We start from the raw sequence: 57,671 nt of genomic DNA, 5'->3' as shown, positions 1-57,671 counted from the left end.
TGATATTTTGGCATTAGGGAATTTAAGGCTTGAAAATTATCCGCTTTTATGAGCTCACCATTAAGGATAGATTCTAAATCTTCAAAGGCATTTAGAATCTTATATTTTGTCTCACATTCAAAATGCTTTGTATCAATGGGTAAATAGCTATATTTGTTGTTTTTAGATTCTTTAGTTGTAATTTGTGTTTCTTCAATATGACAAGAGTAGCAAAAATCTATAAAGTCTTCTTTGTTAAAGCTTTCATTAATGAGATTGAGTTCTTGCCATTCTTTGATTTGAGATTCAAAGCCTTTATCATTAAGGATAGAATCTATAAGGGAATTTTGAGATTTTGCATTCTTGATAATATCAATACTAAAAACATACTCTACTTTCTTTGCAAATTTAGGCTTTAGCCACACAGCCTTTAGCTCATCTTCAAAATCCCCAATGAGTTTAATAACCTCTAGGGCTATATTGCGTATTTTTGATAAATGAGCGATGATGTCTCTATTCCATTCTTGAATCTCACTATCTTTAAAAAGATAATGATATGCCCACAAATCAAACTGCTCTTGTAAAAACGCCCTTGCATTTTTATGGATAAAAAAATCTACTTCATTTTGCTTTTTATAACTTGCAAAAAGCTTTTTTATGTGTGCTTCATCTAGGGGAAATTTATGTGCTTTCAGGGATTTTATAAAATCTTCGCTCAACTCGTTGCTATTTTCTTTAAACACGGCATTAAGTTCTGGGAATAAATCCTTTTGACTTAAAACCTTGATATAAATGGTGGGTATAGAATCTTGTGTATCTGTGCTTGTTTGCTCGATTTTATCAAGTTTGAAAATAAGCTTTCGCTTGGTATTATCAGCATTTTGCCTATATTCACTTGTATCAAAGTGGATTTGGGCTAGCTCGTTTTCATCGCTTAAGGTAAGGCTAGTATAAAGCGTATCACTTTTGACATAGTATAAGTCTTTTGTTTTATAAAAAAGGCTTGTATCTTTAGAATTGGTATAGACTTTCGCATAAATGTTTTTATACAGCGGCGTATCGTGGAAAAATGGCGTGCCGCTTTCATTGAGATAGCTTTCAAAGAAAGTGTAAAGCTTGTTGTAAAGATCGTGTGAGTTAAAACCATCATTTGAGATGGCAGAATCTAGATAGGCTTTTATGTGGGAAAAATACTGCTCTTTTATGCTTAAAAGATTGCTAAAACCGCTTTGTGTGTTGCCTGTATTGCTTTGTGTATTTTGTGCCGTATGAGCCTTTTCATAGGCTTTTATCTTTGCACCAAGATAACACTCCTCTAATTTGCTATAAAATGCTTTTTTGTAGTCCATTGTTTGCCTTTTTTGTATTCTTTTCCAAAGGTAATTTTAGCATATAGTTTTTAAGTGTGTTGTATCATTGAAGTTACTTTGCTTATGGAGCCACATTAATTTGATTCTGATTAAAAGTGTTGCTTGTCTAAGAGTATAATAAAAAAAGCGAATACCTTGAAACATGAATGCTTGTATAGAGACTATAATCTCTATACAAAGAATCTTATTTACATTCTTGCATAGCAATCGCTGTATTTTAGGGCAAAGCGAACTTTATAATCCCATAGATTCTAACAAGCCACTTTGCTATCAAGGCAAGTTATAAAGAAATATGAGATTAAACTTTATCTAACCTATCGTTTTAAGCCATTTACCGTTTGTAGCATGGAATCTGCTGTTTGAATGCTTTTTGAGTTTGCTTCATACGCTCTTTGCCCTGTGATTAGATCAGTCATTTCAGATACTAAACGCACATTGCTTAACTCTAAAAATCCCGCACGAATCTGTCCCAAGCCATCTTGTCCAGCTATGCCCTCTATTGGCTCACCGCTTGCGTTTGTATTCATATAGAGATTATCGCCTAAGCCATGCAAACCGGCTGGATTCACAAAATTCACAAGCTGAATCTGCCCTAAAACCTCCGCCTGTCCGTTGTTACCAAGTGTAACACTCACAGTGCCATCTGCACCGATATTTATGCTTTGTGCTTCTGGTGGCACGGTGATTTGTGGCTGGACTAGATAGCCCTCTGAAGTAACGATATTACCCTGATCATCAAGCTTAAAATTCCCACTTCTTGTATAAGCGATATTGCCATCTGGAAGCTGTATGGGGAAAAATCCTTTACCCATAATCGCTACATCAAGCGGATTTTCTGTCTCTTTTGGACTGCCTTGAGAATAGATTCTATTAATCGCTCCCGTTCTCACACCCACACCCACTTCAATACCTGTTGGCGTGAGTGTCGTCTCGCTTGTCTGTGTGCCTGCAAACTGCAATGTTTGATAAAATAGGTCATTAAACTCTGCTCTTTGTCGCTTAAAGCCCACTGTATTCACATTCGCAATGTTGTTTGAAGTCGTGTCGATTTGTAACTGCTGCCCTAACATTCCTGTTGTCGCAGTATAGAGTGATCTCATCATGCTAACTATCCTTAGTTTAAATTTGAGATAGTAAAAGCAAAAGGTATGCCAACTTTAGAATCTACGCACAATTTACTTCACAAACTCACATATATTGATTCTTAAACTCCACATAGCGAATGGCTGAATTTGCTATTTCTTCTATCTCTTCTTCGCTAAGTTCTCGCACAAATTTCGCTGGATTCCCAAGAATGAGTGATTTTGGCGGAAACTTTTTACCTTTTGTAACGACCGCTCCCGCCCCAACGATAGAATCTCTACCAATCCTAGCACCATCCATCACAATGCTACCCATGCCAATAAGGCAATTATCCTCAATATGACACGCATGGATAACGCAGCTGTGTCCTATGGTAACATTATCGCCAATAATCGCGGGATAACCGCTTTCAGCCTCGCCCTTTTCTCTATGCCATACATGTATCATGGTTAAATCTTGTATGTTTGTATTTTTACCAATTTTAATGTAATTTACATCGCCACGCAACACACAATTATACCAAATTGACGCATTATCGCCAATGCTTACCTCGCCAATAACCTTTGCCCCCTCACATATCAACACATCTTTACCAACACTAGGCGTAATGCCATTAAATTTTATCAACATGCTTTATCCTTTCCTTGCGTTTTTTATAGATTATAGCATTATTTTAGAGTAATGTTATTTTTATGGAATCTTAATAGATAGATTGGGGTGTGGATAATAAAAGATTCTAAAATTTAGCAATGTCATGCTGAAAATATTTATCTAACTGCAAATATTTGTCATGTTTAAATCTTTGAGTGAAGTATCTAAAAATATAAAATATAAACTCATCAAAGCTTAAATTCTAAAATACAGAATCTGGGCTAGGTTTTTTGAAAGTTTGTGCGAGAGAAGCTATTGATTATACTTGCAAAAATGATAGGAATTTTAGAATCTAGCGTATTTGTTATCTCTTGCTTTTTATTTTCTGCTTCTTGTATGAAATTTTGCGTATGGGTTTCTAGTTCGGCTTTTTTCTCATCGCCTTTTGCTGTGATAGATTCTAAGCTTTTTTCGCTTAAATCTGTGATTGCTTGCAGGTATAACTCTTTTTTTGTATTACATTCAGTGGCTAACTCATTTGCCTTTGTCTCTAACTCTAAAAGCCCCTCTGTTTTCTTTGTATCTAGGGCTTGTAAAGATTCATCACGCAAGGCTGTAAGTCTCGCATTTACTTCAGTATCAAGGGCTTTTACTTCTTGGAGTCTATTGTTTGCAACAGAATTTATCTCATTTATTGTGTCTGTTTTTATTTGATTTGATTCTACTATGAAATCTTGGGCTTGTGTTTGGAGTTGAGCTAAAAGCTTATTAAAGGCTTCTTGCAAACCTGTGTAATTATCTTGCAAATCTCTTTCATACTCTTCTTTTTTTAGCATTAAAGCTGCAATGGCGTTATTTAACTCTGTATTTAAGAAATCTCGCATATCATTTAAAAGGCTTTCATTATTCTCTGTAAGCCTTTTAAACTCTTCTATGGCTTGTTCTAAATTCCCTATGTTATGTTCTATAAGCTGTAATTTCTCATAGGTTTCTTTTACCTTTTGCATGGTGTTTTTTGTATCGGCTAAATCTAGCTGACAAGCATCATGCAGGGCTTCTATCTCATTACGCAGGGCTAGTGATGTAGCGTTTGCGTTATCCATTTCTTTTAAGGCTTGCATGATGTAGCTGTTTGCAAGTCTCACCATTTCGCTAAATCTCTTATTCATCGCTTCAATGTCAATGACTGCTACCTCAATGCTGTTTTTATTGTCTTTAAGCAATTCTACATGATAGAGATAAAAATCATTTAAAATACGCATAATAGCAATGAGTTCAGTAATGCCCCTTAAACTCAAATCTGTTTTAATAATAAAGTTTGCATTCTGTGTGAGTGCGTTTTGCATATCTGTATAAACTTTTTCTAGCCTGTCTTTATCAGCTTGGGTTATGCTTTGTGGGGGATTTATTGGGCTTGTTAAGTCTGCTTTTTTATCTTTTACTTCTTGGGCTATTTGTTTATCCACTTCTTGCATGGCGTTATGTAATTGCTCTGTAATGCTTTCTCTTTGTGTGGTTTGTGTAGCTTCTGTTGGTGTGGAATCTGCTTTAGATTCTGTATTTTCTTGTGGTGTGGAATCTGCTTTAGATTCTGTATTTTCTTGTGGTGTGGAATCTGTGGGCGTGTTTTCTTGTGTAACTTCTGCTATTGTTGTTCTTTGAAATTCTTGTGTGTCATTCATGTTTAATCCTTTTTTAATTTTAAAAGCTTTCATCTTGTGGTAACAATACCCCTTTTGTCATGTTGAGACGAAGGCGAAACATCTCTAGCTTTGCAAATAAAAAGATGTTTGGGCTTTGCCTTAATATGACAAAGAGGCAAAGAAAGACAAAAACCTACTTAAACAATTTTTCCCATACACTCTTACTTGCTTCATACTGCAGGGCGTGTATTTGCTTATCATGCAGGGCTTGAAGTTGTTTTACTTTTTCAATCTCTAGCCTTAAATCTGCCAACATTTGCCCGTGTAATAAAAAGTCTGTTTGCAATTCAGTTATACAATTAGCATTTACTTCTTGACTCTCTTTTAACTCTTGGGGGTTAAAATCCTTAACTTCTTGCAAACTTGTTTCTAGCTTTTGGATTCTAAATGCAACTTTAGATAAAGGGTCTGCAATATCAATAATAGGCTTTGCCCTATCAAGTAAATCACTATGTAAACCCTCTTTTATCTTTAGGTTATAAATATCACCTGCATTTTTATCTGCTAAATTTTGGGTTTTATTAATCTTAGAGAGTAGATACTGACTATTTTCTGCATGTTCTTTTAAGGTTTTCTGCAACGAAATTGTAAAATCTTGTAATCCCTTAATCTCTCCTATAAGAGTATTAACCACTTCGCCTAAATTGCCCTCGCTTTTTTGTTGCTCTTTTAGCTCTTGTATTTCTTTTGTGAGATTTGTTACAATTTCTTGTAATTCTTTTATTTGTTCTTGCTGAATCTCTTTATTTTGGGCTTGTGTTTTACGCCTTAGTGCCATTTGTTATCCTTTTTTAATTTTTTAAAGCTTTCATCTTGTCATGTTGAGGCTTTGAGCTGGAAATCTTTTTTATTTTCAAAGTAGAGATACTTCACGCTAAAGCGTTAAGACATGACAAATCTGCCTGTTTGCTTTAACTGCAAACTAGAGACTTTAAAGCGTGAAGTATTTTTGATGAATTTTTGCGGTTTTCGAGTGAAAGGCGAAGGGAGTGTATATTAAATACATGACCGAGCCTTGAGCGAAGAATCCGCAAAAAGTCGCAAAAAGACAAACGCTAACTAAATTTTATTCTTTAGAATAAAACAACCCAATTGTCGCAAAATCCTGCCCACTATATTTAAGCAACCCATTATCATCTTCACCGAATCTAGCCTTAGCAATTGCCATAACTCTATCCATACCCACAGCGATTTTTCTTCCTGCATCTTTTTGTTCTACATACATTCTAGGGCTTAGATTCCCTGCGATTAACAATGCACTTGCACCAATTAAAAAGCCAATTGATACCGGCTGTGCATCTGCATAATCACTAGGCTTTACAATCTTATTATGTGTGTTATCTTTATTTAAAAAGCGTAAAAAGTCTTTATCTTTGACTTCACTATTACATAATCCCGCTGCTGCTTCACTCCATACGCCAAAGTCTAATACTGGACAGCCATCAATCATACCTACTAATCCCATAAAAAGATTATTGCTAGCTCCTCTCTCCCCTGCGTATTTTTGCATATCTCGCCATTCTTCATCATTCTTTAATTGCTGGATTCCATAGCTATCAAGCATGATAATATAAGAATAGTGCATTGTGCTTATACCGCCATTACTCATGCTTTGTGCGCGTATTGGTTTAAGTGGGAAAATCTCTCTATTTTTATAATCAATGCCAGTCCTTGCTAGAAAAATCGCCCTGCGGATTGCTTTAACACTGATTGTATCGCCCTTTTGTATCTTTTTACTTGCATTTTTGACACTTGTTTCGGCTGTGGTGTCTTTGTAGCCATTTGTTTGGTCTGCTACTACGCAGTTTGTTAAATCATTTGTTAAAGCGGCGATAAATTGCTTATCTCTTGTATCCATCATCCATGTAGCAAGGCTATCTTTTGCTTCTTTTTCAAAGTCTATAAACTGCATTTCACTATAATGAAATACTGGGCTTAATAAACCATTACCGCTAATTTTTGGGTAAATGGTTTGGTTTAGGATTTCCATTTCATCGTAATTTGTTTGAAATTCCTCATTATCTTGGACTCCTGTGCCGGTCAATCTTGCTTTAAGTCGTGGGCGGAATGGCTGTTTATTTGCGATTTGATAGCTTCTTATGCCTCTGTCGCTTCCTTGCCCTACAAGTGGTTCAAAAGGGCTTTTAATCCAACTCATAGACTCTATTTCTTTTCCAATCTCAATGCCTATGTTAGGGTTATTTATAATATCTGTTAGAGTGTAACTCATTTTTTAGCTCCTGTGTTGTGAGTATTTGTTTTGTATATTAGTTTGTTTTTTTATTTATTTAAAGGGGGGGGATATTTTATTTTTTATTTTTTATTTTTTCTTAGCTTTCATTTTGTGGTAACATTTCAATGATTTTAATACTTTTATAGTAGTCATTATCGCTTAGATAACTCCTACTATAAAAGTATTAAAAAACATTAAAAGCCCACCATCAATCTTGGAAAGCTTTGTTTGTCTTTTGCATGGTTTTACGGCTTTGTTTGCTTTGCTTTGTGGTGTTATTTTATGTTGTGTAAAAACATGTTAAAAACAAAGCCTCCTTTCTGTTACTCTCTAGCATTGTAACAAATTGTAATGTTTTTACAAGTTTTGTTAATACGGCTTCTCTAACAAAAAGAATAAATAGCAATAAAGCTATTATAATAACTTTGCATTTAAGCATGTATCCTCCTTTCTGGCTCTTGCTAGAAAAGAGAAAATTGCCGCTTAAGTTCGTAGCTTAAGCGGCAGTAAAATTATACTTCAAATCTACAAATAAAAGATTCTTTAGCAAAACAGAGGCTAACAAAACTTAAAGCATTCCATTTTGTATTAAATTATCTAAATTCTTATCTGTTGTATTTTGTGGTAAGCCATGATTCTTCCCATCGATTGCAAGTTGTGTAACAAGTTTGCCTATTTCTTTTTGTAAGAAAGATTTATCGACTTTGCGTTTTAGCGTAACCCTGTGTGTGATAAGGAAGCGATAATATGTTACTATTGTGCTTTCACTATTTTCGCCTAAACCTCTTTCTTCCACTGCATATGCTTGAAAATTAAACTCCCCTGTTGCAATGCTATCTACATAAAAATATTCTGTTTCTTGTGTATGTCGAAACCCCTCGTTATCATAACTTGCTCTAAATACTTTATGATTACTATCTGTAAATACATAACTTACTGCTTGAAACTCGGCTTTTTCTAGGAGTAAATCTGTCCTACTTAAATCAACCTGTCTTAAATAAAATCTTTTGTTTGCATTCTCTTCTTTACTCTCAAATTCCTTTTGTTTTATCTCTCTTTGTTTTGTGTAGTTTTCTATAATCTTTTTTGCTACTTCTTCACTTGGAGGGTTTCTTTTGCCCTGTGTTTTTTCTTTGCAAATATGTGGGGAATAAAACCATGCCTCTTTACTTTCTGTTAATTCTACAAAACCAAACTTTAACTTACTCTCTTCACTTAATTGGCTGTATAGATTCATATAATCCCTATAATATCTATCTATGCTTTCATCGATTAAATCAAGCTTTAAATAATGCGTGATTTTTGGCTGATAGCCCTCTTTGTATCTGTTTTGTGAATCTTTTAGCTGTTTGTGTGCGATTTGATTATTAAAGCGTTTTATGCTTGGGTTTATTTCTTGTTCTTGCATATCTGTTGGGATATGTGATTTTACTTCGCAAATATCGTTATATTCTGGCAAAGCCTTATATCTTTTGCAATAATGCAAACTGCATAATGCCAAAACGCCGCCTTTTACCACTTGTGTAACTGCTGCCTGATGTGCTAAATCTTTTGTAATATCAATTTCTTGTGCTTTTTCTAGCTTTAGATCAAAGCCTCTTTTACTGAACTCATAGTCATAATGATTACTTCCTGCTTTTTCTTTACTCTGTCTGTTTCGCATAGTATCTAGAGTCTAGATATTTTATTGAATGATACACTACTTTATTCCCCTATACTTTTTTGTTTAACACAAGATTTTATTCTTTTAGATATTTTCAATAGAATAATATTTTTTAACCTTGCATTACAAACCAAGATTCTAAAGTTTTAAGATAGCAAATTACTTTATTAGACACAATCTCAATATTTTTATCTCATACAATTCCTATCTATCTAAAATATAGTTACGAAAAGTAACATATTTTACTTAAAATATTTAATATTCAATTATGCAAGTAATTATTATAAATAATATTTTATATAATTATAATATTAATTCTTATTTTATATTAGGAATATTTCAATGTGTAATATACCAACACAAAAAAGTTCAAAACTCATTCTATCTGCTGCATTACTAAGCATATCTTTAAGTCAAAGTTTATGTGCGAATGAAATAGCGACAGATGATAAACTAGCTGCCCTGCTAGATTCTAAAAAAAGTGATACAGATACGCAGACAAAACGACTAAATGCTGTGGTAACCTCTAGCACAGGCTTTGACTTACCACTCAAAGATGAGGCAAAAAATATTGTATTGATAGACAAAGAAGAGTTGCAAAACAAGGGCTTTTTAAATCTCAATCAAGCTTTGCAATACAGCCCTATTATCACTTTTAATAGCAATGGATTTGGCAATAATATAGACCTAAGGGGTCAAGGACTAGATTCCAATCGTGCGGTGAAAATCCTAGTCAACCGTGTGCCTATATCCCTGCTAGATACCTCTCATGGCGTTTCGCCCTACAATAATATAGATATTGAGAATATAGAAAGGATAGAGATAATACCCGGCGGTGGGGCTGTGGTGTATGGTAATGGCACAAGGGGTGGGGTTATAAATATTGTTACAAAAATGCCAAGCAAGGATTTTAACTGCGTAGTATTAAAAGCGATAAGTGGGGAGAGTGTGGGGCTTCAAGGTGGGAGTTTAAGCATTGCTAGTGGTAAAAAATTGAGTGAGAATCTATTCATAAAAGGCGATGTGAGTGCGGGATATACGCCCGGGGCGCGTAATGCTGCGGGTGTGGCTACTGATAAAAGTGAGATTAAAGCCTTTAGCAATGATAATGAGACAAATCTCTACACCGCCTTTCAAGCCCTATATAATCCCACTAAGAATCAAAAGTTTGACTTTAATATAAGCTACTCACACTCATGGCAAAATATCCCTCTAAGCTATCTCTCATATACTTCTACTATTAGAAATAGTGGTATCAATTCAACAACAATCACAAAAGATGAAAGCACCATAAAAAAAGAGCGAAACAATCCAGATGAATACACCATAAAAACGCAAAATGACTCCCTGCAAACTTCACTTAACTACACGACAAAATGGAGTGAGAATCTAGACTTTGATGCGTTAGCCTTTTATCAATTCTCACTTACAAGATATATGGAGTATGAATACTGCATTAGCACAAAGGTAACGGCAGCAATGTGTCCAGCGGGTATCATGGATATGGGAAAGCCTAGCGGATTCCAAAATCATGCCGCAGGACTGAATCTAAAGGCAAAATACACAACGACAAATAATACACTTATACTAGGACTTGATAATATCCTAGAATCTTCAAAGCGTATAAATCATATCGATCACTTTTTTCCTATGTATGCAAGAGGGACAACCATATCTTTTAGGGCTGCTTCACAACAAGCTGCACAACAACAAATGATCCACTATATAACAAACATCACAAATACCGCCATAAAGCTATCAAATAGTCTCTATGTATTTGATAGCTTTAGCTTGACAGATTCGCTAAAGCTTAGTGGTGGTGTGCGTCTAGAGTATTCTAACTATTGGATGCAAAATATCCAAGACTATTGGCAAAAAACAAAAAACACTGGCGGTAGCAACACAACAGAATCTAGCGAATATCTTAACTTCAAAGACCACGCACAAAACCTAAGCTATGCCGCAGAAATCACACCAAGCTATCAATACAGCGATGCAGGCAGCACTTATGCAAAGCTAGAGTTAGGCTTTATAAGCCCTAGTGCTTTTCAAATGATTAATGCCGATCCAAAGTCAAGCACGAATGGTAGCAATGGCATGTTAAACAAAAATGAAGCAAACGGCATTAAACCAGAGCAATATATCACCGCTGAAATAGGCATGAAAGATGAGCTTCACTTTAGCTATATCTCTGCGACACTTTTTTATACGCATACATTTAATGAGATTTTTGTAAATAATATCACGCATGGCACAGCCTATACATACAGCAATCTAGGGCAGACACAAAGAGTAGGTGCAGAACTTAACGCACAACAAAGCTTTTTTGATACTTCATGGCTAAGACTAAGTGAAAGTATAGGCATGCTTTATACAAATATATTGCAAACAAATGTAGCAAACGCCCATTTGCAAGGCAACATGGTGCCTTATGTCCCATGGCTTAAAGCAACTCTCAATATAGAATCTGATATTTTACGCACAGAGACATTAAGCCTTACACTCTTTTTCAATAATACCTACATTTCACAATCACTTGATTCTACAAGTGGCACAAGTAGCACAGCGGGAAAAAGTCATATTATGAATAAGGGTGGCTATGTGCTGAGTGATTTAGGTGCTATGTTTAGTATTAAAGATTTAAAAATTAATGTCGGCGTGCGAAATCTTTTTAACTCTTGGTATGCTACCTATCAAAAATACCCACTCTATGCCCCAGCCCTTGGTAGAAACTATTATGCGGAATTGAGATATAATTTTTAGTGCAATTTCTAAGAATTTAGAAGCTTGAAGAGTTGTGGTATCTGTGGAGATAGTTTTATAATTGCATCTGCATCAAAACAACATATAAGACATTGCAGTAAATCTTTAGCTTTATTTGCAATTTAAGAAAATAAAACTTATTTACAATTTACAATGATGAATTGCCACAATGCCACATGTTTAGCATGGAATATATTAAACACTTCATAGCTACTTTAAACTACTCTGCATTTTTTGCAATTTGTGCTATCTTTTCTACGATTTGTGGGTCTTCTAATGTGCTTACATCTTGTGTAACTGCCTCATTTCTAGCGATTGCTTTTAAGATTCTACGCATAATCTTACCGCTTCTAGTTTTTGGTAAGCCCGGCACAAATAGGGCTGCCCCAAGCTTTGCGATATTGCCTATCTCTTTACTTAAAATGCGATTAATCTCTTTTATAATCTCAAGCTCTTCAGCGGTATTATCCACCACACCTTCATGCAACACAATATAGGCAAACAAACTCTCACCTGTTATAGAATCTAATCTACTCACACATGCACTTTCTGCGACACTTGGGTGCTTTGCAATGGCAGACTCAATCTCTGCAGTGCCGATTCTGTGTCCGCTAACATTCACAACATCATCAGTTCTACCTGTGATAGTGATATAGCCTTTTTCATCAATGATCGCCCCATCGCCTGAGAAATATACTGGTTTGCCATCTTTTTTCACTTGTTTAAAGTAGCTATCCACATATCTGTCTGGATCGCCCCAAATGCCTCTAATCATTGAGGGCCATGGCTTTGTGATACAAAGTAGCCCTTGCTCTCCGGGGGCTGCTTTTGTCCCATCTTCATGCAAGACTTCTGCGATGATTCCGGGTAATGGCAAAGTAGCACAACCGGGGCGAATAGGTGTAGCACCGGGTAGTGGGGTAATCATATTGCCACCTGTTTCTGTTTGCCACCATGTATCAACGATAGGGCATTTACTACCACCGATCTCTTCATAAAACCATTTCCATGCAGTAGGGTTAATAGGCTCACCCACTGTGCCTAAAACTTTTAAAGAGCTTAAGTCATAATTCTTTGGTTCATTCTCAGCATGTGAATGCAACATGCGAATGGCAGTCGGTGAAGTATAGAATTTATCTACCATATATTCTTCTATCATCTGCCACCATCTGCCATAGTTTGGATATGCAAGTGTGCCCTCATAAATAATAGTCGTAGCCCCACACGCTAAAGGACCATAAATCAAATAAGTATGCCCCGTAATCCACCCAACATCAGCGGTGCACCAAAAATTATCAGAATCTTTAATATCAAAAACCCATTCCATAGTCATCTGTGCATACAAAATATAGCCCGCACTGCTATGCTGCACACCTTTTGGCTTACCCGTGCTACCGCTTGTATAAAGCAAGAATAGTGGATCTTCTGAATCCATAGGCTCTGGCTCAAATGTGCTTTTTTCATGGGCTACCATCTCATTATATGAGTAGTCTCTCCCTCTCACATAGTTTATATCACAATCATTACGCGTTACTACAAGCACCTTTTTCACACTAGGACATGCATTATCTTCCAACGCCTTATCTACTGCTGGTTTTAGCATATAGGGCTTTCCTTTCCTAAACGCACCATCAGCAGTAACCACTAGCTTTGCCTCTGCATCTTGGATTCTATCCCTTAATGCTTCTGGGCTAAATCCACCAAATACAACGCTATGAATAGCCCCAATTCTAGCACATGCAAGCATAACAATAGCTACCTCTGGAATCATAGGCATATACAGCACAACCCTATCGCCTTTTTTAATGTCAAAGTGATTTTTCAATAAATTTGCAGTTTTATTGACCTCTGTATAAAGTTTGCGATAGGTAATGACTTTATAATCGCCCATCTCGCCCTCAAAAATGATAGCAACTTTATTTTTCTTAGTCTTTAAATGTCTATCAATACACTGATAAGAAACATTTAGCTTACCACCCTCAAACCACTTGTAAAAGGGGGCATTATCATCATTTAAAACACGATTAAAATCCTTAAACCAGTGAATCTTCTCTCTAGCTTGTTTCGCCCAAAAGCCCTCATAATCAGTATCTGCCTCATAGCACAAGTCCTCATATTCACACATATTTTTAATCCGTGCTTGTTTGGCAAACTCTCTGTTTGGTTTAAATATCTGCTTTGCAAACGCCTTGTCTTCATCAATATTTTGCATTATGTTCTCCTTATCTGTGCTTTTTTATTAACACTTGATTAATTTAATATAATCTCAAATTCAAAAAAATGCAACTTAATTAACAATGAAAAAAACTAAAAGTAAGATATTGTTACTTTTATACCCATGAAATTTATAATGAAAAGCACAAAAATGTATCAAATATTCCAAAATTACTCATGCTTGAGATCTAAAATGTGTTAAAGTCCTGTTTGGTGCGTCAGCATGATTGTTCATTTGCAACATAATGTATAAAATATTAAAGTGTCATAAATTACAGCATAAACAAAATGCATGGTGTTTAGGCGCAACACTAAAGAGTATATGCACCTATATGTATTTTGTTTATTTTTGTTTCTTACATTCAAATTTTTCAACAACTTCTTATAATTTTTGAAATATCATCAGTGCTGTTGCAGAATCTTGATTGCATAAAAAATGAAGATTGGAATCATCAGTAATAGTCTTACCATCTTTCTGATATATGCAGGGGTAAGTATCTAAATCATGCCCTTTAAGGAAATGCAACTCGTTGAGAGACATTTCTTTAAGCGTATCGCAAATTGTATTTAGTCTAAAGATTCTACCTGCATTAAAACGCAATTTGTCTTGTTTGCCAATCTGTGCAGCTAGATAAAATCTACCACCATTCTTTAGCACTCTTTGAACTGATAATAATGCAAGTCGCCACGCATCTGGATTAATAGGTTCTCCATAAATCCCAAGCCCAAAGCCATCAAGTGCACCCATGATTGAAAAAGATTCAATGCTATTATCTTCTATGCCATGCAGTGTTGTTATGTCGGATTGAAGGCAACTTACCCCCCCCCCCCATATATCTTTAAATAGCGAAGTATTGAATCTATCTGTTAAATCTCGAATATCAATAAGCACAATATTTATTCCCATAGGTATAAGCAGTGTAGTGAAACCACAAAAACTTGACCCACAATCATAATGGCTTGAAGGCTTATGTTTATACACTTGCTTTGCTCCCCACAAATCCCTCACATAAGTTGGAATATAGCTGATCCCATGTTCTGTATTAATGTATTTAAGATCGCGAACAATATATTCATTTTTAGAATCCATGACGAATCTTCCATCAGTATTTAACGCATTGTAACGCTCCCTATCTTGTTGTATATCTTTCTTGCTTGCCCAAGGCACTCGCCAATCATAAAAATCATAAGGCGATACTGCCCCAACTTTTCGCGCTATCTTTCTCACTGCTCTTCGTATTTGTTTTACCAACCACCATGGCATAATAATCCTTTGTTTTTTAATAAATAAAAATGCTAATTGTAGCACAAAAATGATTTTGTAACTAGTCTTGCTCTCAACTTATAAATACATAATTTCACGCAAAAGAAACCTAATAAAGCAATACATTATATCCACCACGCCCTGAATCATTATTTCTATCAGCAACAAAAACAAATTTAGATCACAACAATATATTCCATGCAAAAAGATAGAATCAAATAAATATCACCTAAAATGCAAGAAACACAAATCGGTAAAACACAGATTACAAAATGAGATTCTATACTTTACTTAGAATCTAAGCCTTTACTTTTGCGGGGACATAGGCTTTTTGTGTGTCTTTTACCTTGTCTTGTAAATCTACAATGCTATACGCATGGGCTGCGCTTAAAAGCTTTTTTGTTAAAAAGTGATTGAGCTTATGGCTACCTGCAAAAGAGATATATCCACCAATGACTGGCATACCAAGCAGGGACATATCACCGATTGCATCAAGAATCTTATGCCTTACAAACTCATCTTTATATCGCAGTCCTTCAGCATTCATAATGCCTTTTTCATCAAGCACAATGCAATTATCAAAGCTACCGCCAAGCCCTAAGCCCATGGCTCTAAGCTGATTGACTTCCTGTAAAAATCCAAAAGTCCTAGCCCTTGCTATCTCTTCTTTATATTTTTGTGTGCTAAACTCAAACTTATAGCTTTGCTCCCTTATAGCTTGATGTGGGAATTTAATCGTAAAATCAAAGGTTATAGAATCACTTGGCATAAGTCGCACAAATTTACCGCCCTCTTCTACCTCAACAACTTCTTTAATCTCAATAGCCTTTTTTGGTTTATCTAGCTCTTGTATCCCAGCCTCTTCTAATAGCATACAGAATCCTATGCTTGATCCGTCCATAATAGGCACTTCCTCATTATCAAGGATAATGCGTATATTATCGATACCATAGGCATGTATGCTAGAGAGTAAATGCTCGATTGTAGAGACTTTTGCCCCATTTCTACCAATCACAGTTGCCATAGTCGTATCAATCACATTTTCTATCTTAAGTGGTATGCTAACCCCCATATCACTACGATAAAAGACAATGCCACTATCACTTGGCAATGGCTCTAATATCATTTTCACTGGCACACCTTTATGTAGTCCAATGCCTACAAGCTCCACTTTTTTTGCTATCGTTCTTTGTTTCATATTTATCCTTTTATAGAAGCTCACATAGAGAGATTTCGCCATTTTCTATGGTAAGCATTTTTAGCTTTTTGCTACTTTTTAGCCGCTCAAGCATTTTCCCTTCCACAATGACATTTTGCAAAGAGATTCTACCCATATCAAACTCTCCAATGATAATATAATCGCCAAAACACTCTAATATTCCATGACATTTACCATAAATATGTAAATTTCCACTGCTTTTTATCAAAGCACCCTCATGTATATCTTTAATAAAAGCAGCATGAGATTCTAAAATAATCTCTTCGCCACTGCGGATAGTGCGTTTAAAGGTTACCATAGGCATGGATTCTATATCACTTATCAAGCCATTTCGTGCTTGTTTTATAGAATCTTTTATAGGTGTAGAATCTAGTTTAGAATCTTTAGAATCGCTATCTTTCAAAGTGTTACCAATAGAAACAGATTCTATACTTTTTTGATTAAGATTCTCATCATTACTATCCATAACAACTCTTGCTAAGTCATTAGAATCTAGAGTGATTTTAATCTTTTTTACCGCAGTATTTTGCTTGTCATCATGTGAAGTAGTGCTTTGGTCTTGTATAGGGGCTTCTGTGATAAGCTGTTTTACTTTGCCTGATTGCAGTATCTTTTTATTCTCAACCTTAAAGGGCATAGCCCCTAAATCACATAGAAATTCGCGTATTTCTGGCGTAATATCATCATGAAATGCAAGTAATCTATCTCGCATAAAATCCGCATTATACTGAATATAGGCAAGAATCTCATCAAATGAGCCTTTCTCAAACTCAAACACACAAAGATGTCTCTGTCGCATTTTTACCATTATAATGACCCAAGCCCTTGTATTGACTGCACTGAGTTTATGCTTATTGTGGGTATATCGCTGATTTTATTATTTAATCCCGCTAATACGCTTCCATTGCCAAACTCTATAAATTTTGTTATTCCAAGCTCTTTTGCCTTGCTTACACATTGATGATATAGCACAGGTTTTATAAGCTGCTGTGTGAGATTTTGCAAGGCTTCTTCTTTTGTTTTGTATAAAGAGAGATTTGCATTTGAGATAATCTCTATATTGCTATCATTAATGCTTGTTTCTAAAAGTTCTTTGAAAGGTGGTATAGAATCTTGTAATAAAGGACAATGACTTGCTACACTCATTTTTAATAATAATGTGCGTTTTGCCCCTGCCTCTTTCAAAGTGTCGCTTACAGATTCTAAGTCCTCTTTAATCCCTGCTAATACGACTTGCCCCTCCATATTGTAGTTTGCTGCCCAGACTTGTTTGCCTTCTTTTTGTGCTTTTATACAAATTTCTTCTAATACATTTGTAGCAAGTCCCAAGCAGACCATCATACCCACATTCTTATTTTTACAGGCTTCTGCCATAAACTGCCCTCTTTTATGTGTCAAATATATAGAATCTCCAAAATTTGCCCCACCATTGAGACAATACGCACTTACTTCGCCTAATGAATGCCCAAAAGCAATCTCTGCCTTTATGCCATACTCTTTTTCTACAATTTTATGAGCCATAGCACTGACTAGAAAGATGGCTGGTTGTGTGTATTGTGTCTCATTTAGCTTTTCTTCATCGTCATAAAGTATCTTTGCCATGTCTTGCTTTAAACTATCACTTGCCTCTTCTAAAAGCATCTTTGCAATAGAAAAATTTTCAACAAAGTCTCTACCCATGCCCTTAGTTTGTGAGCCTTGCCCGGGATAAATAAAGGCGTATTTCATTCTCTTTCCTTTCATTATTTAACTTAAAATCTACATGTTTAATAGCGAAAAATCCAAAACATTAAGTATAACATTATTTTGCAAAGTTACATAATAAAGCTATGTTTTATTATCTCTATGACAACCCTTATTTCATATCTATTTAACTTTTATATGTGCTAACTCTATTTTTATAGATATTGCATAATATCGCCCTGCCCTACCCTATTTCTACTAGATTCTATAATGTGAGCAAAAATGCTTCTAGCTTTTCTTTATTTTGGTCTTTTGATAAAGTTTTACTTTGCAAAATGGAATCTAAATCTTTATTTTGCAAATTTAAGCCTAATAAATCCAATAAGATTCTTTTAAACTCATCGTTAGATTCTATCTTTAAAACTTCATATTGTTTTTATGTCTCTTTAAAGGCAAGTATAAATAGTGGACAATACTCTCTTAATCTAGCAATAGAATCTTGTATGGTATTAAGCTCATGTGCTATTTCAATAGGATTTGTAAGCAGCATATATTGTTGTTTTTTTTTTTTGTTAAAATACCACTTTTACAAGAATCTAATGAGATTCTTAGTCTTATAAGAATTTTTACAAAAGGGACATTATGTTTGACTTCACGCTAGACTATAAAGAACAGCAATTTTTTGGATTCCAGCGATTTTGCTTATTTGTAGGCATTGGGTTTATTATACTTTTTTCTTTATTTTGGAGAGCCTATAATATCCCAAATATCCCTACTTGGCTTGCACCCATTGGAATTGCAGCAGGAGTTATGCTTCTTTCACAAAAAGGGCGATTTGCTAAAGCCGGTATGCTTATGGGCTATGCGTGGCTTATGGCGTGTTTTATCTACTCTTTACTCTTTTTTAGCTCACTTATTGAAGTAAAAGACATAGAGCTTACATCTTTCCTTGCAGAAACAGAAACTTTTCTCTATACGCAAGGCTTCATCACGCTAGAAGATATGAATGAGGTAGGGCTTACTTCGCTTCAGCCTTACATACGCGATGTCTTTTTATCTGCTCATATCGGTGGGCTAATCTACTCTGCCCTTGGACTTATGCTTACACTTTTACGCTTTACACAAAAGATTTTACCCCTGCTTTTTGTGTGTTTTAGTTTAAGCTTACCGCTTGTGTGCTATATAGCCACCTTTTTTGCGTGGATATAGAATCTAGCTTGTATGCGTTGTAGCAAGGAGTGATTTTGCAAAGTTACATAATAAAGCTATGTTTTACTCTCTCTATGACAACCCCTATTTCATATCTATTTAACTTCTATTTATACTAACTCTATTTTTATAGATATTGCATAATATCGCCCTGCCCTGCCCTATTTCTACTAGATTCTATAATGTGAGTAAAAATGCTTCTAGGGCTTCTAGCTCTTCTTTATTAAGATTTAATGGTTGTATAAGCTTTGAAGTCTTTGGGGTTAATATAGCATGTTGTGTTTTTGTATGTGTGGGGAATCCGGCGTTATACATATTGATGACACCTTTTAATGTAGGAAATATGCCATTGTGCATATAGGGCGCACTTTTTGATACTGCTATGAGTGAGGGCGTTTTAAACGCACCTAAATCTTTTTCATCTTTAGTTATCTCATATCGTCCTAAATCCTCTAGCTTTCTACCATAAAAGCTTAAGCCAATATTATGAAACTCCCCATCGCTTAATGCCACTCCATAATGGCAATTCATACACCGCCCTTTTGTGCGAAAAATATGTAGTCCATAAATCTCTTTATCACTCAAGGCTTTATAATCGCCATTTAAAAAGCGATTAAAACGCGTATTTTTAGGCACAAGACTTCTTTCATAAGTCGCAATGGCTTTTGCTATATTCTCTTTTGTGATAAGTTTTTTGGCTAATGTGATTTGCTCTTTTGGTAGAGTTTTGCTTTGAAGAAGAGAATCTAAATCTTTATTTTGTAAATCTAGGCTTAATAAATCTAATAAGACTTTTTTAAACTCTTCTTTAGATTCTATCCCTAAAACCTCATATTGTTTTTGTGTCTCTCCAAATGCAAGGATAAATAAGGGGTAATACTCTCTTAATCTAGCAATAGAATCTTGCATAGCATTAATCTCATGTGCCATTTCAATAGGATTTGTAATCGGCATAAGGGCTTGAGATTCTAAACCCTTAGCCCTTCCGTCCCAAAATAACTCATCAAAAAAGCCACTCATCATAATATTTGGTGCATTGCGTTTTCCCCTTTGTCTATCATGTCCAAAGCTAGTTTTTATAGAATCTCCAAAGGCTAACTCTGGATTATGGCAACTCGCACAAGCTATCTGTCCTGATTTTGAGAGTTTTGGCTCAAAAAAGAGTTTTTTACCAAGTAGCATTTTTGCTTCTGTGTAGGGATTTTCTTTTGTATCTTTTGCTATTTTTGGCAGGGCTTGCATTTCTTTATAAGAGATTCCATCATCAATATGTGGTTTTTCCCATTCACTTACCGGTTTGCTATATTTTGCCCTATATTCATTATATTGATCGCCCTCTTTTGTATGTGCATATACAACGCCCTGTAATGAAGTAATGCTAACGAGCATATACGCACACAAAAAGCCTGTAATAATATATGTAACTTTTTTCAATTTTCATTCCTTTTAGATTATTTAGTCTGCCATGCGGCTATAAGATTCTTTGCATTAGCAGTTATGTAGTTATAATCGCTATCTTTTAGATCTTCTGTCTTAAATGGTGCAAGATTTTTAGAATCTTGGTTTTTAACCGCTTGGGTGGGTGCAGGGTTTAGGGGTGCATTTTGACTAGAATCTTGATTCTCTAAATTTGCGCCCTTGTCTATACAATTTGAACGATTAAGCGAATTGTGATGGATAGTCATATCGCTTAAATAACTCATATCTTCTAATTCACTTAAAGCCCCTAAAGTCATATGGCAACTGCTAGAATTTGTGGTTTTGTTTGCGTGGTTTGTTGTTATAGATTCCAGAATCTTGTCATGTTGAGCCTTTGAAAAAGGTGAAATATCTTTATGTGAAGTCGTTATAGAATCTAGAATTTGTTTGTCATTTTGAGTCATAGGCGAAAAATCTTTTTTAGATTCCATGCTAGATACTTCGCCTAAAGGCTCAGTATGACAAGTGGTTATTTTAGTATCTAGTTTATCCGCCAAATTTGGGTAGGCTGCGGGGTTTGGGGCGTAATTTTTAGAATCTATATTCCACAAACTAGAAATCACAGCAATCATATCACATTCTTTTAGTAAAGATACATTATCTACACAAATGCCACCTATGCCACATATTGGAATCTTTAGTTTATGTTTAGCTTCTACTATAACGCTTAAAGGACAAGGCTTAGCGTCCCTTTTTGTAGGTGAGGGAAAGAGAGACCCAAAAGCTACATAATCGACTTTAGCACTCTCATAGCGTTGTGCTAACTCTATGCTATCATAGCAACTCACCCCTATAATACCCTTAAAAGATTCTCTAATATCCAAAAGCTGTGATACTTCATCTTTGCCTAAATGCAGCCCACTTACCCCAAGCTTTATAGCAAGCTCATATCTATCATTTAACACAAAAAGCACATTATTTTCATTACATAAGGCTTGTAATTCCCCCACAAGTCCTATAATCTCACTATCTTTAGAATCTTTATCTCTATATTGAAATATCTTTAAACCACCTTGTATTGCTTTTTGCAATTGTGCTATTAAAGTCTTTGTAGGCGTTAGCTTTGTATCACTGATACCATAAAGCCCTTTTAATCTCGTATTTTTCATATTTCACTCTCTTTGGATTCTAAACTTAGAATCTAATCTCTAGTAGGTTGTATCAAAATATCATAAAGGGCTTTCATTTTATTACATGTTTCAATATATTCATTTGTAGGGATAGAATCCATGACAATGCCTGCTCCAGCTTGTAAATAATAGATCCCATCTTGCAATACCGCAGAACGCAAAGTAATCGCAGAATCCAAATCACCATTTCTAGTAAAATACAAAATCGCACCAGAATAAATAGATCGTTTATGCGTCTCATATTGTGCGAGTTTTGTGATCGCTTCAATCTTTGGTGCTCCACTCACCGTTCCCGCAGGGAAACATGCCTTAAAACAATTATTATTATCCCGCCCTTCCATAATCTCACCACATATCTCTGATACAATATGCATAACGCTTGAGTATCGCTCAATAACTCTAAACGCATTAATCTTTACACTTCCTATCCTAGCATTTCGCCCAATATCATTTCGCCCTAAATCAACAAGCATTAAATGTTCTGCATTCTCTTTCTCATCTTCTAGCAATTCTTGCTCTAAGATTCTATCCTCTTGTGCGTTTGCCCCCCTTTTTCTAGTCCCAGCGATAGGTCGCAAAGTCTGTATATTATCCTTGCATTGCAGCATGACTTCAGGACTAGCCCCAATAACGCTAAATGTCCCAAAATCTAAATAATACATATATGGGCTTGGATTATTATGTCTTAATGTCTCATAGAAATACAGCGGATTCATATTGCTTTTAATAGCGATAGCTCGACTAAGCACGCATTGTAAAAATGTGCCCTTATAAATCTCATCTTTAATCCTTGCTACATTCGCTTCATACCATTCTTTAGAATCTTCATACACAATGCTAGATTCTAAAACCTTATGCCCGTTTAAAAGCTCATTTGTCTGTGTATTTTGTAGTGATAGAATCTCTTGCTGCAATACTTCTAGCTTTGCCTTAGCCCCATTATCTAGTGAATTTATCACAATATACATAGAATCATAAAAATGATCAAATACAACGCATTCTTGCGGGAATACAAGCAGGGCTTCAGGTGCATCATATAGGCTTTCTTGCTGAAATACCACATTTTCACATTCACTAAAAAATTCATAGCCAACATAGCCTAGCCCACCAAGTGGCAAAGGGAGAGATTCTAAAATCTTTGGGATTTTAGGCAAAGCATTTCTAAAAATTTTTGCTAGTTCTAAAAAATCAAAACTCGGCTTATCTTTTATGCGGTTATTTTGTATAGAAAGAATAGAATCTTTTAGCTGCATTAAAAAAGGGGGCAACTCTTTATATTCTGTAAGATTTGATAAAGAAAAGCTATTTGCCCCATTTTTTGGAGAATCTTTTATATAGGTTTCAAATGTATAGTCTTTATCTCTTTTTTGTAAGCCAAAATTTACATTACGAACAATTATAGAATATCGCCCTTTACCGCTTTCAAGTGAAGCAGATTCTAATAAAAAATGGGCGTTAATGCCCTTATATACTGCAAGTGGTGTATGCATATTCGCATTCATATAAGTATAGGCAAACTGCGTATCTTCTTGCTTTATCATAAATCCCCTTTATTAACTACTTGTGTTTCTTTTTTGGAATCTAAACTCTATTTGGATTTTATACTAAAAATTTTACTGAACACAATATTTACTTTATAAAGATTCCAAACATTAAAAATCATAAATTATAGCAAAATATTATGAAGTGTTTAGCCCTATCCCCTATATAAAACACTCTAAAAAATATCATCAAACAAAACTATCACATAGTTTTCTAGTTTAAGTTTTATTGTATAATACACAAAGTTTTTAACCAAAATCTTTAACACAAAATATTAGGAAATAAAATGTCTTCACTTGTTATTCTCAATCAATGTATTGCTTGTGATGCGTGTCGCGATGTATGTCCTACACAAGCCATTAGCATTGGAGAGCCCATTTATATCATCGCACAAGACAAATGTATTCTTTGTGCGGGTTATGCAGAAAGCCCAAATTGCATAGAAGTCTGCCCTGTTGATGCGATTATTGATACAAAAGATATGGGGCATTAACCTTACTTATAAAGGATAACTATGGCAAAAATTACAACGATTATAGATATTGGCTCAAACTCGGCAAGAATGGCGATCTTTCAAAAAACAAGTCGCTATGGATTCCACCTTATCCATGAGTTAAAATCAAAAGTGCGTATTTCTGAAGGAAGTTATGAGCATGATTCTTATTTACAACCACAAGCGATGGCAAGGGCTTTAAACGCATTAAAAGAGTTTAAAAAAGTAAGTGATTCACTAAAGAGTAGAAAGCTTATATGCGTAGCGACTTCAGCCCTGCGAGATGCACCGAATAAAGCCGAGTTTATAGCACGAGTCAAAAAAGAATGTGGCATTGCTATAAAAGTTATAGACGGCACGAAAGAAGCCTATTATGGTGCGTTAGCTTGTGCGAATCTATTGCATGAAAAAAGTGGTGTTACTATTGATATTGGCGGTGGTAGCACAGAGCTTGCCTGTATTGAAAATGGCGTGATACAAACGATGGTATCACTCAATCTAGGGAGTATCCGCTTAAAAGAGCTATTTTTTGATCACAATAACATGCAAGAAGCATATAAGTATGTAAGAAAGTATGTAAAAGAACATATAAAAGATATTAAAGCCTTTTGTGCGAGTTCATCTTTTATGAAAAATCTTAATGTATTTGGGATTGGCGGGAGTATTCGTGCGTATGCGAAATATGAAATGGATTTAGAATCTTATGCGTTTAATTTTCTGCATGGCTATGAGCTTTGTGTAGAAAATATCTTAGAGCATTTAGAGACGATTATACATGCGAGTAATGAGTGGCTTTTAGAGAGTGGCTTTGAAGAGGGGCGTATAGATTCTATACGACCAGGCTTACTTATTTTACAAGTGATTTTAGAGGAATTGAGTGCGAAAAAGCTTATTATAAGTGGTGTTGGTGTGCGTGAGGGGGCGTTTTTAAATGATATGTTGCGTTATCATCATGGAAAGCTTCCAAATAATATTAATCCAAGTGTAAGATCCCTGCAAGATATTTTTCTCACAAGCCTTGATGATTCTAAAACAATCAGCAAACACACAAAAACACTTTTTAATCTTTTAAAAGAGCCTTATGACTTAGAAGATTCTCACCTGCAAGCCTTGCAGGTTGCTAGCAAACTCTATAATATTGGTGCAAACTTTAACTTCTATCAAGCACATAAACATAGCGCCTATATCGCACTGCATTCACTGCATTATGGCTTTGGACATAAAGAGCGTTATACAATCGCCACGCTTTTAGAATCTTCGCACAAAAAGCGACCAAAAATTATCACCCAAACACTTGAGAATCTTTTGCCACAACACGATGCCCTACAGATTCTAAGCTTTATTTTCGCTTTAAGCGTAGCCCTTGCCAAAGAGAAAAAGATAGCACTAGAATTTAGAGATTATACCCTTTCTATCAGCATACACGCCCTGCCTTTGCAGCAAGCATTAAAAGAGATTGTATTGCCACGATTAGAAGAGTATCCGCGACTAGGTTTTATCGTCAATGAGATATGATTGTGAAATCTTATTGCCTTGATAAATTTATGTTATAATAAGCATTTTTATTTTAATAAAAACATAATGCAAATGGTTCTAAATAGGGGAAATCATGAAACTAAAACCACAACACGCACAATTCTTAGCAGAACGCATTATCCTTGAGTTAAGTCGCTCAAATCTAGTCCAAATTAATGCCGCTTTACCGAATCTAAACCGCCTTACCACAACACTCATAAAAGAAGATATGCAGCAGGAATACGCTATAGAATCTAAAGCAAGGGAATTGCTAGAAGCACACCAAGATACAATCGAAGAAGATGAAGTCAATGAAAAGCAACTCTTTGCGATGATAAAAAAGCAGCTTGCAAAAGAAAAGGGTTTTCTACTTTCATATAAAGAGCGTTACAGCCAGTTAGCCCATGATATTCTAGACGCACTTTTTGAAGAAAGCTATATTGATTTTAATGTGCCAGAAAATGTTGTGAAAAACTTTGTTATAGAATCTATTGATTCATACTTTGATTTCCACGAGCATGCTTATGATAATGCGGTTGAAAAAATCAAAAATTATAAACGAAAGTTAATTCCGGGCAGTGAAGAGTATGAGTTGATTTTTGCAAAACTCTATGAAGAAGAACTCAATAAAAGGGCTTAAGCAATGAAACTACATGATATATGGCTCTATTTTGCGAATGGGCTTTTATTACAAGCAAAAGGCTTTGGCAAGGAAGGCACAGCCATTGGTGAAGCAGTCTTTAATACCTCTATGACAGGCTATCAAGAGATTATTAGTGATCCAAGCTATGCGGGGCAGTTTATTGTATTTTGTATGCCAGAGATTGGCATTGTCGGGTGTAATCCGCAGGATATGGAGAGTAGAAAGCCCTTTGCAAAAGGTGTGCTGATTAGAAATCTAAGTAGCATTAGCTCGAATTTTCGCTCTACGCAGGATTTGCAGTCATTTTTCATTGAGAATAATCTTATAGGGATTTGTAATGTCGATACGCGGGGCATTGTGAAAATGTTGCGTGATAATGGGGCTATGATGATGATCGCATCAAGTGAATTAAGGGATAGAGAATCTTTGCAGAAAGCCTTATTATCGGCTAAAAAGATAGAAGAGATAAATTATGTCGCAGAAGTTAGCACAGAAAAACCCTATATACATGATGAAAGCACTTTTGATTTTACTAACTTTTCATATCCAAAAATTGATATTAACGATAAGACAAAGAAAAAAATTATAGCCATCGATTATGGTATAAAGCGAAATATTCTAAATGAACTTAGCCAAGTAGGACTAATCGTAGAAGTTGTGCCGCATACCTTTGATGCAAAAACTTTAATAGAGAGATACAAGCAAAAAGAGATTAGTGGCATTTTTTTAAGTAATGGTCCGGGAGATCCTGTGTTATTGCAAGACCAGATTGAAAAGATCAAACTATTTATTAAAGAAAAGATTCCAATCTTTGGAATCTGTCTAGGACACCAGCTTTTAAGTAACGCGCATGGATATACTACCTATAAGCTTAAGTTTGGACAGCATGGTGGCAACCACCCAGTGAAAAACATGCAGACAAACACACTTGAAATCACCGCACAAAATCACAACTACAATGTGCCAGAATCTATAGTAGAAGTCGCTACTATCACGCATAGAAATCTTTTTGATAATACGATTGAAGGGGTCTATTATAAAGATTCACCTATCTTTTCAGTCCAGCACCACCCAGAATCAAGCCCGGGACCACGCGAAGCAAGTAAGCTTTTTGCTGAATTTAGGGATTTAGTGGATAGGGTGTAGATTTATTAGAATCCTTGTGCTATTCATATTTTCTATGACTTTAAAAAATATGAGAGTTTCACAAGTCTTACACGCACACAAAAAATATGAATCCATATTGTTTCTCTTTTAAACCTTTTTAAATAAGATTCTAAAAAATATAGATCTCATCACTAGGAACAAAACATTATGGACTTTTCTTTGATTGAAACAATGCTGCTACACAAAGATTCTGTATTTCTTTTGCATTCTCATTTATATAGGCTTTATAATAGTGCAAAAGCATTGGGCTTTAACTATACAGCCATAGAATCTGCTTTGAAACACTTAGATATAAATACACCGCATACCCATAAAGATTTAAATATATTAGAATCTTTAGAGATTTTAGCCAAATCTAGTTTGCCAAACAGAGACATACAATATCATATTATGAGATTAGAATCTTTTAGTTATTACACTCAATATAATAAAACAAACATGCTAGATTCTACACTTTATAACGATAACGCAAATGCCACTCTGTGTTTATGGGATTCTATACATACGCTACAAAAGTTACTGCAAATAGGAAATAATGATTTTATCGCAAACGACTTCTCATTTTGCCGCCTACTCTTAACAAAAGAAGGGAATCTTACATATAGCATTCAAGCATTACAACCCATAAATAATGCTAAAGTAAGATTAGCCACACTTGATACTATAACGCCACTAAGCTATCATAAAACTACAAAAAGAGAGCATTTCAAAGACGCTACGACAAGCATTGCTAAAAATGAATGCTTTGATTATATCTACATAGATAAGGACAGCAAGATACTTGAAGGCTCAAGAAGCAATATTATAATTGCTAAAAATGGTAAATACTACACACCACCACAAAGTTTAGGAATCCTTGCTGGGACACTGCGTAATACTCTTATAAAATGTGGTATATGCACTGAAAAGATTCTATATAAAAAGGATTTATATGAAGCAAGTGAGATGTATTGTGTCAATTCCATTCGGGGCATTATCCCTGTAAATCTTGCATAATTTACACGCCATTGACGCACAAAGCGATGAAATCTACAAAAATAGGCTATAATCCTTAGCTAGATTCTACATAAAGGCATTTTATGGATACAAATCCAAATATTTTATTATATATATGTGCGTATTTAATCGGTAGCATTCCTTTTGGTGCGTTGCTTGTAAAGATTTTTGCGAAACAAAATATTTTAGAGATAGGCTCAAAAAGCACAGGGGCTACAAATGTATATCGTGCTTTTGCTGCAATCTCTCCGCAAAAAGCAAAGTTTTTCTCACTGCTTACCTTATTGCTTGATGCGTTTAAGGGGCTGTTTGTCGTGCTTATCGCAAAGCTTATGGGTTTAAGCTTTGAGACACAATATGCCATTGCTATTCTTGCGATACTAGGGCATTGTTATAGTCCATTTTTAGGCTTTAATGGTGGAAAAGGTGTCGCCACTGCTATTGGTAGCGTTTTGCTTTTAATCCCAGTTGAGGGGGTTTGTGGGCTTATTGTATGGGGGATTGTTGGCAAGGTGTTTAAAATCTCTTCGCTTTCATCATTACTTGGGGTTTTAAGCGGTATTGTTTTAACCTTTGTTATACCAAATATATTTAGTCTGCCAGAATCTATTAATATCAACGCACAAATTGGCACACATGTCCCTGTTGTCTTAATTGGAATTATCATTATAAATACACATTGGGAGAATATCAAGCGTTTAGCATTAAAGCAAGAACAACAATTTACAGATAGCACTAAAACTGCATAGTATTATGTGATTTAACCATGCTAGATTCTAATAAAGGTATTACAAGTAGCAATTCTCAATATAGCTTAAAGATTTAAGGATTTGGAGTTTATATGCCAGAGATTCCACAAAATAGACTTGAACAGAAATTATACACCATTACACATCGTCCAACCTTTATGTTTGCCCTCTTTTCAAGCACATCTATGACGGTGCTTGGTGGGACTATCATTGCTACTTCAATACCTGCTATTGAGAATCACTTCGCACATATTCCACATATTGAGACACTTTCAAAACTTGTGCTTACTTTGCCTGCTTTGTTTATCATGCTATTTTCGCCTTTAAGTGGAGTTTTAATCGATAAGTTTGGCAGGTTAAAATTCCTTATTGCTTCTATGTTTTTATGGAGTGTGAGTGGTGTCATTGGTGCGTTTTGGGATAATATCTATTGGATTTTATTTACAAGGGCGCTTTTTGGCATTTCAACCGCATTTGTTATGACAGCTGCAAGTGCTTTAGTAGCAGATTATTATGTAGGGGAAGAGCGGCAAAAAGCCCTTGGATTGCAAGGCTTTGCTACTGCTTGTGGGAGTGCGTTATTTATGTCGCTTGGGGGGATTTTAGCCCATTTTGATTGGCATTATCCTTTTTATGTATATGGACTTGGAATCTTTTTAATGCTTTTTGTTGCTACCACACTTTTTGAGCCTCGCCCTCTTAAGAAAGTCGCACATGTAGAGACTTCTAGCAAGGAATTTAAAATTATATCTATACTGCCTTGCTATTTCTTTGGCTTTGTTATTATGATTGCTTACTACACTTCACCAACGCAGATTCCCTATCTCATCACACAGAATCTAGGACATAGTGAAATGCTTGTGGGATTCTGTATCTCTGCATCTGCCTTTGCGTATGGCACTTCATCGCTTTTTTATCCACGCATACGCAACTTTTTATCTGTTAAAGGGATTTATATCGTTGGATTCTTATGTATGGGGAGTGGATTTTTACTCATTTATGTATTGCATAATATTTATGCGGTGGTGCTGGGACTACTTTTAGTTGGCATTGGCGGCGGGGCAATCATTGTTAATAACTCTTCATTTCTGCTTTCAATAGTCCCAAAAGAACACATTGGTAAAGCCATTGGAATCTTGAGTGCTACGGCTTGTTTTGGGCAGTTTGTATCGCCATTTTTCTCACAGCCTATCGTGCAGCGTTATGGTATTATAGATTTATTTTTATATGTTGCATTATTGCTATATGCTATGTCAATGTTATCTCTTATAAAGCCAAAATAAAAAGATTCTATAAAATATTATGCAAAACTTGCAAAAAAAGTAAAAAATGTGAAATTTTACATTACAATTCATACTTATTTTATTGTAAAGGATTTGATATGCGTAAATTTATCTGCGTTATGGCAATGTTAGGATTTTGTGCTACTTCTATGTTTGCAGCAACTCTTGATGAAGCAAATAAGGCATATAATGATGGCGACTATGCAAAGGCTATAGAATCATATAAAAAGCTATGTGATGAAAAAGAGGCAAAGGCATGTTCTAGTCTAGGCTATATGTATCGCAACGCAAAAGGTGTGAGTGAGAATACAACACTAGCCCAAGAGTATTACAAGAAAGCGTGTGATTTAGGTGATAAAGAATCTTGCACGAATGCAAACTGGTAATCTTTAATAATTTGATTATGTTGTAGTTTGTATAGAATCTTTCAAGCATTTTACACTAAGCCTACTCTCTAACTATAAATCCACACTAAGCCCCATTGTTTAGTGTTGTCTATTAGCTTATTATAAGGGCAAGATGATTTATACAATGCGTTTGGAATCTATTGTCTCTATGCTAAGCTATACTACTATTTTCACTTATGTAAGTTATAGGTTTTATCAAGGAATATTATGGATCTAGAAATTTCGCCAATACAGCAAGAAATACGAGCAGACTTAGACATTTTAGCAAGTGATAAATCCCTATCCCATCGTGTTTGCATGTTTAGTCTCTTTGCAGATTCTACATGTAGAGTAAAGCACTTTTTACGCGCAGAAGATACGCAAAGAAGCCTTACTATCGCACAGAATCTAGGACTTAAGGCAAAATTTGAAAAAAATGGGGACCTGCTACTCACCCCACCAAAAAAGGGGCTACAAACCCCAAATGATATTTTATATTGTGGTAATTCTGGGACTTCTATGCGACTTTTCACAGGCTTATTAGCAGGGGCAAATCTCTATGCGGTGCTATGTGGAGACATATATTTACATGCTCGTCCAATGGGGAGAATCCTTAAGCCACTTCGCTCAATCGGGGCAAATATTACTTCACGCATAATTAAGACTAAAGATGGCGTAAAAGAAGTTGCCCCACTCTGTGTTATCCCAAGCAAAAACAAATTACAAAGATTCACATATCATTCACAAATCGCTTCAGCTCAAGTAAAAAGCGCATTGATACTAGCCGCATTACAAGGCAGTGAAAAATCAATCTTTAGTGAATGTGAGTTAAGCAGAGATCATACAGAAAATATGCTATATGCCCTGCAGAAAAATCCCTATTTACAACAAAAAGATGATAAATTACATATCACACCCTTTGGTGCTTTTGATATGAAAAATAAGCCGCTAAAAGCCTTTGATATATCAATCCCAAATGATCCTTCATCAGCATTTTTCTTTGCTGTGCTTGCTTGTATTATGCCAGAGACTTCAATCACGCTAAGGCGTGTGATGATGAATAAAACACGCATTGAAGCATTTAAGATTCTAGAAAAAATGGGCGCAAAAATACGCTATGAAAATGAAAGAAATGATTTTGAAAAAATAGCAGATATTACAATCTCTAGCACGGAACTAAAGGCAGTTGATATTACAGAAAATATCGCATGGTTAATTGATGAGATACCCGCCCTAAGCATTGCTTGTAGTGTTGCAAAAGGGACTTCAAGGATACGCAACGCCGCAGAATTACGCGTAAAAGAGAGTGATAGAATCTCTGTTGTCGCACAAGGCTTAAAAAGCTTTGGGATACAATGCGTAGAATATGATGATGGCTTTGATATTATAGGCGGCACACTTCAAAAAGGCGTGGTAGATTCTAAAGGTGATCATCGCATTGCTATGAGTTTTGCTATCGCTGCTTGTATGTGCGGCGGTAAGATACTAGATACTGAATGTATCCAAACTTCTTTTCCAAACTTTCTAGACTTACTTTCATACTTTGCTAAGATACAATAAGATACAACATGTCTAAAACATGCCCCATAAATCTTATGCCTTTAAGCCTAGATTCAATACATAATGCAGTAATACTTGCCCAGACAGATACCACCATAGGACTATTATCAAAAGATTCTAGAATCATTAATCAAAAAAAGGGTGCAAATCTCAACAAACCGCTTTTAAAAGAGATAGCAAAGCTAGATTCTATCCCACACCGCACACCCACTTCTATGCGAAATATGATAAGAAGGGCTAAAAAAACTTCATTTATACTGCCAAATGGAAGTAGCTTTAGAATGATAAAGAATAACTTACATAATGACTTTTTACAAGGCTTTAAATGGCTTTATTCATCATCAGCAAACCCCACAAATGGTGATTTTTCCATGGAGTTTGCAGAGAGTGTAAGTGATATTATTGCGCTTGATAAACGCGGCATTTTTGCCACAAAAAGCAGCATGATTCTAAAAATAGGGCATAATAGGATAAAAAAGATTCGATAATGGAAGCGCTGCTATGAGTTGTGTTAGATAGCTTTTTGCTCTTATAAACCATAAAAATACAATAAATGGCAAAATTACACAAAAAGTTGATACAACCCAAACTCCGCACAAATGATTTGACACCACAAGCAACAATGAATACAAAAGCATTAGACTTTAACGGACAAATCATATAGAGAAATACAGGTTATATACTCATTAGCTCTTTATATTTACCAGCTAAAGCTGCCACCCACTCTTACATTGGCATACTTTGGTGCAGTAGTCCCAAAGTAATCAACCCATGTTGTGCCAACTTCTGCAGCAATGTCAATAAGTCCTAAGATATTCACACCGGCAGTAAGTATAGCTCCAGTGTCTCTTCGTAAATCATAGGCGACACCGCCTCTCACATCTACAAATCTATAATCAAGTTTAAAACCGCCACCTATCATTTGAGAATACAAACCATATTGACTATAAGTCAGCACTTCATTTGGCAACACATCAGCGTCAAATGCAAGTGAGAATCTTTTGCCATTGTAGGCTATACCTGCCCTATATTGTGGTTTTATACTAATAGTTGGTGCAGTATCGAATCTAAAAGTTGGCGTATTGATATTTTTTGCTACAAAACCTACGCCAAGCTGACCGCTGTCAGAGAGATTATAGCCATAATATGTGCCTAAATCTATCCCAAAAGTCGTATTGTATTGTATGTTTGAAGCAAAGTTTGTATTAAACTGCAGGTTTGAGCCAAGAAACTGCTCATGATACAGACTCGCCCCAAGCATAAGCTTACCAGCTACGCCTATGCTTAACTCCGAATTGTCAAAGTTAAATCTATACGCATAGCCCACGGGTAATTCTGTGAGATTAAACACAGAGCTTACGACTTTATGCGCATCACCCTTTTCAACAGATTGTAGGATAGAAAATTTATTATAATCCTCCGCAGTAGCTTGCTTAAGTGTGTATCCACCGGATTTTACAACAAGCTCATAATATCCATCAGTTGGATCACCAAATATAAGCCGCATGCGACTCTTATCGCCAACAAGCGATACTCCAGCTTGAGTAGTATTAAATAGCCCTACTGCAAGGCTACCAAACTTCTCTTGCATAGTCTCACTAGAGAGTTGAAAGACTATACCGCTTTGACTGATTACATTCATGTTGTTATTTTTTAAGACTTCAAAAAGAGTGTCTAAATCTTTCATAGCAGCGTCTAATGCACCATTACTACCAGATTTAATTGTCATGCTTGTGATTTTGCCATTAGATACATCAAAGTCGCTCCAATCCACTGATCCAGCAAAGTCGTTAAACATATCTTTTTGCTCTTGAGTCATATTGGAATTATTTACAGAAGTTTGTAGATTCCCAACCAGTTGTGAATGATCTGTGTTGCCTTGATGTTTTTGCTCATAATTCTTCCATAATTCCTCTAAATTACTTCCCTGCGCTCCACTAGCCTTCAAAGCTTCCGTCAACGCACCTGTTAAATTACTTGCTGCTTTTGCACCACCATTTGCTGCAAACGGCATTGCACCACTATTTATAGCAGGTGCAGCCGATCGCGTTGTCTTTGTGATAGCTTTACTGCCACCACCCATTTGACTACCAAGACTTGTAAGAGATTCTACCATTTTGACAAAGTTTAGATTCGTAAGCTTATCTAGATTTGATTGCGATAAGCCAACACCTATGCTATAACCTATACGCATTTTAGAATCTGAAGCAAGCAATGCCGGATTATAATACAAAGCAAAAGGACTTTTCAAAGCTACTCCAGCCCCACCCATAGATGCAGAGACATTCCCCATTGTGCCAAACTCCATAGCCTCTACTACACTAAACGCACTTGCAAACAAAGCCCCACACAACACAGACTTTCTATATTTTCTAAATTTATCCATTCTATTCGCGCATATTATAGAATCTCGCATAATCTCCCCTTAAATCTATATGAAAAATAAAAGACATATTCTAGCAAAAAATCGGCAATAATTTGTATATGTATCGGAATCTTGCGGATATTGTGTATTTTTTATCAAAATATCATTTATAGACAAATAGCCCTATACCTTAACCACAACTGGTAATAATGTAACATTTTGTATAATTGCAAACTAAACCGCTTGTCATAATTTGATAATGCTATTTTGCTTATTTACATTTTAATGAAATAATAAAGCACAATTTTACATAAGGAAGAAACTATGGGTTTTAACATTCATAAAAGTTTAGGTGTAACACCGCTAAAATCTCTTGTGATGACAGGGTTTTTAAGCGTGAGTGCTGTGTTTGCAGCGAGTTATCCTCCAACACGAGATACAACAGGCACAGGACTTGCGATGACGAGTAGCCCTTATGCTACTGCGATAGGAAAGGCTGTGCTTGATAATGGCGGAAATGCGATTGATGCGGCGGTAGCAGTTGGCTATGCTTTAGCGGTAGTCCATCCTGCTGCCGGAAACATCGGTGGTGGTGGCTTTGCTGTCATTCACCTTGCAAATGGTGAGAATATTACACTTGATTTTAGAGAAAAAGCTCCACTTAAAGCTACAAGAGATATGTATTTGGATAATAAGGGCAATGTGATTCCAAATGCTTCAACACTTGGATATTTAGCTGCGGGAGTGCCCGGCACTGTTAAAGGTATGAGTGCTATGCTTGATAAATATGGCACAAAGCAGCTTGGCGAACTCATGCAACCTGCTATCGATTTAGCTGAAAATGGCTTTGTGATTACTGATAGACAGGCTGAAACAATGCTTGAAGTAAAAGATGATTTAGCTAAATTTGCAAGCACGAGAAAATACTTTTTAAAGAAAGATGGCTCACTTTATCAAGGTGGGGATACACTCGTGCAAAAAGATTTGGCAAAGACCTTGAGACTTATACAAAAAGAGGGTGAGAGTGCGTTTTATCAAGGGAAAATTGCAGAATTAATCGTTGCTGATATGCAAAATAATGGCGGTATAATCTCTAAAGAAGATTTAGCGCAATATAATGTGGTATGGCGAAAGCCAGTAACAGGCACATATAGAGGCTATGAGATTATCTCCATGTCTCCACCAAGTAGCGGCGGGACACATATCATTCAGATTCTAAACACAATGGAAAATGCAGATATAGCTAGTCTAGGTTTTGGCTCATCAAAGTCTATTGCCTTAATGACTGAAGCAATGCGTCAAGCCTATGCTGATAGATCGGTATTTATGGCAGACCCAGACTTCTTTAGTGTGCCAACTGATAAGTTATTAGCAAAGGAATACGCAAAAAGAATTTATACAAATATATTAAGGGCAAAAGGCAAGGCAGTCCCTAGTAAAAATATCAAGCCAGGACTTGGTGCTATAAAAGTAGGACAACCTATAAATCACAAAGAGGGTAATCACACTACACATTATTCAGTAGCGGATAAATGGGGTAATGCTGTAAGCGTAACCTATACTATTAATGCAAGTTATGGTGCGATAGCAGCGGTTGAAGGGGCTGGATTTATACTTAATAATGAAATGGATGACTTTTCTATTAAACCCGGTGTAGCCAATCTTTATGGCTTAGTAGGCGGTGAAGCAAATGCGATTGTCCCAGGGAAAAGACCGCTAAGTTCAATGAGTCCTACAATCATTCTAAAAGATGGTAAGCTATTTATGGTAGTGGGCAGTCCGGGTGGTGCAAGGATTATTACCACTGTGTTGCAAGTGATTTCTAATGTGATTGATCATAAAATGGATATAGCAAAAGCGGTAGAATCACCAAGATTCCATATGCAATGGGAGCCAGATGAGATTCGCATTGAGCCTTATGGTATGACAAAAGATGTGCAAGATAATCTTAAAAGAATGGGATATAAAATCACAGAATTACCGGATATGGGTGACGTGAGTGCAATTTTGCGTGATCCAAAGACAGGCATTATCTATGGAGTAAATGATCCAAGAAAAGAGTTTTAAATAAGGAAAATGTCAGCGGAGAATAATTTTATTTAAAAGAGATTCTTTATTGCTTAAATTTGTAGCAATGAGAGATTATTTCTGTAATAAATCTTATTTTTATACTGCTACTTTTTGTCTATATCTCTGCAAGTTTGCGTGTAGTTTGTAAAATATGCGTAACTTGTGGGATTATATAACACAATCTCTAAAATACTATCATACAAGATTCTTGCAAATTGAAACACGCTAAAGCGGTGTGCTATCTTAAATCTATATGTTTTTATGCTACACTTACAGCTTTTACATCACAATATAAAGAAGTCTAAACATGCAAACAACAAAACAAGCAATATGGCAAATACAAAATAATCCACAGGCAAATAAACTCTCCCCTTTTAAACACGAAGAAATCCTGCAGTATATAGTAAACACGAAATGCAAAGACAATAAAGAAAATCCAACAATTAGCAAAAAGATTCTAAATATCGTTGGTCGCACAAATGCAAAATATAATCTTATTAAAGAGGGTGATAGGATTTTGCTTGGACTGAGTGGTGGTAAAGATTCCATGCTACTTGCGACTATCTTTGCATATATGAAAAAACATGCACCTTTTAAGTTTGAGTTTCTTGCTATGACGATTGATTATGGCAGGGGTGGTGAGTATGAGTATATCTTTGAGTATTGCAAAAAGCTAAATATCCCCTATGAGCTTAATCGCACACAAATATTCAAAATACTTGAGAATCACAAGAAAGAAGGCACGATTTATTGCTCTTTTTGTTCGCGTATGAGACGCGGTGAGCTTTATAGCATGGCGTTAGAAAGGGGGTTTAATAAAATCGCATTGGCACATCATTTAGATGATGCCGCAGAAAGCTTTATGATGAATCTCACTTATAATGGTGCTTTGCGTTCCATGCCTCCATACTACAAGGCACAAAATGGGCTAGGCGTTATCCGTCCGCTTATCTTTGTGCGTGAAAGGCAGATTATAGACTTTATCGCAAGTAATAATATCTATATCGCACCTGATTGTAACTGCCCTATAAACTGGCTACCAGAGGATAAAAGACCAAAGGCTAGAGCTGCAAATAAAGAGTTATTGAAAGATTTAGAATCTAAAAATCCAAATCTATTTAAATCACTCAAAAACGCCTTTAGTAATATTCACGCACAAAGCTTTTGCGATGAAAGGTATATGGATTCTGAATAATTGCTTAAAAGTATTTTGAGTAATAAGGCATGAGTTTAGAGGCAATATACTCATGCCGTTGGATTTAAATAATTTTACCTATTTTTTGCAAGCTCCAATTGTCTCATAAGTTACCAATCAAACCCAAATCAAAAGTCATTTTATTTTTAATGCTATAATTTCGCCTTTACTAAGCTAAGTCAAATTAGGGGTTTTTGTGCAAAATACATTTGATTTCATTGTGATTATTATTAGCGTATTGTTTAGCCTTGTGCTGTTTTGTGTAGTTTTATATCAAATAGAAAGTGTAAAAAAAGGGATTAAATATAGCATTGCAATCATAGCGTTTTGTTGTGCTTGCGGTGTGATTAGCCATGCACAAAAGCAAAGCATTATACAAGCAAAAACTATAGAATTTAAACAAGCTTTTTATAACAATGAAACACTTGTTTGTATGCAGGACAACACAGAAGTGCATGTGCATAAATCAAACTTTGTATATTTTGAAGAGTTAGGCACATTTTCTGGCAAAGATTCCACAAAAGACCCAAATGTGAAAGGTTTAAATGTGCCTATTCTCTCATGCACGCAGCATGTAACGACTTATGATTCTGATTTTATCAATGATTAAAAGAAGCAAATATGAGTAAAAAGAAAAAACAAACAGAAATTAAGCCTAAAGCCCTCACAAAAGCCACTATACAGAATCTCCAAAGATTGACAGATTCTAATACACTAAAACTTCTTAAGCAAACTCTCACAAAGCTTGGCTTACAAGATTTTTTACACACTTTTAGTGCTTATTTCTCAAGGCAGATAAATACAAATAAAACCCTTATAAATGAAAACGAGATTCTATTTAGCGATGATAAAACGCTCTCTCATATACTCCATATCCCCTCACATGAAAAGCTAAAGGCATTGATACAAGCCCTTGATACTTATAGTAATATAGAATCTTTAAAGTTACCAAAAGTGAGTTTGCTTAATAATGAGATTCTAAGTCTCGCAAAAGGCGGGGCATTGCGACTTTATGATATTTTTCAATGTTTATGTATGATAAAGTTTTTCTATGATTTTTCAAAAAGAGATGATATAGACAATGAGTATTTAAAAGAGTATGTAAATAAGTTTGTTTTCCCAAGTGAGATTACTTCTTTGTTAGCATTTTTTGTATTTACTTCTAAGCAAAATAGCACATCACCACAAAGCTATTTAAATAAAGAAGCAGATAATGAGCTAAGCACCCTATATAAAGCCCTTGAGAATAAGCATAAAGAAAAGCAAGAAGCCTTGTATCACACGCTAAATATAAGCAACTTACAAGAATATCTGGTCGATAAGCAAATCCACTTTTTTGAAGATAATGCAACGCTTTTAGTGCGTGCTGGCTATGCAAATGTCTTGCATGCACGAGTGATTGGTCGCTCAATGCATGGCTTTTTCTACATTGTGCCTTTGAGTTTAGAATCTATAGAATCTCACATTCACATTTTACAGGACAAGATAGAAGAGCGGCTTTTACATCTAGCAAAGGAATACAGCAAGATTCTAAGCAAACATATACATTTTTTGCGTTTCATTAATACTGAATATGACTTTATGGATAGGGCGTTAGCAAGGCTGTATTTTGCAAAGGATTTTAACTACTCGTTTGTATTCGCAGACAATAAAAACACTTCAATCACCCTGCATGAATACGCACATCCAAGCCTAAAAAATCCTATTCCTTTAAATGTATCTATGCCTACAAATCTTTTAATGATTACAGGTGTGAATGCTGGGGGTAAGACTATGCTTTTAAAAAGCATTTTAAGTGCATTATGGTGTGCAAAGCTTTATATCCCCATGCGTATAAATGCGGCTAAATCACAACTCCCCTTTATGAAAAATATCCACATTATCGCCCAAGATCCACAAGATTCGCATAATGATATTTCTACATTTTCAGGTCGCATACAAGAAATTAGTGCATTATTATCGCAAAAAGATATGATACTAGGCATTGATGAGATTGAGATAGGCACAGATTCTAGCGAGGCGGCTAGTCTTTACAAAGTGATTTTAGAAAAGTTTTTAGCAAATAGCACAAAGGTAATCGTTACCACGCATCATAAGCATTTAGCCGCTTTGATGGCGGATAATATCCATACAAGACTGCTTGCAGCCACTTATGACTACAAAAGGGCATGTCCTACTTTCAGCTTTATAGAGGGCATAGGCAAGAGCTACGCCCTAGAGTGTGCAAAGCAGTATGGAATCCCACAAGAAATAATCGATGAAGCCAAAAAAGTGCATGGCGATGAAGCAAACAAGCTAGAAAGATTAATTGAAGAATCGCATACACAAATCACCAAAAACAAGCAAGATTCACTAAAACTTCAAGCCCTAATAAAAGAGCAAGATACTAAAATACAAGAGCTAGAACACACAAAAAGTAAGCTAAAAGCAAGGTTTGAAGAACAAAGCCTAACATTAAAAAGGCATTATAATGAAGCTATAAAAGAAATAAAAATGTTAGCCAAGCAATCAAGCGGGAATCTAAAAGCATTGCAGAATCTAAAAGAGCTTGATACTAACACCTTGCAAGGCACACAAGAGATTGTGAAAAATATCCATAAACTTCTCAATAAAGCACATAAAAATGAAGCAAAAAGTCCAAAGATAAACATAGAATCTACGCAAAAATATAGCCTAAATGATATGGTGCAATATCAAAATAAAATAGCAAAAATCATCGCACAACATAAAGATTCTTATAGCATAGAGTTACACAATGGAGTGCGACTAAAAGGTGTGAGGGGCATGGAGTTAAAGCCACTAAGCCCAAAGCAAATAAAACAAGATTCTAATATTTTATACAATCAGGGCTATAAACTAGAGGCAGATATTAGAGCTACAACAAGGCTTGATTTGCACGGCTATACAAAAGAAGAAGCACAAATGCTACTTGAAGATTTTCTAAATCATGCCATTATGGCAAGATTTAGCGAAGTGCTTGTCGTGCATGGCTTAGGCAATGGAATCTTAAAAAGAATGGTGGAAAACTTTTTAGATTCTTGTGATTATATAAGGGGATATACACAAGCCCCACCAAACATGGGCGGCTTAGGTGCTAAGATTGTATATTTAAATGGGTAAGTTTAGGCTAGTTTCTAAAACCATAAAAACACCTTAAAACTTCTTGCTATCCACATCTTCTAATATCTTATTTGCAATAGAATCTACTGCATTATAGATTTCTTGTGAATGATTTGCAATGCTTACATTCTGCTCTGTAATGCTTTCAAGCTGGGAGATTGTCTCATTCATATTACCTACATTTTGTGTTTGCTGCTTGATAGATTCTGCCATATCATTAATGCTTTGGACTAAGACATTTGTGTTTGCTTCTATTTCACCTAAAGACTTTTGCGTTCTCTCTGCTAGTTTTCTCACCTCATCAGCTACGACTGCAAAGCCTCTGCCATGCTCCCCTGCCCTTGCCGCTTCAATAGCGGCATTAAGTGCTAGTAGATTTGTCTGATCTGCTATATCACGTATGATTCCTATAATATTTTTAATATCTTCGCTTTGCTTAATAACATCATTTGTTCGACTTGAGACACTCTGCATAGAATCAGTAATATTTTCTATTTGAGCTGCTGCGTTTTGCAATGATTGACTTTGCGTGTGTGCACCTTGAGTAAGATTTTCAACTGCACTCTCCAATTCCTTATTTTTTTCACTTAACTCATGTGCATAACTTGCTGTTATCTTAAGCATTTGAGCAATAGAACACCCAAGCCCATTAATGGCTACACCAAAGCCTTTTGCATCTTCAATCCTATCTGTAAAATCATTATTTGCATAGGAAGTAAATACGCGTTGGCTTTTCTTCAAATCATCGCCTAGCAATTCTAACAAGGTAGAAGACATAGCATTTATCGCATCTTTTAATTCATTAATTTGTGGATTAAGACTCTTATGGACTACAAGCTTACCAAATCGCCCAACTTTTGCTTCTTCTACAACATTTAACACATCTTGCACGAGTATAGAATCTTGCTATAAAGATTTATTTGTCTGCTGTATATTATCGCCAATGGTTTGAGCCATGCGTCCTAACTCATCTTTAGATTTTAAAGGGATAAAATCTATATGTGGAATCTCTCGGTTAAGATGGCGGAAAAAAGACACAACATTATGTTGTAAAACCTGTATCCCTTTCATCAAATTACTATAAAACATAATAATTGAAGGGCAGAATATAATTAAGAAAATGACGACTGAAAGCCACATATTTCTATATAGAATATCTTGCATACTGGTAAGCATGAGTTTTGATATTTTACCTGTATGGTCTTGCAAGGTATCAATATATACACCAGTTGAGATCCATATATCATTTGTATTTGGTATCATAGCTGAATACGCAACCTTTTGTGCCTCGCCAAGCTTTCCATCTGGTAGTGGTTTAGAGAATACAAAATATACAAAATTCCCCTTGCCAGCCTTTGCATTTTTATACAACTCTTGCACATAATAGACTCCATGAGAATCTTTTGCATTTTCTAAAGAAGTCCCGATTAAATCTTTTCTATTTGGGTGTGCTACATTGATATGCCCTTTATATGCAAAATAATATCCAGACTTATCGTTTTCAAAGTGAAAATCTTCAATAGCTTTTGCGATGATTTCAATTTGTGCTTTTTCATCTAAACCAGCGACTAACGCACCAAGACTTGATGCCATAGAATCTGTGCCTAACTTTATCTTTTCTTCTATCTCTTTTTGTATGACTTTATCAAGGTTATCTTGCATACTTTCAGCAATTTCTTCTTTTCCAAGTAGCATAAAACCAACAAAGATTGCAAAACTCATTAAAGAACCAAGTGCTAGTGCCAAAAACTTATATTTCAATGACAGATTGCTATACATCATTATGTTACTTCCCACTCTTAAAATAAAGTTGGGATTATAGCATATTTTACAGCATTTAGAATGATAATATATGAAAAATAAAATTCTTATGACAATTTCTTACTTTGATATAATGGACGATGTAAAATAAGTAAAGCAAGAATGCAGAGCATACCTACAAAGATAACTTCCCCAAATGAATTGAGTGCTTTTGTCTTGCTTATGATTAAGATTCCAAATGATACGCCTGTTGTTAAAACTGAAAAGAATATCGCATGGGCTGTGCGTAGATTCTGCCCTTCTTTTACAGAATAGATCCCATAATCAACACTCACAACTACAAGGATAAGCAAAGCAAAAAGATGCATAATATTAAGCGTGCTGTGTGCTGCTATCACACAAAGCGTGCAAGCAAGCGGAAATAATACAAACACAACAGAATCTAAAAATGCCTCTCTAGCTGTGATAAAAAGCATACAAATCATTAAACACAACGCAATAGCAAGGACTATAAGCATAGGCTTATAAATCGTATCTGTGATATTATCCATAATATGCTGTAAGCCTCGCATTTCAATGCTAGATTCTGTGTTTTTTAGCTGTTGCATGTTGCTGTTAGAATCTTTTATGCTTTCAAGTGATTCTGCATTCTCAAGCTGTTTTGAAAAAGTTTTAATATAATCTAAATCACTATTATTTACGATAGCTAAATAATAGAATCTTTTTGTGCTAGATTGTGTAGAATCTTTAGATTCTATATTTGTATGAGATTGATTAGAATCTAGATTCTTATCCAAATGGGCGGGTGCAGGGTGTAAGGGTGCAAACTTTATAGAATCTAGATTCTGTAAAAATTCGCCCTTGTCTATACAATTTGAACGATTGAACGAATTAGAAGGATAGTCATTATCGCTTAGATAACTCCTACCCTCTAATTCGTTCAAAGCCTCCAAAGCCATAGAGCAATCGCTAGAATTTGTAGTTTTGTTTGCGTGATTTGTTAGCGTAGATTCCAGAATCTTATCATGTTGAGATTCTATATTAGATACTTCAGCTAACGCCTCAGTATGGCGATTTGTTTTAGAATCCATCTCTTCCACAACGATATTAAAGCCCATGTGAGAGAGATTTTCTAAGCTTAGTTGTGGTTTATCACCAAGCATATAACTCTCTTTAAACATAGCAAATAAATCATCTATAAACGCCATTTTATCTTCTAAACTCATATCTTCATCTATGGAATCTTCATTTAATATTTGTAGTATTTTTGTGCGTAAATGCGGGAGTGATTGCAATAATGCGGCTTTATTTTCTGCTACAAGCTTAGATTCTATAAATTTAGCATTTAAATCCATTTGACTTTGTGTAGGCAAGAGTGAGAGTGGGATAAAAGTCTTTGCATTGTTTATATGTAAAAAGTCCTGCAAATCCCTAGCAAGAGCAATTAGGCTATCAAGACTACTGCTTGATAATAAAATCTGTGTCGTATTATTCTGTGCATTTGTAAAAAATGTGCGTTCATTCTGCATACGCTTATTTTGATAATCAAGCTTTGAGAGATCAAAATCAAGTCGCAAAAACATAAACGCAAACACAAAGGCACACAAAGACAGCCCTAAAAATGTATAACTAGAGACTTTTTGGAATCTAATCTGTGCGAGTTTGGGGAATAATCTAGGCTTACTAAAACCAATCTTTGGATACATAAACGCAAAGCTAATATAGCAAAGTGTAAGCGAAATAATCGCATATAAAGAGAGTTGAGAAAGCAAGGGAAATGGTATAAACAAACATGCACTAAAGCCAATAATAGTGGTAATATAGCCATAAAATACAGGGCGATTAAATACCCTTTTAGCACTTACATAGAGATTGAAGAAATTATGATGCATCATGTAATCAATAGCAATATTGCTAATCCCCATGCCAAAGCTTAATGCCATAATCGTTACCTTTGGATATACGCTTGATACCACTAAAATGGCGATAATATTTGCAGTAATGAGAGTGCAAATCGTATTTAATGTAAGTAATGGAATGCGGATAATCACAAAATACAGCGTAATAAATGCAAGGGTTGCAAAACTTAGCAAGAAATTGACTTCATTAAGGATTAAGCCTAGATTTTCTACACTCATAAAATTTTGTGAAAAATACCGAATGTTTGGATACTCTGTTGCAATGTGTGCAAAGCCCTCCAAAGTCTCTTTTACACTCTCACTTTTTACATCTCTCATGGTTACAATCGCCATATAGCCATAATCTTTTGCTACAAAAATATAGGGCTTTGGTGTCTGCAATATTAAAAGTTGCAAAGGATCACTTGGGTGAAATATCGTATTATAAGATTGTGCGTTGTTTTTAGATTCTATGTTTTTGTCATTGTGAGCCTTAGGCGAAAAATCTTTACTAGATTCTGTAGTTTTATCTTTTGCTATGTTTTTAGAATCTAGATTATTAGTCGTTTGTGTAGTTTGTTGTGCTTTTTGTGCGGAATGTATAACATCTAGATTCTCTGCCATTTGGGTGGGTGCAGGGCTTTGGGGTGTAATTCGATTAGAATCTAGATTCTGTTTTTTATCATATTGAGCCTTTGAAAAAGGCGAAATATCGTTATTTTCATTGACTTTAGATTCTATATTGTTTTGAGTATTTTTCACATTCTCTTTTTTAGAATCTTTATTAGAATCTACACTTTGTTTAGATTCTATATCTTTAGAATCTCTCATTTTCTCCATATCAATTAATCCACTATCAAGCACTTCTTCTTCAAGCATTTGAGATTGTAGTGATTGTAGTCCATTTAGCACACGCGATTCAATCTCTTCTTTTGTAAGCACCTTATCTAAAGGCTTGGGACTAGCAGTATAGAGATAATCCTGTGCGAGAAAATCTTCTAGAGATTCTGAAGCACTTGTGCGAGTAATCACACTATCTATATTTGGCATATCTTTTATTTTCGACAAAAACTCATCTAGAGTATCCCTAGATTCTTGACTAAATCCTTTTATAGCTACAAGGATATGATTTGAGTTTGCAAACTTTTGATAAATGTCAATGATTTGCTTATCCTCTGTTTGCGGGAATAAATCAAGCACTTCTTGCGTGATTTTTATCTTATCATTATAAAAAAATAATGAAAATAAAGCCACAGCAAACACTAAAGCTACAACATTTACAAAATGACGCATAAAAACCCTTAATAATTATTTTTTCAAATATAATGCAGTGTATTTGCCCTTATTTCTGTTAATCATCTGTTTTTAAATCCCGCATTATATCCTAAAATTTATGCTAAATTACACAACAATGACTTATATTTGTTATTATAATTCACACATAAAAAAGGAAAATCATGCTACTAGAAGTTTGCAACATCAATCATACTTTCACATATAATACTTTTTTTAAAAAACACACAAAACAGATTCTAAATAATGTAAGTTTTAAAATGAAGCAAGGGGAAAACATTGCACTTATAGGACCTAGTGGTTGTGGCAAAAGCACATTGGCAAAGATTATTGCACAACTCCAAAAGCCACAAAGTGGGCAAATACTCTTTAATGGCAAGGCAGTAAATTTAGAGAATCTTCAGCAAAAAAAAGAGTTTTACAAACAAGCACAAATATTATTCCAAGACCCCTTAAGCTCTCTTAACCCACGATACAATGTCCTAGAGCATTTACAAGAGCCACTTACTTGCCTTTTAAATATTCAAAGTAAATCAGCACAACTACAAAAAATATATCCCATTTTAGAGCAATTAGACCTGCCAAAAAGCATACTCTATCATTATCCCGCAATGCTTTCTGGCGGACAAGCACAGCGGGTATGTATCGCACGAATGCTACTTATAAAGCCCTTATTTGTTATCCTTGATGAGACTACTTCTGGGCTTGATTATGAATTACAAGAAGAGATATGGAATCTCTTTTTAAATATGCAAAAAACATATAACACAACCTTTTTGTTTATCACGCATGACCTTATACTCGCAAGAAAATATTGTCAAAGAATTATACTCATGGAAGAGGGCAAGATTATCGAATATCTAAATGCAAACGATGAATTTAAGTCGAATTTAGGCAAAGAGTTTAACGCATGTTTCCACGCGGTGTTATAAAATCAAACTGCATAATTTTAAAAGAAGGTGTTTTGTAAGTTAAACGCCATTAAGTTGCAACATGATTTATCATTCTTTTTAGTATTTTTCATGCAACTACCTTAAATAATAGCAAAATTTTGAACATGTGTCACAAAACTTCTTTAATCAAGGCAAATCGCCCATAATAAGCTGTGATTTATGAATATAACCTATCTTTGCTTCCGTGATTGTTTGTGTCTTTGGCGAAAGGCTTGGTGGGAAGTAAAGCACCTTTATCCATTCTCGCCCCATAACTTCTTCATAACCACTAAATTCAGCCCTTTCATAGCCAAGCTGCCTTTGCCATTCACTCACACCTTTAACTTCCCACAGCGACATATTGAGATTAAGCAATAAAATTGCATCACTTTTAGCAGTAGGGATTTGCTCTAGAATCTTACCATTTGGCTTATCACGCAGATTCACATATCTATCTGTGCTGTTTAGTTTAAGCCTATATACATTCAATTCACTCTCTATGTTTTCAATATAGTCTTTTCTAGTATTTGGGTTATCTCGCAGCATTTTTCCCACTTTGATATTTGTGATAGTTACATATTTCCCAGCCGCACACGCTGAAAAACTCCAAGGCATAATACCTGCAATCTCTACTTCCACTTCATAGCCTACACTCCCACCAAGCCCATTTTTATACCACTTTGGCAAAAGCTGGGCAAGCTTGTCATAATACTCACGCTTATCTAAAACAATATGCCCATCATTGATAAACTCTAGCCTAGAATCTTGCGTCTTAAAAGTGCTAAAATATGCAGGATAATCACACGCGTCCACTTCATTGGGCGGCGAAGAAAAGTCAGCATTAAAAGTAAGTATGCCTTTTGCCTTTACAGGCTTTTTAAAGATAAACTCACACTCGCCACCACCTGCATCACCATAGGCACAATTTCTTATCTCTTGCCCTTCTTCGTCTATTTTTGTGGCAAATGCGGCATTATGCTTAAAAAAGAGAAAAGATTCATAAGCCTTTTTTGTGGTAAAAATCTGCTTAGAATCATTAAACCAGAATACTAACTCATTATACAAGTAATATTCAGGCTTAATCTCCTCAATGTCATTGCCTAAAGGAATGCCGTATTCTGCAAACAAATCCCCAAATTCTTTAGCAAGAAATGGGGAAAGTTTAGAGTAATAAACACTCGCAAACCCCCTATTACTCCCGCCATTATACACGCCATCTATCCCATCTACAAGGGCAAATCTAGTGAGTGTTCTATACTCATTAAAGTTTAAATCCCTTTGCTTAGATATGGATTTTAGCTGTGTGAGATAGGCTTTTAGCTCTGTAAAATCCCCTTGCTTTATGCGATTTACATCAAGCTCCTTTGCAAATAAAAACGCACTTAACAAACATAGAAAAACTAGAATCTTTTGAATCTTTTGCATATTAGCCCCTTTAAATTATATAAAAAACTTTTATAATGGTATCATAGATTCTAAAGGGTTGCTTTACTAAAAAATCACCCCAGAATATTAAATGCCGTATCATCTAAAATCTTATGAGATTGGGCTTTGAATGAAATAGATTTTGTCGCTCATATCACAACCATTCAAAAAGACTGCATAAAAGCTTAGTGCTGTGGCAAGAGAAAGAGAGAGAATCTTGCAAAAATGTGGTAAAATGCGATTATAAAACAAACAAAGCTAAATAAAGTCAATAAGGAAAGATCCCACTAAATGAACAAAATCTTTTATAAATCTAGTCAAAATATGAGCGAAGTGAGTGAATGCAGTGTGGATTTAATCATCACAAGTCCGCCGTATTTTAATATCAAAGACTACTCAAAAGATGGCTATCAAAATGTAAAACACTCCGCAGTTGCGGGGGGGGGGGGGGATTTAGGTAGTCTTACAGACTACAAAACCTACATTCAAGAGCTTTTAAAAGTATGGCGTGAATGTGAGCGGGTGCTAAAGCCAAATGGCAAACTCTGCATTAATGTGCCTTTAATGCCGATGTTTAAAAGGGACTTAAACACGCATTATAATCGCCATATTTTTGACTTACAAAGTGATATACAACATAGCATTTTAGAATCTACTTCTCTCTTTTTACTTGATTTATATATTTGGAATCGCACCAATACGACTAAAAAATTGATGTTTGGAAGCTACCCTTACCCACGCAATTTTTACGCGCAAAATACAAGCGAATTCATCACGATTTATGTCAAAGATGGTAAGCCACAGAACACGCCACAAGAGCTAAAAGAGCAAAGCAAGCTTAGCCAAAAAGAATGGGTGCAATTTACCAAGCAAATCTGGGATATACCTATACCAAATAAAGCAGATTCTGCCTTTGGCAAACACGCTGCTATTATGCCCGAAATAATTCCTTACCGCCTTATTAAACTTTACTCTTTTATAGGGGATATTGTGCTAGACCCTTTTGCTGGGAGTGGGACAACGCTAAAAGTGGCAAAGGAGCTAGGGCGGAATTTCATAGGCTATGAGATTTATCCGCATTATAAAAGCGTGATTGAGGAAAAGCTTGGGGAGAGTGGCTTATTTGCAATGCAAGGGCAGGGTAATGCTCAATAAAATTTATATACAAGATTGCTTTAGCTTTTTAGAATCTTTGACAGATTCTAGCATTGATTTAGCCATAATTGACCCACCTTATAATCTAAAAATAGCATCTTGGGATAGTTTTAAAAGTGAAAAAGAATTTTTAGCATTTAGCTATAAATGGATAGATTTATTATTGCCAAAAATGAAAAAAAATGGGAGTTTTTATATCTTTAATACCCCTTATCATTGTGCGTTATTTTTGCATTACTTACAAGAAAAAGCTGTGTTTCAAAACTTCATCACTTGGTATAAAAAAGACGGCTTAAGCTATACAAAAAAACGCTTTGTAAATAACCAAGAATCTATTTTATTTTACACAATGGATTCTAAAAGCTATTGTTTTAATCCAGAATCTATCCGCGTACCTTATGAATCAACAAGTCGCATAGAACACGCTAAAAAAAATGGAATCCTAAAAAATGGCAAAAGGTGGTATCCAAACGAAAATGGCAAACTCTGCCCTGATGTATGGGAAATCGCTAGTCAAAGACACAAGCAAAAAGTAAATGGCAAAACGCAAAAGCTCAACCACCCAACCATAAAGCCAAAAGAGATGATTGAGCGAATGATAAAGGCGAGTTCTAAAAAGGGGGATTTAGTGCTAGATTTATTTAGCGGAAGTGGAATGACAAGCCTAGTAGCAAGGGATTTAGAGAGAAATTTTATCGGCTGTGAAGCGAGTATTGAATATGTGGATTCTAGCTTAAATATAAAGGAGTGCTAATGGATAAAGTTTTACAAGAGATTTTACAAATAGATTCTAGTAGAGAATGTATAAAATTTCTAGTAAAACGAGTGCAAAGTGATAATTATAGAGGGTTGCAAATCTCACAACATAATCGCTATACGCAAAAAGAAATTCTAGTGATTTTACAAGAGATTTACGAGCTTTGTGGAGATACATTATTGCAAATCCGCACAAGTGATTTAAGCAAACGACCCTATAATATTGAAGGTGAAGAAAAATATGCTGAGCTTACAACAAAAATCTCTTCAAAACTTGGGCGATGCACACAAGATTCTTTGCGTAAAAATATCTTTGTAGATTTACATAGAATGGGGCTTATTGATAGATTTAACGCTAAAAAGAAACAATTAAATCCATTTGATAATGGCACGAAAAAATATATTGCTCTTACAGATTTTGGCATAGAGTTTTTACAAAGCACAGATATTTTCACACACAATTTACTTTTTACAAGGGCTTTAGAAAATCTTATGCAAGGTTTTGGCGAAGAGATTTTGCATATTATTTTAGAATTAGAGAGTAATTATTTGACACTCTATGAAGTATTATTTTTTGTAACTTTTCTATATCAAAAACTAGATTCTAAAACCTATAATCGTAGCGATATTATCTCGCTCATTAGAGATTATAGAACTTTAAGTAAATTTCAAAAACAAGCTTTGCTTGAGAAAGTAAAAGATTATTGTGAGCCTAAAAATTTTAGCGGTGATAAAACACAAAAGAGAGATTTTCATAACTTTTTAAACGAAACACAACAGATTCTAAGTCTTTTAACACAAATGGCATATTTTGAATACAACAAAAATGATTCTAAGCTTTATATTCGCACAGGAACTTATGGAATCTATGAAGACAATACCAAGCTTAAACGCTCCATTAAAGAAAAAGATTTATATTTTGAAAAGCACAATATCACAAAGGAAAAGGGCTTTGAACTTCATCATATTGTGCCTTTGTGTTTGGCTGCAAGTAGAGCTGAATTTCAAATCATTGATAAATGGGAAAATATGGTTTATATAGACGCTTTTTCACACGCAAAAATCACACAAAATAATAATGCAAATATGCGATTAAGCTTTGAAAATAATAATGCAAATTTTAGTGATTTTAATGATTGTGTCGTGCATTGTGAAAACAACATCAATATAAAATATGACACAGAAAAACAAGAACTTATGCTGGATTATAATAAACGCATTTTAGATTCTAAAGTGTAGGCTATATGTAGATAGATAAAGTTACTAAAAATATGTGTTTAAGTGCTTGTTTTAGACTCTAAAATATCAATTTAACTTTATAGAATCTTTTATTAATGACACCTAAAGAGAGCGTATAAACTTTAATCAAATACAATCACAAAATAAGCCTAGTTTAATAATCTCATTTATAATATCGTTATAAATGCAACAAAGGAGATTTTATGCTTATTTTTGCTGGTGTGGTGTTGGTCTTATGTGCGGTGGTGCTATTTTTTGGGATAAAGATTATCTCACAAACAGATATTGCCATTGTGGAGCGGCTGGGGAGATTCCACAGGGTGCTTGATGGTGGGTTCCACTTCATTATCCCCATAATTGATAGGCTAAGTGCGGTGGTGAGTGCTAGGGAGCAGATGATAGACATTGGGCGGCAGCAGGTGATTACCAAAGATAATGTCAATATTAACATTGATGGGATTGTGTTTTTGAAAGTCTTTGACGCAAAATCCGCGGTATATAGTGTCAATGACTATAAACAAGCCATCGCAAACCTTGCTACCACGACACTTCGCGGTGAGATAGGGCGGATAAATTTAGATGACTCCCTCTCATCTCGTGATAGGCTTAATGCCGCTTTGCAAGTGGCTTTGGGCGATGCGGCAAATAATTGGGGGGTGAAAATTATGCGTGTGGAGATTAGCGAAATCTCTGTGCCAAAAGATATAGAAAATGCGATGAATCTGCAGATGAAGGCAGAGAGAGAAAAACGCGCCATTGAGCTAAAAGCACAGGCAGAAAAAGAAGCCCTAATCCGCAACGCTGAAGCCCTAAAGCAAGAAAAGGTGTTGCAAGCTGAAGCCATTGAGCGTATGGCAGATGCTAAAAAATATGAGCAAATCGCCCTAGCACAAGGGCAAAGCGATGCGATGGAGCTTATTGCTAATCAAATGAGTAAAAACGCACAAGCAGCGGAGTTTTTGCTGACAAAGGAGCGGATTGTGGCTTTCACAGAGCTAAGTAAGAATCCAAGCAAGGATAAGGTGATTATCCCTTATGAGACGAGTGAATTTATCGGTGGGCTTAGCGTGATAAGTGAATTTTTAGGCAAGGGTAAAGAGGCGTAGAATCTAGCTTGTGGATTCTAGGGCTTTGCTGCCAAATCTTAGAATCCAAATCCCTTATGGGAGTTTTCTAAAAACAATGCAAATATAAGGAAGTGAAATGTCGGCACTTATGCTTTTGGGGTTGGGGCTTGGCTTTATTGTGGCGGAGATATTTTTTGGCTCATTTTTCTTGCTTTTCATCGGTTTAGGGCTATGTATCACAGCTGGGATTGAGGCATTTGTGGGCTTTGGCAACATCATAGGTGGGAGTGTGGAAAGCGTGTATGCGTGGCAAGCGGTGAGCATTTGTGCTTTTGCTTTTCTTACACTTATTTTGCTAAGAAAGCCCATAAAATCGTGGTTCAAAGGCTCACAAGTCTATGAAGACTCCTTGCAAAATGGTGGCGGTGTAGGTGAGATTCAGCAAGGAATGGTGTATTTCAAAGGCACATTATGGGCTTATGAAAAAGCCCCTACATTAAAATCTAACACACCACTAAAAGAAGGCGATAGGGTGCAGGTGTTAGAGATTAGAGATAATAAGGCGATTATCAAGGTTTGAGTTTTACTCCACGGTTACACTTTTTGCTAGATTCCTTGGCATATCTACATCATTGCCTAGCCGAATAGCAACCTCAAGGGCAAAGATTTGCAGTCGTGTTCTCCGCACACCGCACACTATGTAAATTAAGAAGAAACAACTTTGTTAGAATTGATAAAGATGTTTGGCATGCAAAAGACATTTATCCTGAGTTGTGCTACATTACGCCCTTTTTACTACGCAAAGAAACATTGACATAGTGAAGCAATATTAAGTTGATTTAGAGGATAAAAAACACTAGCAAATTTCAGTCAATGAGAAGTAGTGTTGCAATATATCGTAGAATATCGCCAAGCTCATATTGCAAAAGAGAGTGTTGAATTTAGGGGATACCTGTTTAGTTTTATAACTTTTTAGCAAAGCATACCGCATAAATCTCGTGTGTTTGCTTACGATATAGAGTTTCTAAAAATTAAACTTTGTATGTAAAACCTTATGCCTCAACCTTTTGCGTATTAAATGTTACATATCGTATATTTACACACAAAAATGGTTTTTATAATAGGGCAATAATTCGCTTTATGCGTAGTTAGTGGATATTATATTAACAATGCAGTTACAACATGCACTTAGGAATAGCTATGTCTAAGATTTTTACTTTACTTATCATATCGACTTTTACATTACTTACTGCCGCTTATGCTTCTAGTGATTATGAACTTGGCATTGGGAATTCTCCAACACCGCCGGCTAATTCTAAAAAGCAAGTAAATCTCGTGCAAGGACCCAACCTATCTAAAAAACTCATGCGTCCCAACACAGATAGAAAAGGTAATCACACGCCCACAAAGCATACAGAGTTGCCCTTGCTAGGCATTAATGGTGATTCTAGAAGCTATACTTCAGATCTTTTATCCATCATGAGTCCTGAAGGTGGGGTTTTGACACTTTGGGCGTTAAATGTGGGGAATTGGGTGTGGGGCTATTCTCTCATAGATAGTAAAGATTTCGGTGGAGCTAGGATTTGGCGGATTTTTAATAAGGCTGATGGGAGTGCTGCGATACAAAACGCTAAAGAGGGTACTTGTTTAAGCGCATATAGAAATGGCGTGATTCACACATATTGCAATATGGAAGACCCTGCACAATTATGGACTTTCAATCTCTTTGATGATCAAGCCGTGCAGATTCAAAATGTCGCCACTAAGCAATGTTTGCAAACCCCAAGCAATCAAGCAACAAGATTTTTCAGCATTTTTCTCACAAGCTGTGTGAAAGGTGGTAAGCTAAATAGCGATCAGCAATGGTTTATCATCGCGCCACCTTTAAATGCTGGTGTAGTGTTTAGTGTAGATGGCAAATAAAGGAATATTGATGAAAGTTATTATACTTATGCTTTTTGGTTTTAGCCTACTTTTTGGAAAGATTGAGGACTATGTTGTCGGCACTTGGAATCTGCAAGGCTCTTCAGCTAGCACTGAAAATAAATGGAATGTCAGTGTAAGACAGCTTATCACCGGCGATAATCCTGTGGATATTTTGATGGTGCAAGAAGCCGGCAGTGTACCTGCAAGCGCGAGACCAACGGGCAGAATGATTCAGCCGGGTGGAACGCCTATTCAAGAATATGTTTGGGATTTGGGCACTCGCTCAAGACCGCGTTCTGTATTTATCTATTATGCAAATATTGATGTTGGTGCTAGAAGGGTTAATCTCGCCATTGTAAGTGGTAGGCAAGCTGATGAAGCCTTTGTTATTTCACAAAGAACAATCGCACCTGAAGTTTCCCGTCCTGTGATTGGCATACGGCTTGGCAATGATGTGTTTTTCAATATTCATGCTCTTGCAAGGGGTGGTGGCGATGCTGCAGCGTTAGTTACAGCTGTGCATGATCATTTTATTGGTCAGCCAAGTATTAACTGGCTTATTGCAGGTGATTTTAATAGAGATCCTGCGAATCTATTATCCGGGCTTGATACAAGGATCACAAATCACACACGCATTGTTACACAAAACTCTGCAACACATTTTAGTATGGGTGCGGCAAATAGAATCCTAGATTATGCGATAGTTGGTAGAAGTTCTAATGATAGAACTCGCTTGGCTCTACCCGCAATTACCGCATTACTCATGGCTGCTAGTGTGAGATCGCACCTATCATCAGATCACTTTCCTGTGCGTTTTGGGAAATTTTAATCATAAGGATTGTAATGAAAAGATTACTAATAGCTTTAATGTGCGTCATAAATGCTTATGCGATAGATCCAGATTTATCTGATTTTGTGGAATTTACGCCGCCGATTTCACTAAGAAGTGCCTTTTCGGGTGATATTGTGGGCTTTGGAAAAGATAGAAATTGGGTTATACGCGATATTCCATTAACTGAAGATATGCTTAAAAACGATCCTTTTAAAGATTTTAATCTTGGAGCAGTGCAGTTTGTGCAGCTTGGGACACAAGATACTTGTTTGGCAATTGCTGAAAGTGGATTATTTACACGCAAATCCTGCAATGATGACTTAAAATCAAGAAGGTATGAAACCCTTTATACAATCATTCCCACCACCACACCAGCAGTGCAAATCCGCTCTTTTGTGCTGAATAAAAATGAATGCATGACAGTGTTTAATAACCCACAACTTCCAAGAGGCAGAGGCATAGGAATCCGCCCTTGTGATGTAGATAGTCTCTTTTCTGTGGATTTAGATAATCTTTTTTTGATAAATCCGCCAATACGAGATGCAATGCTGATTAATCCTTAAGAATCTCATAGGTTTTGGTTTTTTATAGAGTTTCATTTAAGATTTGTTATGTGGTAAATAAACTGCTGGTTAAAGTTAGATCCTGCAACATTAAAAAAATAAAATCTAGTAAAATGCCACAATATTTCTCAAAAACAATAGGCAATTCTTTTACATACGCCAAAATAAATATTAAGATTAGGTGAGGACTATCTTATTGGCACAGATCCCAATGCATTAAAGCTGGAATCTAACATTGCGTTTTCTAAGCTTCTTTGTGAGAAAAGAAACCGCCCATCACACACAAAGCCAAGCTCCTGCCAATCTGTGTTATTTAGCTTATCACATATTTTTTGCAGCATTGTAGAATCTACTTTAAACTTTGGAAAAATCGCTAAAATGAAGCCTGATAAGCTTTGCAAAGGCTTTAGAAATCGGTGAGTTTTTGCCTATTGGTATCAAGCAGATTTGAAAAGGTATTTGCGATATTTTGCATTATCTCTTTTTCATAAGGCTCCATTACAGAATCTACAAGCATACATTCTGCAAGATCATTTGTCAATTCATTGATAAAATCTCGTGCATCTTTGCTATCAAGCACACTTACAATTTCTTGTAAGTATCGAATGTAGTTTGTCTCATCAAGCTTTACAAGGCGATGTTCTGCTAATATATTTTCAAAAAGCTCTGTTGCCCCAAGTTCTTCAGCTCTTTCATACATTTTTTCTTTTTGCAACTCAATCTGTTTTGAAGTATTTTGAGAATGATTTAATAGCATTTTATATATGCTAAAAACTGCACGAAATTCTTCAATTATTAAAACCTCTTTCGTAACACCAACATTACCCTTTTGCACTTCATCAAGCAATTCTTTCTTTGCTGCTTGATCTACACGCGGCGTAATATACTCATTATTAACCTCTACAAATGCTATATATCTATTAATGATATCTTTATTTGTAGTTTTGTATTGTTGTTTTATTTTTTCACAATATTCACTCAAATAGGATTTCAACTCATTACGCATAGCTTTTTCTACGCTATCACGCCCAGATTTTCTTCCATCTTGCACTAAATTTGCATTCAACATGGCATTAGCATCAAAAATCTTTAAGAAATCCTCTATATCCTGCTGACTTATTGAAGGCGAACATGTTAAGATTTGATATGCTTGAGCGATATATCTTTTTTCCTCATCATAAAGCACAAAGGGATTAAATGTCCTTACAGGGTTGATACGATATCTACCTTGCTGCTTTGTCTCTTTAAAATGCTCTTCCTTGCCCTTATCTTTTGCAGAACCAATTATAAGTTTATATGCACTATATCCAAGTGCAATCCCACCTAGTGTAGTCGCAGCCACAAGTGTAAAAGGTGCAGCAACTGTTGCAACGGTGGTAGTCGCAAACCAGCCAAAGATACCACCAGTGGTAGTTGCTACTGTGCTAGTCCCAAGTGTCGCTGCTGTCAAGCCGCCAGCAGCTCCACCAATAGCTGTTGAAGCAGCACCACCCACATACTCAAAAAATCCAGTAGTAGCCTCTGTGCCACAAAAAAGTGTATCAAACGCTTTATCTTGATAATACCCTATTTCATCACTAGAAGCATTGCCTATAATACCTATAATCTCACTAGCGTCCATTGTCGTGATAAGTGTCGCGTAGTTTTGATCCCTTTGCTGTTGTGAATCGAGTGGTTCGAAACCCACGGTGCCTATTTCTCTCTCTGCCATAGTATTCCTTTCAATGTTAAATATGTAGTTTAAAAATCATTCCTTAATACGTTAAAAATCTCTACTAAAAGCTTAAAAAACTCTTTTGTAGCATGTGTTGCACCTGCGATAACCTGCTGAAGAGTGCTATCTAGCTCTCTACCCCCTTTATTCACATAGTCAATATATCCACCGATAGCTCCACCAAGAAATGTGGATATAAGGGATAATATAGCACCAATAAGTGGCATCATACCAAGAAATGAGCCAAACACTGCACCGATAATAGTGCCTAATGTTAAGTTTGGGTTATCTTGTATAAATTGATAGATCTTTGCAAATACGATTCTACCGATATTAATCAGCTTACCTGCTATTATCTTTGTTTGCTGAAAAAGCGTTACCATTTTACGATCAAATTCTGCTTTCATAGATTCTGGTAGTTTTAAACCACTAGACATTTCATC

Annotated in this window: 46 protein-coding genes and 2 pseudogenes (2 of these 48 running past the window's edge); 26 read left to right on the top strand and 22 right to left on the bottom strand. The window is 35.6% G+C overall.

Translation table 11 applies throughout. The features are described 5' to 3' along the window. On the bottom strand, positions 1-1,328 hold the 5' end (the start) of the coding sequence (locus T368_RS0112385) for a site-specific DNA-methyltransferase (protein WP_004086934.1). 1,504 nt of this gene lie to the left of the window's left edge; the window shows 1,328 of its 2,832 coding nt (coding positions 1-1,328); its start codon is at positions 1,326-1,328; its stop codon lies off the left edge, out of view. Between the two features lie 163 nt (positions 1,329-1,491). On the opposite strand from T368_RS0112385, the gene T368_RS15815 reads away from it, so the two are divergent. Then, positions 1,492-1,635 carry a hypothetical protein gene (locus T368_RS15815; protein ID WP_155116646.1) on the top strand — a complete coding sequence of 48 codons (144 nt, stop codon included), beginning with the start codon at positions 1,492-1,494 and terminating at the stop codon, positions 1,633-1,635. Positions 1,636-1,663: 28 nt separating this feature from the next. Here T368_RS15815 and flgG read toward each other — a convergent pair whose 3' ends face one another. The 6 genes from flgG to T368_RS0112350 form a co-directional block, all read right to left on the bottom strand. Next, complete coding sequence (gene flgG / locus T368_RS0112380) at positions 1,664-2,452, bottom strand: flagellar basal-body rod protein FlgG (protein ID WP_004086933.1); 789 nt, start codon at positions 2,450-2,452, stop codon at positions 1,664-1,666. 85 nt (positions 2,453-2,537) lie between these two features. Further along, positions 2,538-3,062: a gamma carbonic anhydrase family protein gene (locus tag T368_RS0112375; protein ID WP_004086932.1), complete on the bottom strand. Its 525-nt coding sequence runs from the start codon at positions 3,060-3,062 to the stop codon at positions 2,538-2,540. A 242-nt stretch (positions 3,063-3,304) separates the two neighbouring features. Next, positions 3,305-4,705, bottom strand: coding sequence for a coiled-coil domain-containing protein (locus T368_RS0112370; RefSeq protein ID WP_004086931.1), 1,401 nt, complete (start codon positions 4,703-4,705; stop codon positions 3,305-3,307). Between the two features lie 154 nt (positions 4,706-4,859). Then, on the bottom strand, positions 4,860-5,504 hold the full coding sequence (locus tag T368_RS0112365; RefSeq protein ID WP_004086930.1) for a hypothetical protein: 645 nt from the start codon (positions 5,502-5,504) through the stop codon (positions 4,860-4,862). A gap of 288 nt (positions 5,505-5,792) precedes the next feature. Continuing rightward, positions 5,793-6,956, bottom strand: a complete 1,164-nt coding sequence (locus T368_RS0112360) for a phage capsid family protein (RefSeq protein ID WP_004086929.1) — start codon at positions 6,954-6,956, stop codon at positions 5,793-5,795. 571 nt (positions 6,957-7,527) lie between these two features. Beyond that, entirely contained in the window at positions 7,528-8,622 is a 1,095-nt protein-coding gene (locus tag T368_RS0112350) for a hypothetical protein (RefSeq protein ID WP_004086927.1), read from the bottom strand. A gap of 342 nt (positions 8,623-8,964) precedes the next feature. Between T368_RS0112350 and T368_RS0112345 the strand changes: the two genes are divergently transcribed. Beyond that, positions 8,965-11,385 carry a TonB-dependent receptor gene (locus T368_RS0112345; protein ID WP_004086926.1) on the top strand — a complete coding sequence of 807 codons (2,421 nt, stop codon included), beginning with the start codon at positions 8,965-8,967 and terminating at the stop codon, positions 11,383-11,385. 220 nt (positions 11,386-11,605) lie between these two features. Here T368_RS0112345 and acs read toward each other — a convergent pair whose 3' ends face one another. From acs to fabD, 5 genes are all read right to left on the bottom strand, one after another. Further along, entirely contained in the window at positions 11,606-13,597 is a 1,992-nt protein-coding gene (gene acs, locus T368_RS0112340; protein ID WP_004086924.1) for an acetate--CoA ligase, read from the bottom strand. Between the two features lie 384 nt (positions 13,598-13,981). Further along, entirely contained in the window at positions 13,982-14,863 is an 882-nt protein-coding gene (locus T368_RS14295) for a DUF268 domain-containing protein (protein ID WP_051591335.1), read from the bottom strand. A 298-nt stretch (positions 14,864-15,161) separates the two neighbouring features. After that, on the bottom strand, positions 15,162-16,061 hold the full coding sequence (gene lpxC / locus T368_RS0112330) for a UDP-3-O-acyl-N-acetylglucosamine deacetylase (protein ID WP_004086909.1): 900 nt from the start codon (positions 16,059-16,061) through the stop codon (positions 15,162-15,164). Positions 16,062-16,071: 10 nt separating this feature from the next. Continuing rightward, positions 16,072-16,881, bottom strand: a complete 810-nt coding sequence (locus T368_RS0112325) for a hypothetical protein (protein WP_230455630.1) — start codon at positions 16,879-16,881, stop codon at positions 16,072-16,074. 8 nt (positions 16,882-16,889) lie between these two features. Next, on the bottom strand, positions 16,890-17,810 hold the full coding sequence (gene fabD, locus T368_RS0112320) for an ACP S-malonyltransferase (protein ID WP_004086906.1): 921 nt from the start codon (positions 17,808-17,810) through the stop codon (positions 16,890-16,892). Between the two features lie 597 nt (positions 17,811-18,407). Between fabD and T368_RS0112305 the strand changes: the two genes are divergently transcribed. Next, positions 18,408-18,974, top strand: coding sequence for a hypothetical protein (locus tag T368_RS0112305; protein WP_004086905.1), 567 nt, complete (start codon positions 18,408-18,410; stop codon positions 18,972-18,974). A gap of 177 nt (positions 18,975-19,151) precedes the next feature. On the opposite strand, the gene T368_RS0112300 is transcribed toward T368_RS0112305, so the two are convergent. Genes T368_RS0112300 through T368_RS0112290 form a run of 3 tightly spaced genes read right to left on the bottom strand, consistent with a single transcriptional unit; the run spans position 19,152 to position 23,124 of the window. Next, complete coding sequence (locus tag T368_RS0112300; protein ID WP_004086904.1) at positions 19,152-20,408, bottom strand: cytochrome-c peroxidase; 1,257 nt, start codon at positions 20,406-20,408, stop codon at positions 19,152-19,154. 17 nt (positions 20,409-20,425) lie between these two features. Then, a complete protein-coding gene (thiE, locus tag T368_RS0112295) occupies positions 20,426-21,562 on the bottom strand; it encodes a thiamine phosphate synthase (RefSeq protein ID WP_004086903.1) in 1,137 nt (378 codons plus the stop codon). A gap of 32 nt (positions 21,563-21,594) precedes the next feature. Beyond that, a complete protein-coding gene (locus T368_RS0112290; protein WP_004086902.1) occupies positions 21,595-23,124 on the bottom strand; it encodes an anthranilate synthase component I family protein in 1,530 nt (509 codons plus the stop codon). Between the two features lie 287 nt (positions 23,125-23,411). Here T368_RS0112290 and T368_RS0112285 point away from each other — a divergent pair, with 287 nt between their 5' ends. The 10 genes from T368_RS0112285 (at position 23,412) to T368_RS0112240 (ending at position 32,405) form a co-directional block, all read left to right on the top strand. Further along, positions 23,412-23,618, top strand: a complete 207-nt coding sequence (locus T368_RS0112285; protein ID WP_004086901.1) for a DUF362 domain-containing protein — start codon at positions 23,412-23,414, stop codon at positions 23,616-23,618. A gap of 21 nt (positions 23,619-23,639) precedes the next feature. Continuing rightward, a complete protein-coding gene (locus tag T368_RS0112280; protein ID WP_004086900.1) occupies positions 23,640-25,133 on the top strand; it encodes a Ppx/GppA phosphatase family protein in 1,494 nt (497 codons plus the stop codon). 94 nt (positions 25,134-25,227) lie between these two features. Continuing rightward, positions 25,228-25,773: a DUF507 family protein gene (locus T368_RS0112275; RefSeq protein WP_004086899.1), complete on the top strand. Its 546-nt coding sequence runs from the start codon at positions 25,228-25,230 to the stop codon at positions 25,771-25,773. Between the two features lie 3 nt (positions 25,774-25,776). Then, positions 25,777-26,922 (top strand): glutamine-hydrolyzing carbamoyl-phosphate synthase small subunit, encoded by a 1,146-nt coding sequence (carA, locus tag T368_RS0112270; RefSeq protein WP_004086898.1) that lies wholly within the window; start codon positions 25,777-25,779, stop codon positions 26,920-26,922. A 168-nt stretch (positions 26,923-27,090) separates the two neighbouring features. Beyond that, complete coding sequence (locus tag T368_RS0112265) at positions 27,091-27,939, top strand: aminotransferase class IV (protein WP_004086897.1); 849 nt, start codon at positions 27,091-27,093, stop codon at positions 27,937-27,939. A gap of 83 nt (positions 27,940-28,022) precedes the next feature. Beyond that, the gene (plsY, locus tag T368_RS0112260; protein ID WP_004086896.1) at positions 28,023-28,688 is read left to right on the top strand and encodes a glycerol-3-phosphate 1-O-acyltransferase PlsY; all 666 of its coding nucleotides are present in this window, start codon (positions 28,023-28,025) and stop codon (positions 28,686-28,688) included. A gap of 92 nt (positions 28,689-28,780) precedes the next feature. Further along, positions 28,781-29,971 carry an MFS transporter gene (locus tag T368_RS0112255; RefSeq protein ID WP_004086893.1) on the top strand — a complete coding sequence of 397 codons (1,191 nt, stop codon included), beginning with the start codon at positions 28,781-28,783 and terminating at the stop codon, positions 29,969-29,971. 98 nt (positions 29,972-30,069) lie between these two features. Beyond that, a complete protein-coding gene (locus T368_RS0112250; RefSeq protein WP_004086891.1) occupies positions 30,070-30,357 on the top strand; it encodes a tetratricopeptide repeat protein in 288 nt (95 codons plus the stop codon). Positions 30,358-30,585: 228 nt separating this feature from the next. Then, positions 30,586-31,917, top strand: coding sequence for a 3-phosphoshikimate 1-carboxyvinyltransferase (aroA, locus tag T368_RS0112245; RefSeq protein ID WP_004086886.1), 1,332 nt, complete (start codon positions 30,586-30,588; stop codon positions 31,915-31,917). Positions 31,918-31,925: 8 nt separating this feature from the next. Further along, on the top strand, positions 31,926-32,405 hold the full coding sequence (locus tag T368_RS0112240; protein WP_230455629.1) for a hypothetical protein: 480 nt from the start codon (positions 31,926-31,928) through the stop codon (positions 32,403-32,405). A 212-nt stretch (positions 32,406-32,617) separates the two neighbouring features. On the opposite strand, the gene traF is transcribed toward T368_RS0112240, so the two are convergent. Next, positions 32,618-34,333, bottom strand: coding sequence for a conjugal transfer protein TraF (gene traF / locus T368_RS0112235; protein WP_004086883.1), 1,716 nt, complete (start codon positions 34,331-34,333; stop codon positions 32,618-32,620). A 327-nt stretch (positions 34,334-34,660) separates the two neighbouring features. Here traF and ggt point away from each other — a divergent pair, with 327 nt between their 5' ends. The 4 genes from ggt to T368_RS0112215 all read left to right on the top strand — a co-directional run bounded on the left by ggt (position 34,661) and on the right by T368_RS0112215 (position 40,667). Then, entirely contained in the window at positions 34,661-36,349 is a 1,689-nt protein-coding gene (gene ggt, locus T368_RS0112230) for a gamma-glutamyltransferase (protein ID WP_034566768.1), read from the top strand. A gap of 310 nt (positions 36,350-36,659) precedes the next feature. Continuing rightward, positions 36,660-37,547: a tRNA 2-thiocytidine biosynthesis TtcA family protein gene (locus T368_RS0112225; RefSeq protein WP_004086879.1), complete on the top strand. Its 888-nt coding sequence runs from the start codon at positions 36,660-36,662 to the stop codon at positions 37,545-37,547. A gap of 196 nt (positions 37,548-37,743) precedes the next feature. Next, positions 37,744-38,157, top strand: a complete 414-nt coding sequence (locus T368_RS0112220; RefSeq protein WP_004086877.1) for a hypothetical protein — start codon at positions 37,744-37,746, stop codon at positions 38,155-38,157. Between the two features lie 11 nt (positions 38,158-38,168). After that, complete coding sequence (locus T368_RS0112215; protein ID WP_004086875.1) at positions 38,169-40,667, top strand: endonuclease MutS2; 2,499 nt, start codon at positions 38,169-38,171, stop codon at positions 40,665-40,667. Between the two features lie 33 nt (positions 40,668-40,700). Here T368_RS0112215 and T368_RS14290 read toward each other — a convergent pair. Together T368_RS14290 and T368_RS17000 are read right to left on the bottom strand one after the other, a co-directional pair. Next, positions 40,701-42,449 (bottom strand): annotated as a pseudogene (locus T368_RS14290) (methyl-accepting chemotaxis protein). An 86-nt stretch (positions 42,450-42,535) separates the two neighbouring features. Further along, entirely contained in the window at positions 42,536-45,619 is a 3,084-nt protein-coding gene (locus T368_RS17000; RefSeq protein ID WP_004086871.1) for an MMPL family transporter, read from the bottom strand. A 164-nt stretch (positions 45,620-45,783) separates the two neighbouring features. On the opposite strand from T368_RS17000, the gene T368_RS0112200 reads away from it, so the two are divergent. Further along, a complete protein-coding gene (locus T368_RS0112200; protein WP_004086869.1) occupies positions 45,784-46,551 on the top strand; it encodes an ABC transporter ATP-binding protein in 768 nt (255 codons plus the stop codon). 147 nt (positions 46,552-46,698) lie between these two features. Here T368_RS0112200 and T368_RS0112195 read toward each other — a convergent pair whose 3' ends face one another. Next, entirely contained in the window at positions 46,699-47,976 is a 1,278-nt protein-coding gene (locus T368_RS0112195) for a hypothetical protein (protein ID WP_004086868.1), read from the bottom strand. A 324-nt stretch (positions 47,977-48,300) separates the two neighbouring features. On the opposite strand from T368_RS0112195, the gene T368_RS0112190 reads away from it, so the two are divergent. The 8 genes from T368_RS0112190 to T368_RS0112155 all read left to right on the top strand — a co-directional run bounded on the left by T368_RS0112190 (position 48,301) and on the right by T368_RS0112155 (position 55,514). After that, a complete protein-coding gene (locus tag T368_RS0112190) occupies positions 48,301-49,131 on the top strand; it encodes a DNA-methyltransferase (RefSeq protein WP_051591336.1) in 831 nt (276 codons plus the stop codon). Continuing rightward, positions 49,121-49,885 carry a DNA-methyltransferase gene (locus tag T368_RS0112185; protein ID WP_004086866.1) on the top strand — a complete coding sequence of 255 codons (765 nt, stop codon included), beginning with the start codon at positions 49,121-49,123 and terminating at the stop codon, positions 49,883-49,885. The genes T368_RS0112190 and T368_RS0112185 overlap by 11 nt, the downstream gene beginning before the upstream one ends. Then, positions 49,885-51,126, top strand: a complete 1,242-nt coding sequence (locus T368_RS0112180; RefSeq protein ID WP_004086865.1) for a hypothetical protein — start codon at positions 49,885-49,887, stop codon at positions 51,124-51,126. Before T368_RS0112185 ends, T368_RS0112180 begins: the two co-directional genes overlap by 1 nt. A 203-nt stretch (positions 51,127-51,329) precedes the next feature. Continuing rightward, positions 51,330-52,232, top strand: coding sequence for an SPFH domain-containing protein (locus T368_RS0112175; RefSeq protein ID WP_004086863.1), 903 nt, complete (start codon positions 51,330-51,332; stop codon positions 52,230-52,232). 97 nt (positions 52,233-52,329) lie between these two features. Further along, a complete protein-coding gene (locus tag T368_RS0112170) occupies positions 52,330-52,773 on the top strand; it encodes an NfeD family protein (protein ID WP_004086861.1) in 444 nt (147 codons plus the stop codon). A 620-nt stretch (positions 52,774-53,393) separates the two neighbouring features. After that, positions 53,394-54,116, top strand: coding sequence for an RICIN domain-containing protein (locus T368_RS0112165; RefSeq protein WP_004086860.1), 723 nt, complete (start codon positions 53,394-53,396; stop codon positions 54,114-54,116). Positions 54,117-54,126: 10 nt separating this feature from the next. Then, positions 54,127-54,948, top strand: coding sequence for a cytolethal distending toxin subunit B family protein (locus T368_RS0112160; RefSeq protein ID WP_004086857.1), 822 nt, complete (start codon positions 54,127-54,129; stop codon positions 54,946-54,948). A gap of 14 nt (positions 54,949-54,962) precedes the next feature. After that, complete coding sequence (locus T368_RS0112155) at positions 54,963-55,514, top strand: RICIN domain-containing protein (protein WP_004086855.1); 552 nt, start codon at positions 54,963-54,965, stop codon at positions 55,512-55,514. Positions 55,515-55,702: 188 nt separating this feature from the next. Here the strand turns inward: T368_RS0112155 and T368_RS0112150 are convergent. The 3 genes and pseudogenes from T368_RS0112150 to T368_RS0112140 all read right to left on the bottom strand — a co-directional run. Continuing rightward, positions 55,703-55,927 (bottom strand): annotated as a pseudogene (locus T368_RS0112150) (class I SAM-dependent methyltransferase); the annotation flags it as partial. Continuing rightward, on the bottom strand, positions 55,921-57,225 hold the full coding sequence (locus tag T368_RS0112145) for a hypothetical protein (RefSeq protein ID WP_004086853.1): 1,305 nt from the start codon (positions 57,223-57,225) through the stop codon (positions 55,921-55,923). The gene T368_RS0112145 and the pseudogene T368_RS0112150, both read right to left, overlap by 7 nt. Positions 57,226-57,254: 29 nt before the next feature. Then, on the bottom strand, positions 57,255-57,671 hold the 3' portion of the coding sequence (locus tag T368_RS0112140) for a hypothetical protein (RefSeq protein ID WP_004086851.1). 81 nt of this gene lie beyond the right edge of the window; the window shows 417 of its 498 coding nt (coding positions 82-498); its start codon lies beyond the right edge, outside the window; the stop codon is at positions 57,255-57,257.

The sequence above is a fragment of the Helicobacter bilis ATCC 51630 genome (assembly GCF_000686565.1).
Taxonomy (GTDB): Bacteria; Campylobacterota; Campylobacteria; order Campylobacterales; family Helicobacteraceae; genus Helicobacter_A; species Helicobacter_A bilis.
The sequence above is the reverse complement of the archived record's forward strand: the minus strand, read 5'-3'. Positions and strand labels throughout refer to the sequence as shown.

Excerpts from the sequence above, each read along its gene's own strand:
- T368_RS15815 (WP_155116646.1), top strand. The coding sequence starts at position 1,492 with ATGAATGCTTGTATAGAGACTATAATCTCTATACAAAGAATCTTATTT.
- flgG (WP_004086933.1), bottom strand. The coding sequence starts at position 2,452 with ATGATGAGATCACTCTATACTGCGACAACAGGAATGTTAGGGCAGCAG.
- T368_RS0112375 (WP_004086932.1), bottom strand. The coding sequence starts at position 3,062 with ATGTTGATAAAATTTAATGGCATTACGCCTAGTGTTGGTAAAGATGTG.
- T368_RS0112370 (WP_004086931.1), bottom strand. The coding sequence starts at position 4,705 with ATGAATGACACACAAGAATTTCAAAGAACAACAATAGCAGAAGTTACA.
- T368_RS0112365 (WP_004086930.1), bottom strand. The coding sequence starts at position 5,504 with ATGGCACTAAGGCGTAAAACACAAGCCCAAAATAAAGAGATTCAGCAA.
- T368_RS0112360 (WP_004086929.1), bottom strand. The coding sequence starts at position 6,956 with ATGAGTTACACTCTAACAGATATTATAAATAACCCTAACATAGGCATT.
- T368_RS0112350 (WP_004086927.1), bottom strand. The coding sequence starts at position 8,622 with ATGCGAAACAGACAGAGTAAAGAAAAAGCAGGAAGTAATCATTATGAC.
- T368_RS0112345 (WP_004086926.1), top strand. The coding sequence starts at position 8,965 with ATGTGTAATATACCAACACAAAAAAGTTCAAAACTCATTCTATCTGCT.
- acs (WP_004086924.1), bottom strand. The coding sequence starts at position 13,597 with ATGCAAAATATTGATGAAGACAAGGCGTTTGCAAAGCAGATATTTAAA.
- T368_RS14295 (WP_051591335.1), bottom strand. The coding sequence starts at position 14,863 with ATGCCATGGTGGTTGGTAAAACAAATACGAAGAGCAGTGAGAAAGATA.
- lpxC (WP_004086909.1), bottom strand. The coding sequence starts at position 16,061 with ATGAAACAAAGAACGATAGCAAAAAAAGTGGAGCTTGTAGGCATTGGA.
- T368_RS0112325 (WP_230455630.1), bottom strand. The coding sequence starts at position 16,881 with ATGCGACAGAGACATCTTTGTGTGTTTGAGTTTGAGAAAGGCTCATTT.
- fabD (WP_004086906.1), bottom strand. The coding sequence starts at position 17,810 with ATGAAATACGCCTTTATTTATCCCGGGCAAGGCTCACAAACTAAGGGC.
- T368_RS0112305 (WP_004086905.1), top strand. The coding sequence starts at position 18,408 with ATGTTTGACTTCACGCTAGACTATAAAGAACAGCAATTTTTTGGATTC.
- thiE (WP_004086903.1), bottom strand. The coding sequence starts at position 21,562 with ATGAAAAATACGAGATTAAAAGGGCTTTATGGTATCAGTGATACAAAG.
- T368_RS0112290 (WP_004086902.1), bottom strand. The coding sequence starts at position 23,124 with ATGATAAAGCAAGAAGATACGCAGTTTGCCTATACTTATATGAATGCG.
- T368_RS0112285 (WP_004086901.1), top strand. The coding sequence starts at position 23,412 with ATGTCTTCACTTGTTATTCTCAATCAATGTATTGCTTGTGATGCGTGT.
- T368_RS0112280 (WP_004086900.1), top strand. The coding sequence starts at position 23,640 with ATGGCAAAAATTACAACGATTATAGATATTGGCTCAAACTCGGCAAGA.
- T368_RS0112275 (WP_004086899.1), top strand. The coding sequence starts at position 25,228 with ATGAAACTAAAACCACAACACGCACAATTCTTAGCAGAACGCATTATC.
- carA (WP_004086898.1), top strand. The coding sequence starts at position 25,777 with ATGAAACTACATGATATATGGCTCTATTTTGCGAATGGGCTTTTATTA.
- T368_RS0112265 (WP_004086897.1), top strand. The coding sequence starts at position 27,091 with ATGGACTTTTCTTTGATTGAAACAATGCTGCTACACAAAGATTCTGTA.
- plsY (WP_004086896.1), top strand. The coding sequence starts at position 28,023 with ATGGATACAAATCCAAATATTTTATTATATATATGTGCGTATTTAATC.
- T368_RS0112255 (WP_004086893.1), top strand. The coding sequence starts at position 28,781 with ATGCCAGAGATTCCACAAAATAGACTTGAACAGAAATTATACACCATT.
- T368_RS0112250 (WP_004086891.1), top strand. The coding sequence starts at position 30,070 with ATGCGTAAATTTATCTGCGTTATGGCAATGTTAGGATTTTGTGCTACT.
- aroA (WP_004086886.1), top strand. The coding sequence starts at position 30,586 with ATGGATCTAGAAATTTCGCCAATACAGCAAGAAATACGAGCAGACTTA.
- T368_RS0112240 (WP_230455629.1), top strand. The coding sequence starts at position 31,926 with ATGTCTAAAACATGCCCCATAAATCTTATGCCTTTAAGCCTAGATTCA.
- traF (WP_004086883.1), bottom strand. The coding sequence starts at position 34,333 with ATGCGAGATTCTATAATATGCGCGAATAGAATGGATAAATTTAGAAAA.
- ggt (WP_034566768.1), top strand. The coding sequence starts at position 34,661 with ATGACAGGGTTTTTAAGCGTGAGTGCTGTGTTTGCAGCGAGTTATCCT.
- T368_RS0112225 (WP_004086879.1), top strand. The coding sequence starts at position 36,660 with ATGCAAACAACAAAACAAGCAATATGGCAAATACAAAATAATCCACAG.
- T368_RS0112215 (WP_004086875.1), top strand. The coding sequence starts at position 38,169 with ATGAGTAAAAAGAAAAAACAAACAGAAATTAAGCCTAAAGCCCTCACA.
- T368_RS17000 (WP_004086871.1), bottom strand. The coding sequence starts at position 45,619 with ATGCGTCATTTTGTAAATGTTGTAGCTTTAGTGTTTGCTGTGGCTTTA.
- T368_RS0112200 (WP_004086869.1), top strand. The coding sequence starts at position 45,784 with ATGCTACTAGAAGTTTGCAACATCAATCATACTTTCACATATAATACT.
- T368_RS0112195 (WP_004086868.1), bottom strand. The coding sequence starts at position 47,976 with ATGCAAAAGATTCAAAAGATTCTAGTTTTTCTATGTTTGTTAAGTGCG.
- T368_RS0112190 (WP_051591336.1), top strand. The coding sequence starts at position 48,301 with ATGAGCGAAGTGAGTGAATGCAGTGTGGATTTAATCATCACAAGTCCG.
- T368_RS0112185 (WP_004086866.1), top strand. The coding sequence starts at position 49,121 with ATGCTCAATAAAATTTATATACAAGATTGCTTTAGCTTTTTAGAATCT.
- T368_RS0112180 (WP_004086865.1), top strand. The coding sequence starts at position 49,885 with ATGGATAAAGTTTTACAAGAGATTTTACAAATAGATTCTAGTAGAGAA.
- T368_RS0112175 (WP_004086863.1), top strand. The coding sequence starts at position 51,330 with ATGCTTATTTTTGCTGGTGTGGTGTTGGTCTTATGTGCGGTGGTGCTA.
- T368_RS0112170 (WP_004086861.1), top strand. The coding sequence starts at position 52,330 with ATGTCGGCACTTATGCTTTTGGGGTTGGGGCTTGGCTTTATTGTGGCG.
- T368_RS0112165 (WP_004086860.1), top strand. The coding sequence starts at position 53,394 with ATGTCTAAGATTTTTACTTTACTTATCATATCGACTTTTACATTACTT.
- T368_RS0112160 (WP_004086857.1), top strand. The coding sequence starts at position 54,127 with ATGAAAGTTATTATACTTATGCTTTTTGGTTTTAGCCTACTTTTTGGA.
- T368_RS0112155 (WP_004086855.1), top strand. The coding sequence starts at position 54,963 with ATGAAAAGATTACTAATAGCTTTAATGTGCGTCATAAATGCTTATGCG.
- T368_RS0112145 (WP_004086853.1), bottom strand. The coding sequence starts at position 57,225 with ATGGCAGAGAGAGAAATAGGCACCGTGGGTTTCGAACCACTCGATTCA.